The organism is Afifella pfennigii DSM 17143, assembly GCF_000688515.1.
Lineage (GTDB): Bacteria > Pseudomonadota > Alphaproteobacteria > Rhizobiales > Afifellaceae > Afifella > Afifella pfennigii.
In genome coordinates, this window is record NZ_JHZK01000023.1 from 1 (window position 1) to 54,536 (window position 54,536).

A 54,536-nucleotide genomic window follows, 5' to 3' on the forward strand; every position below is an offset into this window, starting at 1 on the left:
CTTGCCGGCCTCGAGGAACTCCTTCGACCAGCTGTAGTAGAGGCTCGTCGCAATGCCTTCGCGCCGGCACAGCTCCGCGATGCTCTCCTCGCCACGCAGGCCCTCGAGCACGATACGGATCTTCTCCTCCGCCGAATGATGCTTGCGCGTGCGCCGACGGATGTCTTTCACGACACGATCGGCCGGCAGCTTGGGCGTTCCGGGTTTCTGTCTCATCTCCACTCCTTGGCGGTTACGATGAGCCAGAAACCCTCCTTTACGAAATCACCTCAGATGGCCCATGGGCGCTGATCCCGGACATGCGCGGAAGTGCAGTCCGGCGCTGTTGAACGTATGTACCGCCGCAATCATCGCCTCGCGGGCTTTGACCAGCAGTTCATCCCCTTGCAGATGAAGGCCGGTCACTGGATCAACATTCGGCCACGCTTCCAAAAAGGCATCCAGTTCGGCCTCGGATGCTGCTTTTATGGCTTTGTGCTTCGTCCCGTCCCGAATTTCGGATATGCGGGCATGGTTGATGGAGCGGGTCGGTCGGGAAAAATAGGCTTGGATGTCTTGCGGAACATACTTCTTCGCGAGCATCGCCTTAACGAGCGCTACTTCCCACTTCTCAAGAGTATTTCCTGGTCGTCGTGCCAAGCCCCCTCCGCCTGAATCTATCGCCCAAAAGCGCTTCGTCTTGTCGGATTGGGCCCGGATTCGATGGTAACGTCAATCTCAATGACATAGTCTTCCACCACAGGCTCTTCGATATCTGCCAGCACCGCTTTGCGGCTGCGTGGTTCCGGCAGGGTTCGACCGTCGGTTTCCATGCCATTGAGGTGGGTGGCTATCGCGTCCGGCAGGTTGGCTTTCGCTTCTTCGATCGTATCGCCGGTCGTGAACATGGCGCCAAGATCGGGGACCGTGGCGACATAGGCCGAATTCTTTTCCTTTATGATGACGGCGACATAGCGCCGGGTTGATGCATCCATTTTCGTTCCTCCTTTTCGATTTGTTTATCGTGATCGTTCCCTGCCGCGATCATTAGACCGCCTCTGATTTCTACGCCGCGCTTCGGCCAGCTCCGCCTGCATACGGGCGCGCCGCTCCTCTCGGCTATCCAACTGGACGCCAGAACACTAGGCAAGGGCTTTGGCGTCATGATTGCCGGCACCTGGTACTGGTACGAGCATTGGTTTGACAAGGTGCTGGAGAAGTTGGCCGAAGGCTGGAGCCGCCCCTGACTAAAACTGAATTGAAATACCTATGCCATCTACGAAGCAAGTAACTGACCCCTTCTTTCGATATGCAGCTCGAACGCCTTTCAACATTGCGCCCGAACGTGGCGAGGAACTTGCGGAGGCGATTTTCGGATCAGGTAAATGGGACCTGCGGCCAAGCAAAACAGCAGCGAATTTCTATGCAGTGCCTGCCGACAAAGCGATCTATCTTTCGTACGCGGGGCTCGCGAGCCTGTGGTGCATCGCTTACGCCGCCTTTCATGTCGCAGACATCAGTTCGCGAGCGCAAAGAGCGCCAAGACAAGCCGGGGAGGCCGAGATCAATATCGCGGACGAGTGTGCGGCCCGAAAAGTTCCCGAACATATCGCCTATGCTAACGCGCTTTACCGAGCAGATCAGGATTGGCCAGACGACCTTCCGCCGCCGCCCATTTCCCCTGAGTTTGATACGCCAGAAGGTCGAGTAAACAATGTTTTCTTTGGCGCCCTCAGCTGGATCATCCTCCACGAGGTTGCCCACATTCACCACGGTGATGTGAAATTTCTTCCCCAAGACCTGCTCGTGAAGCAGGAATACCGTGCCGATGACTTCGCCACCCGATGGATTCTCGACAGGGCGGGAAACGGTCTACAGCGCGAATTTCGCGTCCTAATGATCGTGGTCGCCCTGACCTGGTTATTTTTGTTTGAGCAAACGGTAGGGGCCGGAAATGACCATCCCGCCACCATCCTACGATTCCGCGAGGCCGCGGATTTGTTTCAGACGGGAACCCGAAGCGTAGGAATTGAGAACGCAGGATATGTCCTAAAGGCCCTGCTCGACCCTGCCACGCCGGCCCCACAGTTCGATACGTCAAAGGAAGTTTTCGACTGGGTTAGCAGTCGGCTAGAAGTCCTGTTTCCCGCGACATGAGCTGTTGACAGCGGAAGGTCGCTGGAAATTCATATAGCTACTGCAATGACATAGCCGTTCTCAGTTTCATCCTCTCCGGCGCGCCAGTTTCCGTCGGTCCATTCCGGTCTTATGAGCGCGGGTCCATGTCAACGACATGGGCGGTCGCCGCGCTCAGGGGCCTCGCTCAGCGGGTCCCGCTCGGTGGCCGCACTTCACGGGCCTTTCTCAGGCGCCGCCCGCCTCCTGCCGCCGCGTTGGCTCGCCGGCTTCCACCCGCTCCGCGATCAAGACCGCCAGAAAGCGCGTCTGCTCGAAGCTCGACAGGACGATGACGACGATGGAGGTGAGGGGGATGGCGAGGATCGCCCCGGGAATGCCCCACATCGCCCCCCAGAGCGACAGCGCCACCAGAACCGCAAAGGGGCTGAGATTGAGCTGCCGGCCGATGAGGCGGGGCTCGATGAAATTGCCGACCAGGATTTGAGCCCCGGTCAGAAACACCAGAAGGACCAGCGTCGCGGTGAGCGAGCCGAACTGCGCCAGCGACAGGATCACCGGGAAGGCGACGCCGAGATAAGATCCCACATAGGGAATATAGTTCAGAACGGCGATGGTGATCGCCCAGAAGGCGGCGAAGTCGACGCCGGCTATCCACAAGATGGCGTAGGAGAGGATGCCAAGGATGATGTTGATCGTCGTCTTGACGGCGAGGTAGTCGCTGATGCGGCGGTTGATGTCCGTCAGGATTTGCAGCGTGCGCTTGGCCAGATCCTCGTTGGCGACCGCCGCGGCGACTTTCTTGGCGAAGGCCCCGCGCTCGCTCATCAGGAAGGCCGCATAGACGATGACCAGGAAAACCGAGGCGCCGATGGAGGTGAAGCCGCCGAGAATGGCGAGTGCGAGACGCTGCAGGTCGATGCGATCGACCGTCACCTTGCGGATCTCGTCCCAGATTTCCTGCGTCTCCAGATCGAACCTCGAGGCGATGTTGGCCACCAGCATATCGAGATTGGTCTGGTAGGTCGGCGCCACGACCGCGATCTCCTGCGCGGTGGAGGCGATGACGATGGCAAAAGCGATGATGACGACGGTGAAGCCCAAAAGGACGAGCAGGCGTAACAGGGAGGTGGGAAGACGCGAAAGGACCGGAAGGCGCCGCATGAATTCCGTTGCGGAAACCATCACATAGACGGAGATGACCGCCGTCACGATGGGCAGCAGGATCGGCCGCCCGACGACGAGCAGCCAGCCCAGGGTGGCGACGAGAACCACGGCGAGCACGAGGTTCAGGAATGGCAGGTTCTTCATGGCGGCAATCGTTCTGCGCCTTGCCCCATCACGTCAACCGACGGAGCCGGGCAAGCATGGCGCACCGCCCCGAAATCTCATGATGGCGGATGGTGTCAGGCGTTGTGGTGCGCTTCGTCCTTGGCGCGGTCGTGCGAGCGACGCAAGCGGAGCCCGAATTCGCGCCGCAGGCGATCGAGGCGCGCCAGCCAGTTCAGCCTGGCGGCCGAGACGCCGGGCCGCGTCGCCACCAGGATGTCGGCAAGCTGCAGGCGCTCGTCCCAGTAATGCTCGATCCAGCTTTCCGGTCGGCTGGCGGAATCGATGCGCGTCACGCCAAGGCCCGAACCGGCAGCCTCCACGATCGACATGGCGAGCAGGACGCCAGGGGAATATTTCGCATAAGCCTCGTCGTAGGCGATCTTGGGGGTCCAGAGCGTATCGCCCGATACGGCGATAACGGAGACGGCGATGGGACGCCCGTCCAGCGAAAGGCGGGCGCAGGCACCGCCGGTTGCGCCTGTCCCTCCCCGAAAGCCCTCGTAAAGAAGCGCCGTGGTGCTCGCCCTGCAGCCCATGGCGCTGCCCAGGCGGCCTTTCCAGCCCGCCTTCTCCACGGCCATGAAGGATTTGAGACCCTCCGTCACCTGCCGTTCGCCGCGCAGCAACTCGAACTTCACCGTGCCGCGTTTCTCCAGGTTTCGCCGTGCCTTGCGGAGCTTGTAGCGGCGCGTGCGGCTCATGGAGCGCGCCATGAAGGCGTCGATGTCCTCGCTCGGCGTCGCGATGGTGCGTGCGACCCGGCGAATCTCGCGCCAGGCCAGGCCGCGCTCCTCAAGAACGCTCCGCAAGGCGCGAAAGGCGGGCCCCTCGACATCGATCTCGTGGAGGTAGAGGGCGGACGCGCCGAACCGGTCCTCTCCCAGCGCATCCAGCAAGGAGCGCGCCGCGCGAATCTCGTCGCCGCGGGCAAGAAGCGGCGCGGAGCAATGTCCGTATTTGTTGCGCCAGCTATGATGAAGGGGAAGGGGGATGCCCCAATAGAAGAGGGGGCGGGTGAGCGGCATCAAGCCGATCAAGCGTCGCTCCGAGGCGTGGGCCTTCCATGAGCAGAGCAAGGTAACCTTCCCGCCCTCAGACTGGTTGCGCAGCGCCGCCTGGACGAAATCAGGGCCGTAGAAGTAGTTGGGCTCAGCGGCGCCATCGGCCAGTCGGCGCCAATCTTCTGCAATCTCACCGATGCTTGCCACCGATCGTCTCTCGGCGGTGACGGCGTAGGCCTCCTGTGCCTCTCCAGAGGCGTTGGCCTGGAGGGGCCGGCCGGCAAAGGAGGGACTATCGAGTGCCTTGTGTGTCGTCCAGAGCATCTCTCCCATTGAGAATGTGCCTTGGTGTGAAGCGGGTAAACTTCTCTTCCATTGCTTGAAGCCTATCAGCGGAGTTGAGCCAAACAAGTGGCTAATTCTTGGTTAATTCGCCGTGTTAAGCTCTTGATTGCATGTCGCCCGCCGTTTCCGCTAAGCAGCCGCTCCTTCGTCGGCCGGCCAACGAGACAGCGCCGCCGCCCGCTGGTGCCAGCGGGCGAGAGGTCGGCAAGGCTCAGTTGATGCGCTCCAGCGCTTCCAGCCGGGGCGGCTCGGGCACCCAGGCCGTGCCCTCGCGCATGCGCGAGGCGCCGAGGTCGAAAAGGCGCTGCATGTCCTGTCCCTTGAAGGACAGGGAATTGCCTTCCAGCTGCAGCTCGTCCGGAACATAGGACAGGCGGAACTTGCCGCGCGCCTGCCGGGTCGTGACGTAGCTTTGATAAAGCGTCTTGTAGATCGCCGTCTCGTACAGGGTGCGGATGGAGGAGCGCGCGATGGAGGCGATGTTCGGTTCCACCGGCTTGCCGTGATGGGTGAGCGAGATCTTGTTGTTGATGACGACGTAGACCTGAAGGTCCACCGGGCGCTTCGGCGAGGCACGTTTGGGCACTTCCAGCATGAAGTTGCGCACCAGGACGGGCGCCTTCACGCCGCCATCGACATGCATCACCCCGCCGCCTTGCTGCAGGGGAACGAAGACCGGCGGGAACAGTACCGGCACCGATGCGGAGGCCAGGAGGATGTTGGCGAAGCGCTCGCGGCGCTTTGCGTCCTTCACGCGGGCCACCTCGCCCATATCCCAGACAGCCAGACGTCCCCGATCCAGGTCGGTGGTGGCGACATAAAAGCGCCGACCCTTGTCGTGCTCGGCGACGACGCGGTCGAGAAAGCGGTCGTCGACGATATCGAGGATCTGGGCATGCAGCGGGTGATCGTCGGAAACGGAGGAGGCGAAGACACCCAGGAACGGGCGAAAGCGCAGGATGTCGCTGCGGCGGAACTGGGTGTAGACGTGCCGCAGGATCGGGTCGTATTCGGGCCCGGCGAAGGCGAGCGCGCCGGCGAGCGCGCCCGTCGACACGCCGGTGATGACGTCGAATTCGGGGCGGGTGCCGATCTCGCTCCAGGTGGTCAAAATCCCAGCCGTATAGGCACCGAAAGCGCCGCCGCCTGAAAGGGCGAGGATGATGTAGTCGGGCCGCCCGTCGCCATCGGAATCCTTCAGCGGATGGCCGGTTCGAAGCGCCGCTTCGATGCTGGCGGCGATATCGACGCCGGGGTTGCCATTGTCGTCGAACAGGCGGATCTGGCCTGGCTCTGCGTAGTCGAAGCTGTCGGGCGCGATAAGCTGGGGGCGCGTTGCGCAGGTGGCAAGGAAGGGCAGCATGAAGAGCAGGGCGAGCGCATGCAGACGCCGCGGGCGCGCCGGCGAGCTGGAGCAGGGCCCAGTCGGCTGCAAAGGCGACCGAGTGCCCCGTTCTCGTCGTCCCAGGCGATTGCGCTCACACATCGGCCAACCCGCTCATGCGGCGCCTTGTTGGCGATACGCGGCGCCGGCACGGGCGAGCTAGCCGGCCATGTGGAACTTGGTCAAGCATACGCCTTACGCCGCCTTCTCTCCGCTGGCAGCGCGGAGGATCGGCGAAAAGAATGAACAAACGCCGTAAGCGAGGCCGGGCCGGGCGCGGGGCTAGCCGGTGCGCTCCACCGACAGGACCGATCCGCTTTCGTTCACCAGGCAGACGGCCTGTGCGCCATCGGCATTGAGGGCGACGCGATAGGTGCCCGGCTCGGCCGGAGCGGAGCTGACCGGCAGGACCTTGGTGGTGTCGATCCCAAGCCGGTTGGCGGCCTCCGAGGCGCATAGGAGCTGTAGATCGGTCGGCGCCGTCTCGCCGCCGGCGCGGACCATCGGCCCGGCCGGCTCGGCGCTGTTGCCGCCGAAAGTCGAGCAGCCGCCCAGCGAGAGGATCGAGGTTGCCAGGAGCGCCCAGGCGGCAAAGCTTTCTGTGTGAGCCATGTTGTCTGCCTTCTTGCCGATCGATCTTGTGTCGCAGCTCAGATGCCGCGGTAGAGGGCGGCGCCTTGCATCAGGACCACCACCTTGGCGTCGATCTCCACGCGGTCATAGAGGTCGATGATGTCGTCGTTGTTGAGACGGATGCAGCCGGAGGAGATGTTGAGGCCGATCGACCAGGGCTCGGTGGTGCCGTGGATGCGGTAGATCGTGTCGCGACTGCCCTCGTAAAGATACATCGCGCGCGGGCCGAGCGGATTGTCCGGCCCGCCCGGCATGCCGTTCCTGTACTTGGCGGCCTTGGGATCGCGGGCCACCATCTCAGGCGGCGGCGTCCAGGTCGGCCATTCGGTCTTGCGGCCGACGCGCACGATACCGGCCCAGCCAAACCCCTCGCGCCCGACGCCGATGCCATAGCGGATGGCCTTGAAGCCCGGCTGGACGAGATAGAGGAAATGGCGGTTGCCATCGATGATGATCGTGCCGGGCTCTTCGGCCGTGCGGAAGTCGACGACCTGCCGGCGGAATTCGTCCGGAATGGAGCCGTGCGCCTGATAGTAGCGCATGGCGCGCTGCGGATCGTAGCTGACCCAGCGCCGCGTCTGCGGGTCGAAGATCTCCGAGCGGAAGGCTTGGGCAAGCGCGGCCCCGCCCGTCGCCAGAACCAGCGCCGTGACGACGAAGAGGCGCAGGGCGCGCCGATGCCCGCCGCCCTGACGTGCTCCGGCGACGGTCAGGCGGGGCCCGTCCGCTTGGCGTGGCTGTCGGCGCAAGACTTTCATTGCGTCCACTCCTCGATGCGTTTGCGGTTAGCTGCGATCCAGGCCTCGGCGACCTTGGCCGGCTCTGTCCTCTCCACCTCCACGGCATAGCTCATCTGCGTCGCATCCTGCGGCGTCAGGGTGATGCGCTCCAGGAAGGCGGCGATTTGGGGATGGGAGTCGGAAAGCGAGGCGGCATAGGCGATGTGGTAATGCGAGGCGTCCCAGGCGCTGCCGGCCTTGGATTTCGCCTGCCAGCTCGGATCGTCGGAGGCTGAGACCAGCGACCAGGTGGCGGGGTCGTGGGCCGGCTCGGCCAGGATGCGAATATCGTGCAGCTCGAAGACATGGTGCGGGCGGTAGCAATAGAAGACCACCGGCAGGCCTTGCGCGGCGGCGACGTCGATCGCGGCCATGGCCACCGCTTCCGGCCCCTCCAGGAGCGTCATGGTTTGATCGTAGCCATAGCTACGGGCGCGGACCTTCTCGATGCCGGTGGAGGACCAGCTCGGGGCGCCGATCCACATCTCGCCCTTGCCGTCGGCATTGGTGTCGAAGTGCTTGGCCATGGCCGGGTCGGCAAGGTCGGACACTTCGTCGATGCCGGTCGCTTGCGCGGTGGCGGCGGTGACGCAGACATTCTGCGCGGCGGCGACACCGTTCTCGCTCAGCCGCAGCGTGCCGTTGCGCCCGGCGTAACGGTCGACCGCGTCGTTGAGGTTCGGCAGCCATACCTCCGGGTGGATATGCATTTCCCCCTGGTCGATGCCGGCGAGGATGCCAAGCGTGCCGCGCTCCTCCAACTCGGCCTCCACCCCAAGCTCGGAGGTCAGAAGGGAGGCGATGATATTGGCCGTGACTTGCGCCGAGGGCCAGTGTGGAACGCCCACGACGACGTCGGCGGCACCTGCCGGTGCGGTGCCGGCCGCGAGCGCTGCGACGGCCAGAAAACGGCATGCATAGCGAGATAGGCGCATTCGTGTTGCTCCATCGACAATCACAGCTGTCGTTGCTTGGGCCGAAGGGATTCGGCGACCGCCGAGGTCGGGCGTTGATTCCGGTTCGCGAAGGTCGTCCGTCGCTCCGCCGGCGGGCCGGCGCGCATTCGGCGCGGCATCGTTCTGCGGCGAGAAACGGCTTGGCGCTTCATTTTCAAGGCCCCGGCACAGAATGGTGTCGCGGGCGTCACGGTATGCGCAGAACCTGGCCGGGGTAGATCTTGTCCGGATCGGACAGCATCGGACGGTTGGCCTCGAAAATCTCGGTGTAGCGAGCGCCGCTGCCGTAATGGACCTCGGCGATCTTCCACAAGGATTCGCCTTGCACCACGGTATGGAAGACAGGCTCGCGCGCCTGCGGCGCGGTGACCTCGGCCTCGACTTTGCCGATGCCTTCCACGTTTCCGGTGGCGAGGATGATCTTCTCCAGCGCTTCCTGACTGGAGGCGTTGCCGCGGATGATCGCCTTGTCACCCGTGACTTCGACTTGAATGTCCTCAGAGCCGAGATCGTAGCTGTCGATCTCCTTCTTCAGCGCTTCCGTTTTTTGCGCGTCATCGTCGCCGAAGCCGAGCTTGCGTCCCGCAGCCTTCACGAAGTCGAACAACTTCATTTTCCTTGCCTCCTATCAAAGATTTCCGGTCGTTGTCCGAAAGGCTCGGGCCTGTACCAGGCGGGGTGCAAACGTGACGACCGCTCCGCATCTCATCGATCTTCTCCGCAGCGACAAGCAGCCGAAGATTTCGTGTCGCCTTCGCAGCGCGCAATCTCCGGCGGGAGTTGATCGACAGAACTTTGATCTATTTGGCGCAAATGGTCGAGTTGTCCGTCAAATCTGGTGACCGGCCGCGCCCGACGCAGAAAGAGCGCATAGCCGGCGAGCCGGGCCGGCGCTATCCGTATTGCGAAAGCGCCTTTGTCCGGTTTGCGAATCCCGCGCATGCGAAAGGCCAGAATTTCGCAAGGATAAGTGTAGCAACGAAGGGTTGATAATACTTGTCGTCGGGCCGAACGCGGCCGGAGAGGCGGGCGGCCGACCCATCCCTCTCGTAGATCACTTGCAGGGCGCGCGCGCCAATTGGTATTTTTCCTTCCAAACCAACAGCTTTTTGATGTTCGCGGGGCCGGTGAACTTTCGCGCGCGGGCGGGCGAAAAGACGCCATCCGATACGCGGGTGGGCTTGTTCTTGCGGCAAATATTCGCGCAGGGATTGCGTCCGGAGGCGAGCTGAGCCATAGGCAATTGCGAGGATGCCCACCGTTTCAACGCCGCCCGTCTCTCTTCGAGGTTGCGCGCGCCCGCAACATGGCGCCGCCGCCGGCTCGTGCCATGTCCTGCACTTTGGAGCCTGCCGGGCCGGGTGGCGCCCACCATGCCGTGCGGTTGCGCCTGCCTGGCGGCTTCGGACGAGGCGAGGGGATGGGGCGCGCATATTACCGCTCGACAACGGCCAATTGAGGGAAGCTTGAGGAGATGCAGCAGCGCAAGCTCGGACCTTACACCGTCTCCGCCATCGGTCTTGGTTGCATGGGCCTTTCCCACGGCTACGGGATTGCGCCGGAGCGCAAGCGGGCGGAGCGTCTGCTCAACCGGGCCCTGGAGCGCGGCTATACCTTTCTCGATACCGCTGCGGTCTACGGCGCCGGCGCCAATGAGACACTTATCGGCGAAGTGCTCGGCAAAAGACGCGATGAATTCGTGCTGGCAACCAAATGCGGGCTTCGTCGCGACGGGGAGGGAAGGCGGGTCATCGACGGGCGGCCGACAAGCCTAAAACGCAGCTGCGAGGAGAGCCTGAAGCGGCTGAAGACGGAGGCGATCGACCTTTGCTACCTGCACCGTCTCGACAAGCGTGTGCCGATCGAGGATTCCGTCGGCGCGCTCGGCGAGCTGGTGGAGGCCGGCAAGGTCAAGAGCATCGGGCTTTCGGAGGTCTCCGTGCCGACGCTGATCAGGGCCCATGCGGTTCACCCCATCAGCGCCGTGCAGAGCGAATACTCGCTGTGGACGCGTAATCCGGAGATCGCCATGTTGGCGGCCTGCCGGCAGCTGGACATCACCTTCGTCGCCTTCGCGCCGCTCGGCCGGGCGTTTCTCACCGGCACGCTGCGCGACCCGACCCGCCTTGTCGACGACGATCTGCGCCGCACCATGCCGCGCTTCCGACCGGAGAATTTCTTCCTCAATCTGGACCTGGTCGACAGGCTCGTGGAGATCGCCGGAGACGTCGGCTGCAGCCCGGCCCAACTGGCGCTCGCCTGGCTTCTGGGCAAGGGCGACGACATCGTGCCGATCCCTGGAACCACCGACGAAGCGCATCTGGCGGAAAACGCCGCAGCGGTGGACTTGCAGGTGCCGCCCGGCACGTTCGCGCGGCTCGATCGTCTTATCAACGAGACGACGGTAGCGGGAGAGCGTTACGCACCCCATATCCAGATGCAGTTGGACACGGAGGAATTCGGCCCCCCACCCGTGCGTTTGTGATGGGGGCCGTGTATTTGCCGGACTTGTTGATTGTCTGACAATTTATTCGGTAGTATTCGGATCGTCGGCAAGCACTGGACTGGCAGCATGGGAGCAGGCATGGCCGCCGGGCCGCATGTCAGAACCGAGCGCGATGGCGCAGTATCCCGGCGGTCGGAGCAGGCTCTCGATCTCAACGGCTACGCGCCGGTCCATCTCATCAATATCGGCAACAAGATCGCCAGCGTGGCCTCCGCCTATTATCGGCCTCGCTTCGGCGTCGGCATCACCGATCTGCGCATCATGGCGCTGCTCGGCGGCCAGCCTTGGATCGCGCCGCGGCAGATCAGCGAGCTCACGAGTCTCGACAAGGGCGCCGTCAGTCGCGCCGTGCACAGCATGCGTCGGCGCGGGCTGGTGGAAGTGCGCTCCGGGGCCGGAGATCACCAGCGCCAAAGCGTCGCCCTGACCCCCCCGGGCTCGCGCTGCATGACGAGATCATGCCGGTATTGCGCGAGCGCGAGAAAGTCCTGCTGGAATGCCTGGAGGAGGCGCAACGCCGCTCGTTGATCGACCTTCTTGTGCGCCTGGAGGCGGCGCTGGAGGAAGACCTCGAAGTGCTGGACGAGTGAAGCTGCGGCGCATTTGATGTCGCGCGGTGCCGCTATCGGCCAATCGGGCCGGGCGCCGCTCCGGCACAAGCGCGATAGCGGGCTCTGATCCCGGCGGGCCAGAACGCATGCCCAAAGGGTGGTGGCCGGGCAAGCCAAGTCGCGGGAGATGCCGCCGATGTACCGTCTTCGCCTTTGGTCCGTGCGGCATGCCCGCGGCCTGGAGCGGCTCTACAAATGGGTGGAGGGCACCATGGTGGCTCTCGACCCCCTCTTCGCGCGCATCGGCTATGCGCGCGTGGAACGGCCCGTTGCGGTGCTGGAGAGCGGCGTGAAGGGACTTCTCTTCGATTGCGAGATGTGTGGCCAGTGCGTGCTTTCCTCCACCGGCATGTCCTGTCCGATGAACTGTCCGAAGCAGCTGCGCAACGGTCCGTGCGGCGGCGTGCGGCCGGGCGGCTTCTGCGAGGTCAAGCCGTGGATGCGCTGCGTCTGGGTGGACGCCTGGGACGGGGCGCAACGGATGCGCAACGGCGCCTGGATCAGCGAGGTGCTGCCGCCGGTCGACCGCTCCTTGAAGGGCTCGTCCTCCTGGCTGCGTGTCGCTCGCGAGAAGGCGGCGGAGCGGCGCCATAGCGAGACCAAGAGCCGGGCGAGGCGGATCGTCGCCAAGGCCTTCGCCGGCGCGCGGCGCAACGAGCCGGCCTCTGCGCCGCTGGCGGAGGAGCCGCCGAGCGCCGTCAACCGCGAGGCGCAGCCATGAGCGCCGATGCACAGGGACATCAGGCCGGGCTCAACGCCTACGAGGCCCCGCCGCCCGGCCATTCCTCCGGAAGCCGGCTGGAGCGCGTCCTGCGCCAGGGCCGGTTTGCCGTGACGGCTGAGCTCAACCCGCCGGACTCGGCCGATCCGGAGGATGTTTTCGAAGCCGCTCGCCCGCTGGCGGAAGTCGTCGACGCCATCAATGCCACCGATGCCTCCGGCGCCAATTGCCATATGTCGTCGATCGGCATCTGCTCGCTGCTGACGCGCGCCGGCTACGGCACGATCTATCAGATATCCTGCCGCGACCGGAACCGCATCGCCATCCAGGGCGACGCGCTCGGCGCGGCGGCGATGGGGGTGCGCAACGTCCTGTGCCTGACCGGGGACGGCGTGGGCGTCGGCGACCAGCCGGGCGCCAAGCCGGTCTTCGACCTTGATTCGGTGTCGCTGCTGCGGGCCCTGAAGACCATGCGCGACGAGGGCGTGTTCCTGTCCGGGCGCAAGATCACCCGCCCGCCGCCTCTGTTCCTCGGCGCGGCGGAAAATCCTTGCGTGACGCCGGTCGAATGGCGGCCGGATCGGCTGAAGAAGAAGATCGAGGCGGGGGCGGAGTACATCCAGACCAACTATATTTTCGACATGCCTCAGTTCGAGGCCTTCATGGCGCGGGTGCGCGATCTGGGGCTGCACGAAAAGGTCTTCATCCTGGCCGGCGTCGGCCCGCTCGCCTCGGCGCGGGCGGCGCGGTGGATGCGTTCCAACGTGCCGGGCATCCATATCCCCGAACACGTCATCGAGCGGCTGGAGAAGGCGGACAAGCCGGGCGAGGAGGGCAAGAGGCTGTGCGTCGAGCTCATCCAGCAGATCCGCGAGATCAAGGGCATCGCCGGCGTGCATGTGATGGCCTACCGGCGCGAGCATCAGGTCTCGGAGATCATCATGGAATCGGGCGTCTTGGCCGGGAGGCGGCCGGTGGCGCGGCGGCAGAGGGCGGCCGCGCCCGCCAAGGCCTGACGACCGCTCGCCGCCGGCAAGGGGCGGATCGAGACAGGCTCAATCGGCGAAAGGATTGCGGCGAAAGGATTGCGGCGAAAGGATCGCCATAAGCGGACATTCTGGATCCCGAGGCGCCCGCCGGTCCGGACCGGCGAGGGGCATGGGGGCTTGGGTCCGGGGCGATGGATTCGCCGCGACCGCCGGGCGCCTCAAGACCTCGCGAGGGTTTCGCGGCGGAGCTTGCCTCCGCCCATGTGCCATAGCGTGTCTTGAAGGCCGGCGGCTGTGCTATCGCGCACAAGACGGCCGGGCAGCCTGGGCGAGCGGGCGGCCAACCGCCCAGCCGCCATGACGCCCGGCGAACGAAAGGCGCGGCGTGTCGGTGCGAGCGGCCTTCAGGCCATATATGTGCGGTTCTCTTCGGTGAGGGCGGTGCGCAGCTTCTCCAGCGCCCGGCTCTCGATCTGGCGCACGCGCTCCTTGGAGATGCCGAGCTCCTGGCCGAGCGCTTCCAGCGTGGCGCCCTCGTCTTCCAGGCGGCGCCGCTTGACGATTTTCAATTCGCGCTCGTTGAGGACGCTGAGCGCCGAATAGAGCCAGCCCGACCAACGCTCCCCGTCGATATGCTCGCCGACGGTCTCGTCCTGCAGCGGCGCGTCGGAGGCGATGAAGTCCTGCCGGTCGGCGCTGGAGCCGTCGGATTCGATAATCGGCGCATTCAGCGAGGTGTCTGGGCCGGAAAGACGCGAATCCATGAGAGCGACGTCGGCGGTGGAGACGCCGATCGCCTGGGCGATCTGGTCGTAGAGCTCGGGCGCGTCGAGCGTTTCGGAGCCGCGCGACAGACGCGCCCGCAAGCGCCGCAGATTGAAGAAGAGGGATTTCTGCGCCGAGGAGGTGCCGCCGCGCACGATCGACCAATTGCGCAGGATGTGGTCCTGGATGGAGGCGCGAATCCACCAGGTGGCGTAGGTGGAGAAGCGCACCTCGCGCTCCGGCTCGAAGCGCGCGGCCGCCTCCAGAAGGCCGACATGGCCTTCCTGGATGAGGTCGTTCATCGACAGGCCGAAATGGCGAAAGCGCGCCGCGATGGAGATGACCAGCCGCATATGCGCCGAGGTCAGCCGGTGCAGCGCCTGCTGGTCTTTTCTTTCCTTCCAGGCGATCGCCAGGTCGCGTTCTTCGTCGCGTTCGAGGTAAGGCGCCTTCATGGCCGCCCTGACAATCTGGCGTCGTGAGATGTTGGAATCGCTCATGCCAACCTTCCCGCCTTTGACGTCCTTACGAGGCCATCCGTAGGAGGCTCGCGTTACCTTATAAGCCTTCTAAACACGGATGCGAACTCCAAATACACAAAAACCCGGCCAATGGCCGGGTTCCCGTGTTCACGAATGCGTTTACGTGATTGTGATGACTGGGCCGTCTTTCTGCCCATTCAGGCGCGGCTCAGGCAGCTTCCTCGCGCGGCTCCTCTTCCTCCTGCTGGGCGCGGCGGCGCTTAGGGCTTGCTTCGATCAGCTTTTCGATCTTGCGCTGCGCCTCGCTTTCGGAGGTCTTCTCTACCGCCGCGACCTCGCGCGCCATACGGTCGATGGCGGCCTCGTAGAGCTGGCGCTCCGAATAGGAGGGCTCGGGCTGCGCGTCGGAGCGGTAGAGGTCGCGGACCACTTCGGCGATGGAGATAAGATCGCCGGAATTGATCTTGGCCTCGTATTCCTGGGCGCGGCGGCTCCACATGGTGCGCTTGACGCGGGCGCGACCCTTGACGGTCTCCAGGGCCTTGGCGACGGTCGCCTCGTCGGCCAGCTTGCGCATGCCGACGGACGCGGCTTTGGCGACGGGAACGCGCAAGGTCATCTTGTCCTTGTCGAAGTCGATGACGAAGAGCTCGAGCTTCATGCCCGCCACTTCCTGCGTCTCCACATCCACGATGCGGCCGACGCCATGGGCCGGGTAAACGATGTTCTCGTTGGTGCGAAAGCCCTGGCGCTTCACCGTCTTCTTTGTTGTCATACGCGTGCGACTCCTGGGTTCAAGAAACGCAGTCCCGCCAAAGGCCTCAAATTGCCGACGGCGCGGTGCTGCACGGGAGGACCTTTCTGAAAAAGCGACAGACGCCGCTGCGTGGGGGCAGCGACCATTCCAGCCATCGCGGTTCCAAACCGGAAATTGCAGATCGGAACACTTTCCAAGTCCGATCTCAACTATTTAGCGCAAAACGCGCCCAAAATCAAGGATTTGTTGCACGCGCAAAGCCGCCGCCGCGGCAGCGTCAACTTCCGCGGCGGAACGCAAGAACAAGGCGAACAGCCCCGTGGCGACGAAATCAGTCGCCTTCGCCGGGCTCCGGAGAAAAGTACTTTTCGTACTTGTCCGCCTCTCCCTCGTGCTCTTTGGCATCGGAAGGGGGCTCGCGCTTGACCGTGATGTTCGGCCATTTCTCAGCATATTCGGCGTTCAGCGTCAGCCATTTCTCCAGCCCCGGCTCGGTATCGGGGCGGATCGCGTCGACGGGGCATTCAGGCTCGCAAACGCCGCAATCAATGCACTCGTCAGGATGGATGACGAGCATGGTCTCGCCTTCGTAGAAACAGTCGACCGGGCATACCTCGACGCAATCGGTATATTTGCATCGAATGCAGTTATCGGTCACCACGTAGGTCATACTCAGCTCCCGTCAGGCCTCGCGATGGCGGCCTAATGGCTTTTGCCGGCCGGCGCAAGAGCGGCAAAGCAGCGCCGTCGTCTTCGCCCCAAGCCGCTCTGTTTGAGGCGGTTTCGTCGTCACTCGTCCTGCCAGGCCTGCCGCTTCAGCGCGATCAGCTTACGCCGCTGGCGCGCATCAGGCCGGGCTTGCGGCCCGGCAGCCGGCGAGACCGCTTGCGGGGCGTCTCGGCTCTCCTTCGGCGTTACGTCCCGATAGAGCGTCTGCGCCAGTGCATAGCTGCCCCGCTTTTCTGCCATGGCTAGAAGCTCCACCACCTTCACCTGGCGCGGCAGGGCAAGCGTCAGCACGTCGCCGACCCGCACCTGGCGGGAGGGCTGGGTGACCTTGTCGCGGTTGAGGCGCACATGGCCGCCGCAAACGAGCTTCTGCGCTTGGGAGCGCGTGCGGGCGAAGCGGGCGTGCCACAGCCAGCGGTCGAGACGCTGTGTGCCGGTGGGAGCGTCGGCAGGTGGTGACATGTCACCCAGCTCCCGCTCCTCAGCTTTCGGAGGAGTCGAGCTTCTCCTTCAGCGCCGCCAGCGCCGCGAAGGGGCTGTCGGGATCGGCCTTCCTGTCGCGTTCCGGGCGCGCATTGTAGGTGCTGCGCGAGCCTTCCTGACCCGAATTCTTGCCGGCGCGCTTCTTGCCGCGAGGCCCGCCCTTGCCGTGACGCGCCTGGCCGTGGCGCGCCTCGCCGGGCTGGGGCCGGGCGCGCTTGGCGTCGGCGACGGGCCGTTCCCGGCGCGGGCCTTTGCCGGCCTTACCCTGCGCGGGCCGGCGCTCACGCCGTGCGACACCCTGATAGCGCCAGATCTCCAAAAAGGCGGGCTCGTCGGTCGGGTCCGTCTCGGAGGCCTGCTGAGGCTCCACCGCGAGGGCCGCCTTCTCATCGGGGCTCGCATCGGAGGCGGTTTGCGCGAGCGGGGAGGTGGCCGCGTCGGCGCTTGCGGAGGCGGCGATCTCCTGCTCGCCGCTCTCGGCCGTCTCGGCCGTCTCGCTGGCTTCGGCAGGCGTCTCTTCGGTTTTCGGTTCTGCCGCCAAGGCCTCGCCCGGCGCGATATCTTGCGCGGCGGGGCTGGCGGTCGTCTCGCTTGGCGATGTGGTCTCGCCCGCCGCCGCGTCCGTCACCGCCGCGTCCGTCGCCGGCTCTTCCGTCGCCGTCTCTCCCTTCGAAGTCTCGTCCTGTGTTCGTCCCTCCGTCGCCTCCGCAGAGCTCGTCTCGGTTGCCGCCGCGGGCGTGGCGGCCTCCGCTTCAGCTTCTGCGGGCGGCAAGGGCCGGCGCTCGACGCGATAGCCGAGGCCCTTCAGGATGATCGCCATGTCCTCGCCGGAGGCGCCGAGAAGCGAGGTCATCGCCGCGGTGACGGTGAAGCCGCCGCCTTCGGCAATCGCGCCCGGCGGGGGCTCGCTCGCCTGGTCGGGCTTGTAGGTGAGGGCGGGGCGGATAAGGTCGGCGAGCCGCTCCAGGATGTCGATGCGCACGGCGCGGCGGCCGAAGATGCGGTAGCCGAAGCGGCGGTAGATGTCGGCGTCGATCGCGGTGTCGATATCGACCGAGGTGCGCCCGGAGGCGGAGACGGAGGCGACTTCGGAGATGCCCTCGCGGTCGTCGCGGCCGGCATTGACGGCCTCCAACTCGGCCAGCAAACCGGCGGGCGCGGGCTTCAGAAGACTGGGCAGGTAGATATGGTAGGCGCCGAAGCGCACCCCGTGCCGGCGCAGACCGGCGCGCTCGTCCTGGTCGAGCGAGCGCACCTCCTCCAGAACGTCGCGCCGGTCGAGGATGCCGAGGCTCTCGCGCAGCCGGTAGGCGAGGCCGCGCGTCAGCCCGGCGAGGCTTTCGTCGGCCTCAAGGTCGAGAAGCGGCTTCAGATGCGTGGCGACCTGGTGGTTCAACCACGCGGAAAGGCGCGCCTCCACCCTCTCGCGCGCCGCGGCGGTGAGCTGCTCGTCGGCCAAGAGGATGAGGCGCGGCTTCAGCGCGTCGCCCTGGCCGGTGAGGCGGGCCACCGGCTCGCCATGCCAGCGGATGGTGCCGCCGGAGGCAAGCAGGAAGGCTTGATCCTCAGAGCGGGCGAGCCGTTCGGCGCGTTCCGCCACGGCCGTCGACAGCGCCTTGGCGGCGGCCGCCCGTACCGTCTTGGCATCGGAGCCTTCCGCCTTGGCGTCGGGGGTGAAGCGAAAGCCGATAAGCGTGCCGACATGCTCGCCCTCGACCAGGACGTCGCCTGACGGGGTGATGTCCGCCTCAAGCATGGTATTCTCCTTCAGCCGGCGCATGAGAACGCTGGTTCGGCGATCGACAAAGCGTTTTGTTAGCTTCTCGTGAAGTGCGTCAGAAAGCCTATCCTCAACTCGGCGCGTCTCGCCACGCCAATGTTGCGGATCGGCAAGCCAGTCCGACTGGTTGGCCACGAAGGTCCAGGTGCGGATTTCGGCGATGCGCGCGGAAAGCGTGTCGATCTCGCCGTCAATGCGATCGGCGCGGTTCACATGGGGCGCGATCCAGTCGGCCGGCACCGCGCCGTCCTCCATCACGTGCCGGAAGATGGAGCCGATGAGCTCGGCATGCTGGGCCGGGGCGATGCGGCGGTAATCGGGAAGGCGGCAGATGTCCCACAGGCGCTCCACCGCCTGCGGGCTCGTCAGACGCTCGGCGATCTCCTCGTCGCGCTGCAGCAGCTCGAAGGCGACCTGATCGGCGGCCGGGGGCGCCTTGGTCAGAAGCGGATGTTGCGGCGCCTCCTCCAACGAGGCGCGCAAGGCGGCGGGGGAGGAGAAATCCAGCCCGTCATTGCGCCATTGCAGCACGCGTACCGGCTCGAAGCGGTGCGATTCCAGCGCCTCCACCAGGGCGTTGTCGAACGGCGCGACGGAGGCGGTGACGCCGAAGGTGCCGTCGCGCATATGCCGGCCGGCGCGTCCGGCGATCTGGCCGAGCTCGGCGGCGGTCAGCGGGCGGTGCTGATAGCCGTCGAATTTGCGGTCGGAGGCGAAGGCCACGTGATCGACATCGAGGTTGAGGCCCATGCCGATGGCATCCGTTGCCACCAGGAAATCGACGTCGCCCGACTGATAGAGCTCCACCTGACGGTTGCGGGTGCGCGGCGACAGCGCGCCGAGAACGGCGGCGACGCCGCCGCGCTGGCGGCGAATGAGCTCGCCGATGGCGTAGACCTCGTCGGCGGAGAAGGCGACGATGGCGGAGCGCTCCGGCAGCCGGGTCAGCTTCTTCTGCCCCCCATAGGCCAGCACCGACATGCGCGGCCGGGTGACGACATGCACACCCGGCAACAGGCCCTCAATGACGCCGCGCATGGTGGAGGCGCCCAGAAGCAGCGTCTCCTGGGTGCCGCGCATCGTCAAAAGCCGATCGGTGAAGATATGGCCGCGCTCCAGATCGGCGGCGAGCTGCACCTCGTCGATCGCCACGAAGGCCGCATCGGTGTCCTGCGGCATGGCTTCCACGGTGGAGACCCAGTAGCGCGGGTTCACCGGCAGGATCTTCTCCTCGCCGGTGATCAGCGCCACCTGGTCGGCGCCGGCCCTGGCAGCGACGCGCCCATAGACCTCGCGCGCCAGGAGCCTGAGCGGCAGGCCGATGACGCCGCTTTCGTGGCCGAGCATGCGCTCAATGGCGAGATGCGTCTTGCCGGTATTGGTGGGGCCTAGCACCGCGGTGACGTTGCGGGCGTTCCAGCGACGCGGATTTCCGAAACTGGCGTTCATGAAAGGGCGGCAGATGGGTATGGATCACAGGGCAGAAGGAAGACTGCTCTTGCTTGACTCAGTTCGCCTTGTGCGACTCGAACGACTCTCGAACAAAGGCAGACCGAATCGGCGACCTGGTACGATTCAGGATTCGTTCCAACGGCATAGACTTCATGCTCGCGCTTTCCTTTTCTAGGCAAGTGACACGGGGCCGTCCAGCGTGCAAGGCATTAGCAAACCGATAATGTCGTTTGCCGCCTCGATCCCGGTCGCCGTCAACACTTGGCCGATTTGCCGAACGAATCGTCGACGAATCGGCAGAGGCATGATGTTCCGTCTTCGTTCATGGCGTATATAGGCACGTCAGGGTGTCTCTCGCTAGATATGGTGGGCCCGCGCCGCGCAGCACGAAGCCTGCCCGGAATAATCCGGCAGGCGGGTTAATCTCTCCGTGTCATATCGGCACATTCGCCGCGCTCAATTGAGATAAAGGCGCTCAAGCTCCGCCTCGATCAGACCGAATTCGGTTGGAACCTGGGCTCGCACCGGAATGGCGACGCCGAGCCGCTCGATCGGCGCCAGCCAGACTTCCATCCCCGTATTGGCCGCCATCTCGCGGACGGTTTTCTTCTGCGAACGATGGCCGGCGATCGGCGCGTAGCGCACCTGGCAGACGACGGCAGGGCCGGAGTAGTTCTTGTTACCGCCGGAGAAGCGCTCCTGACGCAGATATTGCAAGGACAGGTCGAAGCGCTGCTGGTCCTCGAAGATCGGCGCGTGATGCTCGCACAGCGCCGGGCCGGAACGGCCGCCGAGCGGCATGACCAGGGCGGTGAGGGGATCGAGAACGCCCTGCCGATCCTGCGCACGCAGGGGAACGCGATCGGGATATTCCTTCTCCGGCTTGGATCCTTCGCGGTGGTGGTCGGTGACGCGTCCGCCGGCAAAGCTGAGGCGGACGCTCTCGTCGTCGTCGTCCTCGCGCCAGCGGCGCCAGTAATTGCGTGCCTCCGGCTCGCCGCCGTTCATGACGCCGTCGGCATTGAAGACGATGCGGGCATCGCTGAAGATGCGCGAAAGGCCGGTCGCCTTCGCCTGGCCGTCGGCTCTGTAGGCGCCCTCCTCGATGTGCAGGTTGGCGAGCACCTCGCCGAAGCGGATCCCCATGAGGGTGGCGCCGTAGCGCGCTGTCAGGCTTGCGGCTTCGGCGCTCGCCGAAAGGAAGGGCAACGCCAGCGCGGCGACGAGAGCGAGGGCTGGCAGAGGCAAGAATATCTTCGTCATCGTCGTCCCGGCGGTTGGCGCGGCATCCTTGGCCAAGAAAGCCGGCCATTTGGTGACTGGGCTCTCGCCCGCGGGCCAATTGCGGCCGGCCGTCCTCGGCGGTGGATCGCCTTGTGCGGCCCTGTGGCTGAACGGCGCCTGAACCCGGTGGCGAAGGGCGGCTTTTCGTGCCGTCTTAGCGCCCGCTGCCGCTTGACCCTGCAAGCGCCAATCCCTATAGGAGCGCTTTCGGAATGCGGGCCTTTCGTGCCGCTGACGCCGCTTGAGCCAAGACAAGCGCGACCGGCCGGCCCAACCAACCAGAGACGCAAGAGGTTTCCCATGGCGCGCCGCTGCGAGCTGACCGGCAAGGCCGTCCTGACCGGCAACAATGTGAGCCACGCCAACAACAAGACACGGCGGCGGTTCCTGCCCAATCTGTGCAATGTCTCGCTGCTCAGCGATACGCTGGGACGGCCGGTGCGCCTGCGCGTCTCCGCGGCCGCGCTCAGAAGCGTGGAGCATCGCGGCGGGCTCGACGCCTTTCTCGCCAAGGCGCGCGAGGACGAATTGTCCCCGAAGGCGCGGCTTTTGAAGCGCGAGATCGCCAAGAAGGCGGGCGAAGGCGAGAGCGCGGCCGCCTGAACGGCCGAGCATGCCGCAGCTTTCGCGCCGCACGGGCTTTCTTCTCGGCATCGCCGCCATGGCGGCGGTGGTGGTGGCGTCGAACATCCTCGTCCAGTTCCCGGTGCACCTTAAGGTCGGCGCGCTCAACCTCGCCGACCTTCTGACCTATGGCGCCTTTACCTATCCGCTCGCCTTTCTGGTCAACGACATGACCAACCGCGCGTTCGGCCCCGCCGCGGCGCGCAAGGTGGTGCTGGTCGGCTTCGCGCTCGCCGTCATCCTGTCGGTGCTGTTGGCGAGCCCGCGCATCGCGGTCGCTTCCGGCTCGGCCTTCCTGCTCGCCCAGCTTCTCGATGTCGGCATCTTCCACCGCCTGCGCGCCGGGAGCTGGTGGCGCGCGCCCGCCCTTTCCAGCCTCGTCGGCTCGGCGCTCGACACGGTGGTGTTCTTCTCGCTCGCCTTCGCGGTTTCCTTCAGCGTGCTCGGGCCGAACGACGCCTTCGCCATCGAGGCCGCCCCGCTTCTGGGCGTCTTCGCGCTGGAGGTGCCGCGCTGGGTCTCCTGGGCGCTCGGCGATTTTTCGGTCAAGCTCCTGGTCGCGGCCCTGGCGCTGATACCCTACGGCTTTTTGGTGCGCCTCGTTACGCCCTGGCAGCCTTCGCGCGCAGCGGCGAGATAGCCGCTCTGCGCCTTAAGCGGCGTGGCGGCCGCGGCCCTCGCGCGAGCGCGTCACGCTGCCGGCTTCGAAGAGCTCGGCGAGCTTTTCCGTCATCGCCCCGGCAAGCTCCTCCGCATCGACGATGGTGACGGCGCGCTTGTAATAGCGCGTCACGTCATGGCCGATGCCGATCGCCAGAAGCTCCACCGGCGAGCGGTTCTCGATATCGGCGATGACATGGCGCAGATGCTTTTCCAGATAATTGCCGGAATTGACCGAGAGGGTGGAATCGTCGACCGGCGCGCCGTCGGAGATGACCATCAGGATGCGGCGCTGCTCCGGCCGGGCGAGAAGGCGGCGATGCGCCCAATCGAGCGCCTCGCCGTCGATATTCTCCTTCAAAAGCCCCTCGCGCATCATCAGGCCGAGATTGCGCCGGGCACGCCGCCAGGGCGCGTCGGCGCTCTTATAGATGATATGGCGCAAATCGTTGAGGCGCCCGGGATGCGCCGGCTTGCCGGCGCGCAGCCAATCCTCGCGGGACTGCCCGCCCTTCCAGGCCCTGGTGGTGAAGCCGAGAATCTCCACGCGCACGCCGCAGCGCTCCAGGGTGCGGGCGAGAACGTCGGCGCAGACGGCCGCCACGGTGATCGGACGGCCGCGCATGGAGCCGGAATTGTCGAGAAGCAGGGTCACGACCGTGTCGCGGAATTCGGTGTCGCGCTCCTGCTTGAAGGAAAGCGGCGCGAAGGGGTCGGTGACGACGCGCGACAGGCGCGCCGGGTCGAGGAGCCCCTCTTCCAGATCGAAATCCCAGGCGCGGTTCTGCTGGGCGAGAAGCCGGCGCTGCAGGCGGTTGGCGAGCCGGGCGACGGCGCCGGCGAGATTGACGAGTTGCTTGTCCAGATAGGAGCGAAGCCGGTCGAGTTCCTCCGGCGGGCAAAGCTCGTGGGCGGCGATTTCCTCGTCGTGGCCGGTGGTGAAGACGCGGTAGTCGCTGACGGGAGCGTTGCGCCCGTCGAAGGCGGGACGGCGGGCATCTGCTTGAGGATCGGTCTCGGCCGCATCCTCGCTGTCGATCATCTCCTCGGCGCTTTGGTCGGCCTCTTCGCTCTCTCCGGTCTCCTCCTCCTCGCCGGAGAGCTCGCTCTCCTGCGGCTGGGAGGCGGCCTCCTCCTCGTCCTCCGCCTCGCCGCGAGCGGCGTCGCTGGTATCGGCCGCCTCGCCGCTATCGTCCTGTGAATCCTCCTCGTCGCTTTCGGCGTCCTGGCCGGCCTCGCTGCCCATATCGAGCGAGGCTAGGAGATCATGCACCGCCTTGGCGAAGGCGGCCTGGTCGTCGATCTTGTCCGACAGGCTGTCGAGCTCGGCGGCGGAACGCTCCTCCACGTAGTCGCGCCATAGCTCCACGACCTTTTCCGCGCTTTTGGGCGGCGCCTGGCCGGTCAGGCGCTCGCGCATCAACAGCGCCAGCGCGTCCTCCAGCGGTGCATCGGCGCGCTCGCGGATATCCTCGTAATGGCCGCGATGGAACTTGTCCTCCAGCATGGCGGCGAGGTTCGTCTTGACGCCGGACATGCGCTGGGCGCCGATCGCCTCGCAGCGCGCCTGCTCCACCGCGTCGAAGATGGCGCGCGCCTGCTGGCCCTGCGGGGCGGCGCGGCGATGCGCCTTGGCGTCGTGGCAGGCAAGGCGCAGCGCCATGGCGTCGGCGAGGCCGCGGGTGACGGCGACGTCCTCGGGGCTCATGCGCCGCGCAGGTTCCGGCAGGCGCACGCGCTGGCCGACAAGCTGCGGCCGGTCGGAGGCGAAGACGACCTCCAATTCGCGCTGATTGGCGACCGCCTTCAAACAGGCGGTCAGGGCGCGCTTGAAGGGCTCGGTCGGCGATTCCTTGTGCCGTCCGCCGCTCATTGGGGCCTCAGCTCAGAACCACGTTGGCCGCCGATTCCGGCAGCTCGCGGCCGAAGCAGCGCTGATAGAACTCCGCCACCAGCGGCTGTTCCAGCTCGTCGCATTTGTTGAGGAAGGTGACGCGGAAGGAAAAGGCGAGATCCTCGAAAATCTCAGCATTCTCCGCCCAGGTGATGACCGTGCGCGGGCTCATCACGGTGGACAGATCGCCGTTCATGAAGGCGTTGCGGGTCATGTCGGCGATGCGGACCATGCGGCTGACCTGCTCGCGGCCCTCCTTGGTGCGCAGCTGCGGCACCTTGGCGAGGACGATGTCGACCTCGTTGTCGTGCGGCAGATAATTCAGCGTGGTGACGATCGACCAGCGGTCCATCTGGCCCTGGTTGATCTGCTGGGTGCCGTGATAGAGGCCCGACGTGTCGCCGAGGCCGACGGTGTTGGCCGTGGCGAAAAGGCGGAAGGCCGGATGCGGGCGGATGACCCTGTTCTGGTCGAGAAGCGTCAGGCGCCCGGAGACCTCCAGAACGCGCTGGATGACGAACATCACATCCGGGCGGCCGGCATCGTATTCGTCGAAGACGAGGGCGGTGTTGGTCTGGATGGCCCAGGGCAGGATGCCGTCGCGGAATTCCGTCACCTGCATGCCGTCCTTGATGACGATGGCGTCCTTGCCGACGAGATCGATGCGCGAGATGTGGCTGTCCAGATTGACGCGCACGCAGGGCCAGTTGAGGCGGGCCGCCACCTGCTCGATATGGGTCGACTTGCCGGTGCCGTGATAGCCGGTGACCATGACGCGCCGGTTCTTGGCGAAGCCGGCGAGGATGGCGAGCGTCGTCTCCCGGTCGAAGAGATAATCCTCGTCAAGATCGGGCACATGCGGGTCCGATTGCGAGAAAGCAGGCACTTCAAGGTCGGAATCGATGCCGAAAACCTGCCTCACCGAGACGGTCATATCCGGCAATTGGGGCGCCTGCTCGACGGCTTCCTGCATCACGAATTCCCTTTCGGCGGCGCCTTGCGCCGCCCTTCCTGCGGTGGTTGCGGCCGGACTTAGCAGAAACCGACGCTCTTTAGATAGGAGTAGGCCTGGATGACCTCCCGGAGCTTATCCTCCAGCGAGCGGTCGCCGCCATTGGCGTCGGGATGATGACGTTTCACCAGCGTCTTATATCTCGCCTTTACTTCGTCAGGCCCCGCCGTGTCGTCAAGGCCCAGCGTTGCCAGCGATTTTCTTTCCATGTTGCGCACCGTGCGGCGGGGCTCCTCGGGCGGGCGGGCGCGGAAGCCCTCGCCGAAGAGGTCGAACGGATCGTCCGCCTTGCCCGTCCAGCCGAACTTGCTGCGGCCGGTGGGGCGCTGGGTCTCGCCGTCGCGGGCGTTGGAGCCCATGCGCCAGGTCGGGCGATGACCGACGATGTCCGCCTTCTGGAAGGACTGGATGGCGCTGTCGTCGAGCCCGGCGAAGTAGTTATAGGCCTTGTTGTAGGCGCGCACATGCTCCAGGCAGAACCAGAAATACTCCCCTTCCGCCTCCCGGCCCTTGGGGGCGCGGTGGGGGGCCGGCTCCTGGCAGCCGTCGGCCTCGCAGATGCGCGTTTGCGGCGCGGCGGCGGGCCTTGTGCCCTTACGCGTCCTGATCTTGTCGAAAAGGTCCGATTCGAGCTTCATGATGAGACATATATGCCTGTCACGGTTCAGCCTCTCAAGCCGAACCAATCCAATGCCAGCTAGAATGCAAAACGGGTGAGACCATGACGATGCGCGAGCGGATGGAAACGAAACTCAAAGAGGCCTTCGTGCCGGAGGAACTCACCGTGACCGACGAATCGCATCTGCATGCCGGCCATGCCGGGGCGCATCCTGACGGGGAGAGCCATTTCCGCATCCACATCGTGTCGGAGGCCTTCGCCGGCAAGAGCCGGGTTCAGCGCCACCGCATGGTCAACGAGCTCTTGGCGGAGGAACTCAAGGAACGCGTCCACGCGCTCGCCCTGCGGGCGGCCGCGCCTGGAGAGGCGACCCGCGCCCCGCGCAATCCCTGAGGTGGCGGGCGGCGATCGCCCATTGCGGCCTCCTCAGGCCGCGGAGCCTAGAAGCGCCTTGCCTTCTGCCGCCGTCATCGGCGTCACCCTGATCTGGGTGATGCGGTTGCGCGATTTCCTCAAGACCTTGAAGCGGAAACCGTGGAAGGTGAATTCCTGGCCGGCTTCGGGGATCGTCTGCGCCTCGTGAATGACGAGGCCGGCCATCGTCGTCGCTTCCTCGTCGGGCAGCGACCAGTCGAAGGCGCGGTTGAGGTCGCGGATCGGCACCGCGCCTTCCACGATGATGGAGCCGTCGGGCTGCTGGCGCACGCCCTGAATCTCGATGTCGTGCTCGTCGGCGATCTCGCCGACGATCTCCTCCAGGATGTCTTCCAGGGTGATGAGGCCCATCACCTCGCCGTACTCGTCGACGACGAGGGCGAAATGCGTCTTGCGGCGCAGGAATTCGTTGAGCTGGGCCTGCAGGGAGGTGGTGTCGGGCACGAACCAGGGCTTGGCCGCCACCTCCATGATGTCGAGGCTGGCGGCGTCGCCCTTGGCGGCGGCGAGGGCGCGCAGAACGTCCTTGGCGTGCAGGACGCCGACGATGTTCTCCGTCTCGCCGCGCCAAAGCGGCAGGCGGGTGAAGGAGCTCGCCATCACCTGCTCCACGATGCGCGCCGGCGGCTCGTCGGCATTGAGCGCCTGCATGGCGGTGCGGTGGACCATGACGTCGGAGACGTCGAGCTCGTTGAGGTCCAGAAGGCCGCCGAGCATGTCGCGGTCGCCCTTCTGCACGCTGCCTTCACGGTGCAACAGATCGACGGCGCCGCGCAGCTCCTCATGGCCCGACAGGAGCATGTTGCCGCTGGCGTTGACGCCGAAAAGGCGAAGCAGCGCGGAAACGATCCGCTCCACCGTCGCCACGACCGGAGCGAAGATCTTCACCGCCAGGGTGACGAAGGGACCGACGGCGAGCGAGAAGCGGTCGGGCATGGTGATTGCCCAGGTTTTCGGCAGCACCTCGGCGAAGACGAGGACGAGCAGCGTCATGACCAGGGTGGCCACGGCCACGCCCGCATCGCCGAAAATCTCGATGAAGGCGGCCGTCGCCAGCGCCGAGGCGAGAATGTTGACGAGGTTGTTGCCCAGAAGCAGCGAGGAGATCATCCGCTCCTTGCGGTCGATGAGGCGTCCGACGATGCTGGCATGCGCCTCGCCCGACTTCTCCAACTGGTGCATGCGCGCCCGCGAGGCGGCGGTCAGCGCCGTTTCGGAGCCCGAGAAGAAGGCGGAGAGAAGCAAGAGAAACAAGACGGCGAGAACGATCGCCCAGAGCCACATAGGCTAGTCTCCAGATAGGACGGCTTTCTGTCTGTGCGGGGTGTCCGCGAGCTCTTCGGCCAGGAAGGCGCGCACCGCGCCCGCATCGACATCCTCGGCAATATAGGAACGGCCGATGCCCTGCGTCAGGATGAAAGTGAGGCGGCCGGCCTTCACCTTCTTGTCCTGCGCCATCGCCTGCATCAAATCGTCCACCGCAAAGCTGCCCGGGATGTCGGCCAGCCGGGTTGGCAAACCGGCCGCCTTGAGGTGGTGCTCGACCCTCTCCGCATCGCCCGCCGGGGCGAGTCCCTGGAGGGCGGAGAAGCGGTGGGCGAGCGCCATGCCGACGGCCACGCCCTCGCCGTGGATCAGGCGGGCGGGATCGTAGCGGCAGGCAGCCTCCAGCGCGTGGCCGAAGGTGTGGCCGAGATTGAGAAGCGCGCGTTGGCCGGCTTCGCGCTCGTCGGCGGCGACGACGCGGGCCTTGGCTTCCACGCTCCTGCAGATCGCCGTCTCGCGCGCTTCGCCGCCGGCGAAGACGGCCTGGTAATGCTCTTCCAGCCAGGCGAAGAAATGAGCGTCGTCGATAAGGCCGTATTTCACCACCTCGGCATAGCCGGCGCGGAACTCGCGCGCCGGCAGGGTGTCGAGCGTCTGCGTGTCGGCAAGCACCAGCCGCGGCTGGTAGAAGGCGCCGACGAGGTTCTTGCCTTGCGGCGTGTTGATGCCGGTCTTGCCGCCGACGGAGGAATCCACCTGGGCAAGCAGGCTCGTCGCCACCTGCACGAGCTGCATGCCACGCCGGGCGATCGCCGCGGCAAATCCGGCAAGGTCGCCGACGACGCCGCCGCCGAGCGCGACGACGACGTCGCCGCGCTCCAGCCGGGCGCGCAGGAGCTCTGCGACGACACGCTCCAGGACGGCAAAGCTCTTGGAGGCCTCGCCCGGCGCCACCACGACGTCGACCACCTCAAGCCCCTCGTCCTGGAGGGATCGGCGCGCCGGTTCCAGATACAGCGCGGCGACGTTCTCGTCGGTGACGATGGCGGCGCGGCGGCTCGCCAGACGGCTCGCGGCATGCCGGCCGAGGCTGTCGATGAGGCCCGGACCGACGACGACGTCGTAGCTGCGCGGGCCGAGCTCGACGCGAACGCCGCTCATCGGCCCTCTCCCGCCGTCAGCCTTTCTTCAACAGCGGCGACGATATCGGCGACGAGGGCCTGGTGCGGCGCCTCGCGCGAGCGCACGGTGACATCGGCGAGCCCGTAGGTCGGCTCGCGGCGGGCGAGCAACTCGCGCAAAAATGCCTTCGGGTCCGGCCGATTGAGGAGCGGTCGGTTCGCCTTGCGCCGGACCCGCTCGTAGAGCACGTCGAGATCGGCCTTGAGCCATACCGAGATACCCCGCTCGGTGATGGCCGCGCGCGTCTCCTCGTCCTCAAAGGCGCCGCCGCCCGTCGCCAGCACCGCCGGGCCGGACTGCAAGAGCCGCCGGATCACTTTCTTCTCACCATCGCGAAAATACGCTTCCCCATATTGCTCGAAAATCTCCGGAACGGAGAGATTTGCCGCCGTCTCGATCTCGTGATCGGCGTCCAGGAAAGGCAAATTCAAGGTCGCGGCAAGGCGCCTTCCCACGCTCGTCTTGCCCGCGCCCATCATGCCGACGAGGACGATGTTGCGCCCGCCAAGCAAAGCCGCGACGCGCCGCCCGGCCGCCTCCAGCCCTTCCTCGGCGTTCGTTTCTTTCTTGCCTTCGGTTTGCAGCATACCTCGTTCCTGCGCCGGCTGGCCTGCTATACTGCCTTCACCGTTCTCGTGCATCCCTTGAAATGCCTTGCCAGGCGGAGATAAGGGAAGGCGCAAACCGGGCGGTGCAGATGCCGAGTCTTTTCCGATTTCTCTTCGTCATGGCGCTGCTGGTCGGCATCGTCTACGGCTCGATGCTGGCATTGACCATCTTCGTGGAACCCAATCCGCGCGAGATGAGCGTGCGCATTCCCGCCGAGCGGGTCAATCCGTGAGCGATCCGGGCCTTCCGGCCGATAGGGCCGCGAAAGGCCTTGAAGCGCGCGATCGCCTCGACCTGGAGAGCTTTCTGGAAATGCTGGCGGCCGAACGCGGGGCGGCGGCCAACACGCTCGCCGCCTATCGCCGGGACCTTGCCGATTTCGCGCAAAGCTCGCCCGGCCTGCGCGCCGCCACGGCGGAGGATATCCGCCGCTATGTCGGCGCGCTCGCCGGCCGCGGCATGAGCCCGGCGACGCAGAGCCGGCGCGTTTCCGCCCTGCGTCAGCTTTTCCGCTTTCTTCTCGCCGAGGGGCTGAGGTCCGACGATCCGACCCTGGCGCTGGAGCCGCCGAAGCCGCGTCGCGGCCTGCCGAAGAGCCTGTCGGTGGCGGAGGTGGAGGCGCTGCTTGCAGCGGCGCGCGCGCTGGCAGAGGCCGACGCGCCGCCCGGCCGCCGTCTGACGGCGCTGCGCAGCCTGGCGCTGCTTGAGCTTCTCTACGCGACGGGGCTGCGCGTGTCGGAACTCGTCAGCCTGCCGGCGAGCGCGGCGCAGGGCGAAAGGCCGTTCCTCATCGTCACCGGCAAGGGCGGGCGCGAGCGCCTGGTGCCTCTCAACGAGGCGGCGCGCGAGGCCATGCAAGCCTGGCGCGCCGTATCGAGGACGAGAGGGGGCACGCAAAGCCGCTACCTCTTCCCGGCCGATTCGGCCTCCGGCCATCTCACCCGCCAGGCTTTCGCCCGCGATCTGAAGCAGATCGGCATCGCGGCGGGCATCGCTCCCTCGCGCCTTTCGCCGCATGTCCTGCGCCATGCCTTCGCCAGCCATCTTCTGGCCGGCGGCGCCGATCTGAGGGCCGTGCAGATGCTGCTCGGCCATGCCGACATCTCAACCACCCAGATCTATACCCATATCCTGGAAGAGCGGATGAAGGAGCTCGTGGGAGCGCATCATCCGCTCGCCAGGACCTAAGGCTCCGGCAGCCAGTCAACGGCCGAAACAGGCAGACATCGCGGCCGCTTGACTTGGCGAGGCCTCATCGCCAGTTTGCGCCGACTTCAAGGAGACCTCCGCCGGCCCATGCGCCATTTTCTCGAATTTGAAAAACCTGTCGCCGATCTGGAAGGCCAGATTCAGGAACTAAGACGGCTGCAGGAGAGCGACGATAGCGTCTCGACCGAGGAAGAGATCGCCAATCTGGAGACGAAGGCGCGCGAGGCGCTGAAAAGCCTCTATTCGAAGCTGACGCCCTGGCAGAAGACGCAGGTCGCCCGACACACCGACCGCCCGCATGCCAGCCACTATATCGATGCGCTGATCGACGATTTCACGCCGCTTGCCGGCGACCGGAAATTCTCCGAGGACCGGGCGGTGCTGACGGGGCTCGGGCGTTTCCGCGGCGAGCCCGTCGCGGTGCTCGGCCAGGAGAAGGGCTCCGACACGCAGGCGCGGCTGAAGCACAATTTCGGCATGGCGCGGCCGGAAGGCTACCGCAAGGCGGTCCGGGTGATGGAACTCGCCGACCGGTACGGCCTGCCCGTCATCTCCTTCGTCGACACGGCCGGCGCCTATCCGGGCGTGGGCGCGGAAGAACGCGGCCAGGCGGAGGCGATCGCCCGCTCCACCGAGGCCTGCCTCGGCCTCGGCGTGCCCAACGTGGCCGTCATCATCGGCGAGGGCGGCTCCGGCGGCGCCATCGCGCTCGCCACGGCAAGCCGCGTCTTCATGCTGGAGCACGCCATTTATTCGGTGATCTCGCCGGAGGGCGCCGCTTCCATCCTGTGGCGCGATTCGGCAAGGGCCGAGGAAGCGGCGACGGCCATGAAAGTGACGGCCGAAGACCTTCTCAACCTCAAGGTCATCGACGCCATCGTGCCGGAGCCGCTCGGCGGGGCGCATCGCGATCCGGAGGTCACCATCGGCGCCGTCGGCGATATCGTCGCAAGCGCCCTTGCGGAGTTCTCCGGCATGAGCGCCTCCGATATCCGGCGCGAGCGGCGGGAGAAGTTTCTCGCCATCGGCCGCAGCCTCGGCTGAGAGCGAGGTGCTCGGCGTGGCGAAAAAGGGCCGATTGTGCGGCGGGATCGCAACACCGGCCAAAAAAGGCCGGCCTTTGACAGCAAATCGCCGCATTTGCTTGTCCTAAACGCTTCTGCAAGGTTACCTCTTGCATAACTCGCATGAGACAGGGGCAAAGGCTCGGCGGGTCACATGATGACGATGACGATCTCACGCTTCGCGCGCGCCGCGACCCTCATGGTCGCCGGTCTGGCTCTTCTGACGCTGGCCGGCTGCAATGACATGGAGGGAATCGCCAAGCATCTTCGGCCGCTCTCCGGTTCCACCAAGGCGCTCATCGCCAAGAAGGGGATGAGCGAGACGAGCCCGATCCTGGTTCGCATCTTCAAAGAGGAATCGGAGCTCGAGGTCTGGAAGAAGGAAAAGGATTCCGGCCGCTACGCGCTCCTGAAGACCTACGACATCTGCAAATGGTCGGGCCGGCTCGGGCCGAAGGAGGCGGAGGGCGACCGTCAGGCGCCGGAAGGCTTCTATACGGTGACGCCGGCGCAGCTTAACCCGAACTCCTCCTATCACCTGTCCTTCAATCTCGGCTATCCGAACGCTTTCGACCGGGCGAACGGGCGCACCGGCTCGCACCTGATGGTGCATGGCGCCTGCTCCTCGCGCGGCTGCTATTCGATGACCGACGAGACCATCCAGGAAATCTACACGCTGGCGCGTCTGTCCTTCCAGGGCGGTCAGCGCTCCTTCCAGGTGCATGCCTTCCCGTTCCGCATGACGCCGCAGAACCTCGCCAAGTATCGCCGCAACGAGAATTACGCCTTCTGGAAGCGGCTGAAGGAAGGCTACGACCTCTTCGAGCTGACCCGCGCGGAGCCGAAATTCGCCGTCTGCGCCAAGCAGTACGTCTTCGGCACGGAGACGCAGCCGGGGATGAGCTATTCGTCGTCAGCCTCCTGCGCGCCGAAGGTCGATGAGGCGGTGCGCGTCGCGGTGACGAAAAAGCGGGCCGCTGACGCGGCGAAGGAGCAAGCCATCGCCGCCAGGATGGACGACCGCGACTATGCGCGCGTGGCCGTCGCCGATCTGATGCGCGATCCAAGGCAACAGAACGAGGTGCCCGAGCAGCTTCTGGCGCTCACAGAGCCGCGCGGGCCGGTTTCGCTGCCGCCGGCCGCCGCCAGCGCGGGCGGACAAAGCCCGGCGACGCAAGAGGCCGCGCCGGCCGTCGTCGAAACGATGGTCGCCGCCACCGAGGCGGCGCCGGAGGCGAGCGGCGAGGCTCCCATGCCGCGTCCGACGATGGCGACCGCCTATGTGCCGGAGGAAAGCAGCGAGCAGGGCCTGCTCACCCGCCTCATCAAGAAGGTCTGGTAGAGGGCTCGGGCCGGTCGGCGAGAAAATCCGGCTCCGCCGCCTCTTTGCGTCTGGCGGGCGCGCTTCCAGCACGCTTGCCGGCCCCCGCCTCAGCCGCGGCCTCGCGATGCGGCGCCGGTCCATTCCAGGAATAGAGCGCCACCGGCTCTGAGAAACCGCGCAAGGTATGCTCGCCGAGCGGGGTCCAATGGTCCGGGGCGTGGCCCGCGACCTTCTGCACCGCCAGCGCCGGCACGCCCAGGGCCTTGGTCATGGCCTGGATGCGGGCGACCTGATTGACGATCGGCCCGATGACGGAGAAGGACAGCCGCGAGGCGGTGCCGATATTGCCGAACATGACGTTGCCGCGGCTTAGCCCGACGCCATAATCGAGGCGATCGGCGCCCGCCGCCCGCCGCTCGGCATTGAGCTCCGCCAGGCGCACAAAGCCCTTCTCCACCGCGCGGCTCGCCGCTTCGGCCGCCTCGCGCTCCGAAGCCCAGGTATCGAGCGGAAAGATGGCGATGACCGCGTCGCCGATGAAGTTCAGGATATCGCCTCCCTCCTCCTCGATGGCGCCGGCGATGCAGTCGAAATAGGCGTTGAGAAGGGTGATGTAGTCGCTGCGCGGCATGCGGTCGGCGAAGGCGGTGGAATTCCTGAGGTCGCTGTAGAGGATGATCGACGGGATGGTCTCGCCGTCGCCGCGATGGATCTGGCCGCCGAGCACGCGCGGGCCGGCGCGCTGGCCGAGATAGGTGGTGGCGATGGTGCGGGCGATGCGCGACAGGATCATCACCTTGCCGGACAGAGCGAATCTCTCGGCGATGCGTTGCAGGGCGGAAATCTCGGTGTCGGAAAAGCCGCCGGCGCGCGTGCAGCAGAAGGAGACGATGATGCCCTGGCGGAAATGGCCGGTGCCGGTGCCGGGGATGGCCAGATCGATGGCGAAGGCGAGATAGTCGGTGTAGCCGGCCTCCAGGAACTCCTCCAGCACCGGGAAATCGATCAGCTTGTTGGGGCCTCCAAGGGCGCGGCGAAACACCTTGGCGCCGCTGTCGACCATCGCCTTCAGCGGGCTGCGCAGCCACATCGGATTGGCCGCCTCGCCCTCGGCGAGGTAAGCGAATTGCTCGAAGGCGATCTCATCGCCCTTCTTCCAGATCACCGCCTCGACATGGAAGAGCGGATGCAGCGTGGTCCAATTGACCATGGCGCGGCCGATCGGAATGCCGGTGGCGAAGATGCGCTCGCACATGCCTTCAAACAGCGCGGTGGCGTCCGGCTCACCGAAAGCCTGCTCCACGAGCCAGGAGGTGACGCTGTCGACGAGGGTGGCGGAGGACATGACCCGTGAGCTTCCTTGCTGGCTGGTCGGGAGCAAGTTTAGACGCATTCGCCATCCTTGCGCGAGCCAGGCGCAAACGAGGGCCGGCCGGCGACGCCGGCGCCTTGCCTGGAAGGGCGACGAATGGCGGCGCAGAGCGCCGGCCCGCAGGCCGTGCGAGCTTCCCGGAAGGCGCGGTGAGGATGACGCCGAGCCGCCGAACGACGCGCTCTAACTTTTCTCGATCAGATGCGGCGGCCAAGCCGCCGGCGGGATCACACCAGGGCGCCGTGGCAATGCTTGAACTTCTTGCCGGAGCCGCAAGGGCAGGGGGCGTTGCGCCCGACCTTGCCCCAGGTCGCCGGATTGGCCGGATCTAACGTCGCCGCGGCGCCGGCGCCGACCGGCAGCGCACCGGCCGTGGGACGCCCGGCCTCGGCCATGGCGAGTTCGTCCTCGCCGGTGGTGGCGTCGACATGGTGGGCGGACATGCCCTGCGGCGGGGCGAGCGGCTCCTGGAGCGGCTGCTGCTCGGCAAGCTCCACATGCATGAGCTGGGCGGTGACGGCGCGGCGCAGCTCCGACAGCATCGCCTGGAAGAGCTCGAAGCCCTCCGTCTTGTACTCGTTCAAGGGGTCGCGCTGGCCGTAGCCGCGGAAGCCGACCACCGAGCGCAGCGCATCGAGCTGCGCCAGATGCTCGCGCCAGAGCTGGTCGAGCGTGCGCAGCAGGATCTGCTTTTCCACCATGCGCATCAGCTCGGTGCCGAAGCGGCTCGCCTTGCGCGCCATCGCCTCGTCGGCCGCCTTCTCGATGCGCTCGCGGATCTCGTCGTCGGCGATGCCTTCCTCCGTCGCCCAATCGACGATCGGCAAATCGAGATTGAGGCGCTCTTGCACCTCCTTGTGGAGGCCCTCCACGTCCCATTGCTCGGCATAGGCGCGCTCGGGGATATGCTTGGCGACCAGCTCGTCGATGGTCTCGTGGCGCATATCCTTGACGGTCTCGGAGGTGTCCTCCTGGCTCATCAGCTCGATACGCTGCTCGAAGACGACCTTGCGCTGGTCGTTCATCACGTTGTCGTACTTCAACAGGTTCTTGCGGATGTCGAAGTTGTGCGCCTCGACCTTGCCCTGGGCGCGCTCCAGCGCCTTGTTGATCCAGGGATGGACGATGGCCTCGCCCTCCTTCAGACCGAGCTTCTGTAGCATCCCGTCCATGCGGTTGGAGCCGAAGATGCGCATCAGGTCGTCTTGCAGGGAGAGGTAGAACTGCGAGCGGCCGGGATCGCCCTGGCGGCCGGAACGGCCCCGGAGCTGGTTGTCGATGCGCCGGCTCTCATGGCGCTCGGTGGCCAGAACCATCAGCCCGCCGGCCGTCAGCGCCTCCTGTTTGAGGCGCTCCACATCGGCGCGGATCTCCGCCTCCTTCGCCTCCCGCTCGGCACCTTCCGGCATGTCTTTCAGCTCGTCGGCGACGCGCAAATCCGGATTGCCGCCGAGCTGAATGTCGGTGCCGCGGCCGGCCATGTTGGTGGCGATGGTGATGGCGCCGGGCTTGCCGGCCTGGGCGATGATATGGGCTTCCTGCTCGTGGTGGCGGGCGTTGAGGATGTTGAAGTCCTTGATGCCGCTCTTCTTCAGACGCTCGGCCAGAAGCTCCGACTTCTCGATGGAGGTGGTGCCGACCAGAACCGGCTGGCCGCGCTCGCGGCACTCGCGGATCGCCTCGATGATGGCGTCGTATTTCTCCTCCACGGTGCGGTAGACCTGATCGTCCTCGTCGGCGCGCGCCACCGGCACGTTGGTCGGCACCTCCACGACATTGAGGCCGTAAATGTCCATGAACTCGTCGGCCTCCGTCAGGGCCGTGCCGGTCATGCCGGCGAGCTTGTCGTAGAGGCGGAAATAGTTCTGGAAGGTGATGGAGGCGAGCGTCTGGTTCTCCGGCTGGATGCTGACATGCTCCTTGGCCTCCAGCGCCTGATGCAGACCTTCCGAATAGCGGCGGCCCTCCATCATGCGGCCGGTGAACTCGTCGATGATGACCACCTGGCCGTTCTTGACGATGTAATCCTTGTCGCGCTGGAAGATCTTGTGGGCCTTCAGCGCGTTGTTGAGATGGTGCACGACGGCGACGTTCTCCACGTCGTAGAGATTGTCGCCCTTCAGAAGCTCGGCCTGGCGCAACAGCTCCTCGGCGCGTTCCGTGCCCTCTTCCGTCAGGGTGGCGGAACGGACCTTCTCGTCGATCTCGTAATGCTCGGGCTGAAGGTCGGGGATGATGGCGTCGATGGACTGGTAGAGCTCGGACTTGTCCTCCACCGGGCCGGAGATGATCAAGGGCGTGCGCGCCTCGTCGATGAGGATGGAATCCACCTCGTCGACGATGGCGTAATGGTGGCCCCGCTGCACCATGGCGGCTAGGTCGTATTCCATATTGTCGCGCAGATAGTCGAAGCCGAACTCGTTGTTGGTGCCGTAGGTGACGTCGGCGCCGTAGCTGCGGCGGCGCTCGTCCTGCGACAGGCCGTGGACGATGACGCCGACCGAAAGGCCGAGGAAACGATAGATCTGCCCCATCCATTCCGCGTCGCGGCTGGCAAGGTAGTCGTTGACGGTGACCACGTGGACGCCGCGGCCGGTCAGCGCGTTGAGATAGACGGGCAGGGTGGCGACGAGCGTCTTGCCCTCGCCGGTCTTCATCTCCGCGATGGCGCCCTCGTTGAGCACCATGCCGCCGACGAGCTGCACATCGAAATGGCGCTGGTGAAGCGTGCGCTTGGCCGCCTCGCGGACCGTGGCGAAGGCCGGGACGAGAAGATCATCCAGAGACTTGCCGTTCTCCAGCTCCTCGCGAAACTTGATGGTGCGGGCGGCGAGATCGGCATCGCTCAGCTTCTCCAGCTCGCCTTCCAGGGCGTTGATCGCCTGCACGGTGGAGCGATACTTTTTGACGCGCCGGTCTGAAGTGGTGCCAAAGACCTTGCGGCCCAAACTGCCCAAGCCCAGCATTAGGTGATCCTTTTCGTCGGCGGCGAATACCTGAATAAGAGCGGCCGAAACAGCCGCATCAAGCCCTCGTTACGGTGCGGGGGTATTGGCCTGAGATCCTTCCCAGCGCCCCCGCTTCTGGACGGCAGGCCGGTGGAGAGATAAGAACGGACGGGAATCATGTCAATCAGCGGTGCCAGGCGCCGCGCGGCGCGCGGCGCTATCGAGGACTTACCCATGCAGATGTTCAAAACCGAGCGCCCGAATGGGGGGGCCGCTCGCCTTTTCGTTTCCGCGGGACTTGTCGCCATGTTCCTCGCCGCCGGGCTCGCGCCGAGCGCGCCTGCCCTGGCGCAAGAGCCGGTGGCGCGCGTCGGCGAGCAGATCATCACCGAGGACGAGCTGTCGCAGGCGGCGGACGATTTCGCCGACGAACTGGACCGGGTGCCCGGTCCGCGCCGTCGCTCCGTGCTCATCGACGTCCTCGTCGATATGGAGCTTCTCGCCCAGGCGGCCCGGGAGAGGGGTCTCGACGAGACGGAGGATTTCGACAAGCGCCTGGAATTCCTGAAGACGCGGGCCCTGCGCAACGAATATGTGGAGAAGGTCATCGTCGGCGCCGTCACCGACGAGCAGGTGCAGGCGGAGTACGACAAGCAGGTCGCCGGCTTCCAGCCTGAAGAGGAGGTGCATGCGCGCCACATCCTGGTGACGACCAAGGAAGAGGCCGACGAAATCATCCAGGAGCTGAAGGACGGCAAGGATTTCGCCGAGCTCGCCAAGGAGAAATCGACGGGGCCGAGCGGCCCGCAGGGCGGCGATCTGGGCTATTTCGTCAAGGGCCGCATGGTGCCGGAATTCGACCAGGCGGTGTTTGACATGCAGCCGGGCGAGGTTTCCGAAGAGCCGGTGAAGACGGAGTTCGGCTGGCATGTCATCAAGGTGGAGGATCGGCGCATGTCGAGCCCGCCGCCGCTGGAGGATATCTCCGAGCAACTGCGCGGTGTCCTGGTGCGCCAGAAGTTCAACGATGTGATGACGGAGCTGCGCGACGGGGTGGAGATCGAGGTCTTCGACCAGGCCAAGGAAGACGAGCCGGCCGAGGGCGATACCGGCGGGGACGCCGAGGCCGCGCCCGAGGAAGAGCCGGCGCAGCAATAGGCGCCTCGCGTAAGCTCTCCATGACAAGCATCTCGCCGCTGGCGCCGAAGGCCTATGCCGAGCTGCCGCCGCTCGAGGGCGTGTGGCTCGGTGCCGTGGAAGCCGGTATCCGCTATCGGGGGCGCACGGACCTTCTGTTGGTGCGCTTCGACCCGCCGGCGGCCGTCGCCGGCGTCTTCACCCTGTCGAAATGCCCCTCCGCGCCGGTGGAGTGGTGCAAGGCCCAGCTTCCGCGCGGCCGGGCGAGGGGTCTCGTCGTCAATTCCGGCAACGCCAATGCCTTTACCGGCAGGAAGGGGGGGCAAGCGGCCAGGGAAATCGCCGAGGCCGCGGCGGCCGCGCTCGGCTGCGCGCCGGAAGATATCTTCCTCGCCTCCACAGGTGTCATCGGCGAGCCGCTCGATGCGGAGCCCTTTCGCCGGCATCTGCCGGGTCTTGCCCGGACGGCAGACCAGCATGGCTTTCGCGCCGCGGCGGAGGCCATCATGACCACCGACACCTTCCCCAAGCTCGCCCATCGCAGCTTCGCGCTCGGCGGCGGCAGCGGCAACGTGCAGGGCATCGCCAAGGGCGCGGGCATGATCGCGCCGGATATGGCGACGATGCTCGGCTTTATCTTCACCGATGCGGCGGTGGCGCCGGCGGCGCTGCAAGCGGCGCTGGAGGCGGCCGTCGCCGGCAGCTTCAACGCCATCACGGTCGACGGCGACACCTCCACCTCCGATACCGTGCTTGCCTTCGCCACCGGCGAGGCCGGCGCCGAGAGCGCCATCGCAGGGCCTGGTGAGGAAGGCTATGCGGCTTTCGCGGCGGCCCTTTCGGAGGTCTGCCGCGAGCTTGCCCATCAGGTGGTGAAGGATGGCGAAGGCGCCACCAAGTTCGCCGAGATCGCCGTCACCGGGGCGACAAGCGATGCCTCGGCCAAGCGCATCGCGCTCTCCATCGCCAATTCGCCGCTGGTGAAGACGGCGCTCGCCGGCGAGGACGCCAATTGGGGCCGGGTGGTGATGGCGGTGGGCAAGGCCGGCGAGCCGGCCGACCGCGACAGGCTGGCGATCTGGTTCGGTCCGTACCGCGTGGCGTTCGAAGGGGAGCGCGATCCTTCCTATTCGGAGGAGGCGGTGTCTGAATATATGAAGGCGCCGGAGCTTATTTTGACAGTCGATCTCGGGCTCGGCTGCGGTAATGCCAAGGTCTGGACCTGCGACCTCACCAAGGAATACGTCGCCATCAACGGCGACTATCGAAGCTGAACGGATGGCGTCGCTCGTCCTGGTCGTCGCCGTGGCGCTCGTCGATGTCGATGGCCGCGTTCTCCTGACCAAACGCCCCGCGCACAAGGAAATGGCCGGACTGTGGGAGTTTCCCGGCGGTAAGGTGGAGGCAAACGAGACGCCGGAAGACGCGCTTATCCGCGAGCTTGAAGAAGAGCTTGGGATTGCCGTGAAGGCCGACTGCCTCGCCCCGCTTACCTTTGCGAGTCATTCTTATCCTACTGTTCATCTTCTGATGCCACTTTATGTCTGCCGGCGCTGGTCGGGATGGCCGACGGCCCTGGAAGGGCAGGAATTGCGCTGGGTACGCCCAGCGCGCATGCGTGAATTTCCCATGCCGCCGGCGGACGAGCCTTTGGTGTCGCACCTGATTGACTGGCTTTAGGGCCATGCCGACCAGGGGGCGCCGCCGAAATGGGCGCAATCTGGTCGGGCCGGCTTCAGCCGCCGACTGCGGGACAAGCTGGTGGCTGAACGGTCTTTCACAAACGCCGCGAGGCGATGGGCGCAGGAGGAAGGGGGCGCGACCGCGGTCGAATACGCTCTCGTCTGCTCCATCGTGGTGGCGGCGCTGACCGCCATCATCGCTACGGGAAACGCCACCTCCGCCCTCTATGGCGTCTTGGACCTGATCAGCGAGGCCATCGGAGGCAGCACGGAAGGCGGCGGCTGAGCTCGCCGGATGGGCGCTACTTACTTTTGTGCCCGAGAACCTCTGCCAGGCTGATATCGGCCGAGCCGCGACGGGCCGGCTTCTGCTGGCTCTCATGCGGCGCCCAGCCCGATAGCGCGAAAAGCTCGAAGGTCGCGACTACCTTGCCGTCCGCCTCGCCGAAGAGATCGCGATAGGCCTCGGCGACCCTGAGGAGCAGGCCACGGGTCGCCGGACGCCGGGAGCGCTCCACGAGCGCGTTGGCGGCCCCCATCGCCTTCAGATCCGCCATCAACGACAAAGGCTCGCCGTAGCGTACGGTGAGCCGCTCGCGATCGACGACTGGCAAGGCGAAACCGGCCCTTTGCAGGAGCGCGCCGATATCGCGGATATCGGCAAAGGGGCTGACGCGCGGGGAAACGCCGCCGGCAATCTCGCCCTCCGCCCGCATGAAGGCCTGGCGCAACTCGAAAAGCGTGTCGCCGCCGGCGAAGACGGCAAGGAAGAGGCCGTCTGGCCGCAAGGCCCGCCGTATTTGGATGAGCGTGCCGGGAAGGTCGTTGGCGCTCTCCAGGGCCAGCACGGAGGCGAAGAGGTCTAGGCTTTCGGGGACGAGCGGCAGCCGCTCCTCGTCGGCGACGATGGCGGGAAGGTCGTGCCGGAGGGCGGCGGCAAGGCTCCTTTCCAGCGCGAGGACACGGCCCACCTTGCCGCTCGCCTGAAGCGCGGCGGCGAGGGTGTGGCCGCGCCCATGGGCGGCGAGCGCCACATCGAAGCGGCGTTCCACCATGACGAGGCGAGCCGCCAGTTCCTCCACCGCGCGCTGCAGCAGGAAATCGGCGCCTTGGCGCGAAGAGGTCGCGGCGCGCGCCTCGCGGCGGGCAATCAGCGACTTGTCGAGAATGAGGTGGTCGGCCATGTTTCTCAACAGACCCTAGAGCAGTCAGGCCAGGGGGGGAACCGGCGTGGATGCGGCGGGCGATACGGCAAGACGCGAAGCGCGGGCAGGCTTCGGCCTCTTCCTGCGGGGCGCGAGGTCGGGCCTCGGCGACATTTTCATGCCGCCGCTCTGCCCCGCCTGCCAGGGCGCCGTCGGGGCGCATGATCTCCTCTGCCTGGGCTGCTGGGCGGAGTTGCGGTTCATCGAGCGCCCCTTCTGTCCGGTGCTCGGCGTTCCCTTCGCCGCGGAGATCGGAGAGACCATCGTCTCGGCGGAAGCGCTTGCAGACCCGCCGCCCTTCGCCAGGGCGCGCTCTGCCGTTCTCTTCGACGAGACGGCGCGCAGACTGGTTCACAAGATGAAGTATCACGATCAGCCCGGCGCGGCGGGGATCGTCGCGGCGCTGACCCTGCGTGCGGCGCGCGAGCTCGCCGATGCGGCGGAGATCGTCGTGCCGGTGCCGCTGCATCGTTGGCGGCTCTGGCAGCGGCGCTTCAACCAGTCGGCGGAGATCGCCGCGCGGCTCGCCAGCGAAATGGGCCTGCGGCATCTTCCGGCGGTGCTGGCGCGCACCCGGCACACGCGCCAGCAGGTCGGGCTGAGCGGACGCGAGCGTGAGGCCAATATGCGCGGGGCCTTCCGGGTGCCGGAGCGCTGGCGGCCCGTCATCGCCGGCCGGCATGTCCTTCTCGTCGATGACGTCTACACCTCGGGCGCGACGATCAAATCGGCGGCCAGGGCTCTCCTGAGGGGCGGGGCGAGCGCCGTCGATGTCGTCACCTTCGCGCGTGCCGGCATCGAGCCGCTCGGGTGAGCGGCGTAAACCAATGCATCTGTTGCGAAAGCCGCAGCCCCGTCTATATCTGGCGGGACTTCGGAGCTCCTTCCATGGCCAAGGTAACCATTTATACACGTCAGTTCTGCGGCTTCTGCTCGGCCGCTATCCGGCTGCTTCAGTCGAAGGGGGCGCAGTATGAGGAAATCGACGCGACCCACGAGCCGCAGAAGCGGCAGGAGATGATGAGTCGCTCCCACAGGCACACCTTCCCGCAGATCTTCATCGGCGAGCGCCATGTCGGCGGCTGCGACGAGCTTTATGCGCTGGAGCATAGAGGGGAGCTCGATACGCTCCTGGCCGCGCCATGAGCTTTCTTGCCGCCTGCCTGCAGATGAACGCCAGCAATGTCGTCGCAGACAACATCGCGGCGATGCAACGGCTGGCGCGCCAGGCCGCCGATAAGGGCGCGAGTTTTGTGCAGACGCCGGAGATGAGCAACATCGTGGAGCGCAGTCGCGACAAGCTCGCCGCGGCGATCTGTGCGGAGGAGGACGATCCGACGCTGACCGCCTGCCGCAAGCTCGCCGCCGAGCTCGGCGTGACGCTTCATATCGGCTCGCTGGCGCTGAAAGCCGGCGGGGGGAAGATCGCCAACCGCGCCTTCCTGATCGCGCCCGATGGCGAGATCCTTGCCCGCTACGACAAGATCCATCTCTTCGACGTGGATCTGCCCGGCGGCGAGAGCTGGCGGGAATCCAATACCTATGCGGCCGGCGAGGCGGCGGTGTTGGCCGACCTGCCGGAAGGCCCGATCGGCCTGACGATCTGCTACGACGTGCGCTTTCCGCATCTTTACCGGGCGCTCGCCAAGGCCGGCGCCTTCATGCTGACGGCGCCGGCGGCCTTCACCCGGCAATCCGGCGCGGCGCATTGGCATGTCCTGCAGCGGGCGCGCGCCATCGAGAACGGCGCCTATATGGTTTCCGCCGCGCAGGCCGGCCGCCATGCCGACGGACGCGAGACCTACGGTCATTCCATCATCGTCGCGCCCTGGGGCGAGGTGCTGGCTGAGGCGCCGGGCGAGGGAGAGGCGGTGATCGTCGCCGAGATCGACGCCAGAAACAGCGCCGAGGCGAGGAGCCGCATTCCCTCTCTCGCCAATGAGCGCGATTTTGCGCCTCCGGAGCATAGCAAAGCCGGCAGGCTCCAAGCGGCCGAGCCGACGCGGCTGAGGACGGCCTGATGATCCATTACACGCTCCGCTGCGAGGACGGCCACGCCTTCGACGGCTGGTTTGCTTCCTCCGCCGCGTTCGATGCGCAGAAAGCGCAAGGCCAGCTCGCCTGTCCTATCTGCGGCAGCGCCTCTGTGGACAAGGCGCTGATGGCGCCGGCGGTCGCCAGCTCCGAGACCGTGCGCCAGATCGACCAGGAGACGCCGCAGAGCGCCACCGCCACCGCGCCGAGAGAGGCGAAGGAGCCGATGGCCTCCGCGCCGGCCCTGCCCGCGGCCGTGCCGCCCCAGCTCGTTGAGGCGATCCGCGAAATCCGCCGGCATGTGCGCGCCAATGCCGAATATGTCGGCGACAAGTTTCCCGAGGAAGCGCGCAAGATCCACTACGCGGAGGCCGATCGGCGGGGAATTTACGGCGAGGCGACGCGCGAAGAGGTCAAGGCGCTCAGCGAGGAGGGCATCGAATTCCATCCGCTGCCCTTGCTGCCGGAAGATTTCAACTAGGTTCTTGATGGCTGCATGGCTGCGGCCGCGCGCGGTCGGGTGCTTTGATCAAGGAGGCCGACATCGGCAAGCACCATTCGCATGGCTCGCACGGCCATGACCACTCGCACGGCGCGCATGTGCACGGCGCGAGCGGCAATGAGAAGCGTCTGGCGATCGCGGCCGCGCTCACCGGCAGCTTCATGTTCGCCGAAGCCATCGGCGGCGTCATCTCCGGCTCGCTGGCACTTCTCGCCGATGCCGGCCACATGCTCACCGACTTCGCCTCTTTGTCGCTTGCCTGGTTCGCCATCCGCATCGCCCGCCGGCCGGCCGATTGGAAGCGCACCTACGGCTTCGACCGCTTTCAGGTGCTGATCGCCTTCGTCAACGGGATCGCGCTTCTGGCCATCTGCGTGTGGATCGTGGTGGAGGCGGTCCGCCGCTTCATGGAGCCGGTGGAGGTGCTCGGCGGGACGATGATGGTCATCGCCGCCATCGGCCTGGCCGTCAATATCGCCGCTTTCTTCGTCCTGCATGGGGCCCAGGAGAAGAACCTCAATCTGCGCGGCGCGACGCTGCATGTGATGGGCGACCTCCTCGGCTCGGTGGCGGCCATCGTCGCGGCCGGGGTCATCCTTCTCACCGGCTGGACGCCGATCGACCCGATCCTGTCGCTCCTCGTCGTCGTGCTCATCCTCAGAAGCGCGTGGTACGTGACGCGCGAATCCAGCCACATCCTGCTTGAGGCGGCGCCGACGGGCCTCGATGTGCGCGAGCTGCGGCGCGACCTTGAAGCCAATGTCGGCGGCGTCGTCGATATCCACCACGTCCATGCCTGGGCGATCAGCGAGGAGCGGCCGATGGTGACGCTGCATGCCCGCCTTGCCGAAGGCACGCCGGCGGAAACGGCCGTGCGGGCGATCAAGGCCCGGATCGCGGAGCGCTTCGATATCGACCACGCCACGGTGGAGGTGGAATGCGATCGCTGCGCCGACGAGAAGGCGGCCTGAGGTGCAAAGTCCGTGCCCGTCCCAGGCACGACCGCGCGCTCCCGCTCGTGCCGGAGGCGGCGCTGAAGCGCTCTTGCCTGACAGCGCTTACCACCCGTTTGCAATTTTCACGTGTATTATGGGCGCGATTGGGGAGCTTCGGGCCGCATGAGGGATATGAGCCGGGCCATACGACGATGGGATCACCGCCCGGCGGAAATCTGGGCGGATGGCGTGGTGCACGCGATCGGGCTTGCCGCCGCCATCGGCGCGACGATCGCGCTCCTTGCCGTCTTTCTCGGCACGATCCCGGCGGGTGAGCTGACGGCCGTGCTCGTCTATGCCGGCACCCTCTTCTTCGCCATCGCCGCCTCGCTCGCCTACAACGTCTGGCCGATAAGCCCGTTCAAATGGCGGCTGCGCCAGCTCGACCATGCGGCCATTTATCTCCTCATCGCCGGCACCTATACGCCCTTTGCGGTGAAGAGCGGCATCTGGTGGCTGTTGGCGCTGGTCTGGAGCCTGGCTCTCGTCGGCGTTGCCAAAAAGCTCTTCCTGCCGGGCCGGCTCGACCGCTTCTCCATCGCCATCTATCTGGCGCTCGGCTGGAGCGGCGTGCTTGCCCATGACGCGGTGACGAGCAGCCTTTCGCCACTCGTCCTGTGGCTCGTCGTCGCCGGCGGCATCACCTATTCGCTGGGCGTGCCTTTCCATGTCTGGGAGCGGCTGAGGTTCCGCAACGCCATCTGGCACAGCTTCGTCATCACCGCTGCGGGTATCCATTTCGCCGCCGTCTGGGCAAGTTGCGCCGCATGAGCGGAGCCGATGCCGACCGCCATGACACCGGGCGGGGAAGGACGCCCGCGCATGCCAGGCTATGCGGGCCGCGAAGGCGATGGACGGGCCCTCCGAGCCATCCTAGATTAGGCCAAATCGCGGCTCGAACCGCCGCGCCCAAGGCTCTGCCCATTTGAACGAGGTGATCTGGATTTCGTCGGCCGAATGGCGAAGCCGCTGCCGGTTTCTCGCCGTGCTGGCGCTCGTCCTTGTGACGGTGACGGTGGCGTTCGAGGCCGCCGGCACGAACGGGGCAAGGGGCTGGCGCGACGCTCCCATGCAGCGGCTCATGGCCATGCAGGACGTTGCGCTGCTGGCGCGGCCGCTGGTGGAGCCCGGCGTCAGAAGCCGGGCGGGCGGGCCGGGCGAGGCGGACCCGCCGCCCGCACAGCTTGCCAGCATGGCGGTCCCGCCGATTGCTGCGATGCGCTCCGTCGGGAACGGCAGGCCCGTCCGCTCCCCCGTTTCGGCGCGACGAGGCGAAAGGCCCCGCGCCCGCGCGCCACCCATCCCGAGCTGAGGCCGGCTTTCGCCGGAGATCGGCCCGCGGGCCCAGCGATCGTCGCTGCTGCGCCAGGAAGGCGCCGCGAGCGGCTTTGCCCCGCATGGCCGCCCACCTCTCCGCCTCACATGGGGACGGGCAGTCTTCCGTCTCCCCGGGAACTCCCTCATGCATATCCATTGGAGCAACGTCTTTCACGGCGGCACCGCCGTGCTGTTCATCGGCCTGGAAACGGCCACCGTCTTCCTCGCCGCCGCCTGGGCCATCGGCAGCCTCGCCGGCCTCGGCGCCATCGCCGTCGAGCTCTTCATGGGGCTCGCGGGCCTCGCCGCCCTCTTCGTCACCGTCGCCTTCGCGCGCATCGTCCATCAGGGCACGCCGTTCTTCGCACGACAGCAAGCCCCGATGGCGACGCGCGAGGCTGAGGCGGAGAAGCTGGCCGAGTAGGAGAAGATGAGCGATGCCGTCGCGCGCTCTCGGCGCGCGGCGGGATTCAAGGCTGGGCCGAGGTGGCGGCGACGGCGGCGGCGACTTCGTAACCGCCCTGCCAGATCATGTGCAGGGCGACATAAACGATGACGAGAAGGCCGATATAGGCGATCCAGCGGTGCTTCTGCAGCAGGCCGGCGATGAGGCTGGCGGCGATGCCCATCAGAGCCACGGAAAGCGCCAGTCCCGCCGCCATCACCCAGGGGTGCTCGTGCGCCGCCCCGGCGACGGCCAGAACGTTGTCGAGCGACATCGACACATCCGCAAGGATGATCTGGAAGATCGCCTGGCCCATCGTCTTCGGCGTGGCCGTCGGCCCTTCGGCCAGCTCCTGCGCGCCGCTCCAGGCGCCGGCCGCGAGCCCGGCCTCTCGCCTGGCGCGCCGGCGCTCCGCTTCCAGCTCGCGCCACAGCTTCCAGGCGACCCATAAAAGCAGGATGCCGCCAGCCAGGAGAAGGCCGATGATGGCGAGAAGCTCCACGGCGACGAGGGCAAAGGCGATGCGCATCAGCGTCGCTGCGGCGATGCCGATAGCGATGACGCGCCGGCGCTGGTCCAAGGGCAGGGCAGCGGCCGCCATGCCGACCACGACGGCATTGTCGCCGGCCAGCACCACGTCGATCATGACGACGGAGAGGAACGACCAGATTTCAGGCGGGAAGATCACGCGGACCTCTCGGCCGGAGCCCGACCGGCCCGGCGGCACGTGCGGAAGGCAGCCGGAATTGCCTTTCCCGCTGCGTGCCGCGCCCGCCTTTTAGCTCGCCGGCTTCTTCTCCGCCAGAAGCATGTAATTGACGTCCATGTCGCGCGACAAGTGCATGCGGTCGGCGAGCGGGTTGTAGGTGACGCCCGTCTCGTCCTTGATGGTCAGGCCCGCGGCGATGAGCTGCTCGGCGAGCTCGGAGGGCTTGACGAAGCGGCTGTGCTGATGCGTGCCGGGCGGCAGCCAGCGCAGAATATACTCCGCCCCGACGATGGCGAGCGCGAAGGATTTCAGCGTCCGGTTGACGGTGGCGAAGAAGATGAGACCGCCCGGCTTCACCAGGGCGGCGGCGGCGGCGACATAGCCCTCCACGTCGGAGACGTGCTCGATCACCTCCATGGACAGGACGACGTCGAATTCGGCTCTTTCGGCGGCGAGATCCTCCGCGCTCGCATGGCGGTAGTCGATCTTCAGCCCGCTTTCGCCGGCATGGGCTCGCGCTACCTCGATATTGTTCGCCGAAGGGTCGATGCCGGTAACGGTGCCGCCGAGCCGCGCCATCGGCTCGGCGAGGAGACCGCCGCCGCAGCCGACATCGACGAAGGTGAGGCCCTTGAACGGCGCCTTGCCCTGGCGCGGCTTGCCGAAATGCGCCGACACATGGCCGGCGATATATTCCAGCCGCACCGGGTTCAGCTTATGCAGCGGGCTGTTCTTCTTTCCGCCCCACCAGTCGGAAGCGCTCTGCTCGAACTTCTCCACCTCGTCGGGATCGATGCTCGATGGCGGCGCTTGGGGATTTGTCGTCTCGGTTCGGCACATATCGTCTTTCCTGGCTCGGCCCTCACAAGAGATGTGCCGTCGCTTCAGAGTCAAGGCTGATCGCCTGCGGCGTATTTCGATCAGCGCGCGGATGCGGCAAGAGCGCTGCCCGATTGCTCCCCCGGGCGATCCTCGTTACAAGCACGCCTGCCGGCCGGGCCGGCGCAGATTTTCAAACCGGGCTCCCCTTTCAGCGATCCAAGACATGTCCCGCCTCGTGATGAAATTCGGCGGCACCTCCGTTGCCGACCTGGAACGCATCCGCCACGCCGCGCGACATGTGAAACGCGAGGTGGAGGCGGGAAACGAGGTCGCCGTCGTGGTCTCCGCGATGGCCGGGGAGACCAACCGGCTGGTGGCGCTCTGCCGTGAGGCGTCCGCCCTGCACGATGCGCGCGAATACGATGCCGTGGTCGCTTCCGGCGAGCAGGTTTCGGCCGGGCTGATGGCCATCGTCCTGCAATCGATGGGCGTCGATGCGCGCTCCTGGCTCGGCTGGCAGATCCCGCTGCGCACCGATGCGGCCCATAGCGTTGCCCGCATCGCCGATATCGACTGCCGCATCCTGCTGGAGCGGTTGGCGCAGCGCCAGGTGGCCGTCGTTGCCGGTTTCCAGGGTATTGCCCCCGACAACCGGGTGGCGACGCTCGGCCGCGGCGGCTCCGATACCTCGGCCGTGGCGCTCGCCGCGGCGCTGGGCGCGGAGCGCTGCGACATCTATACCGACGTCGACGGAGTCTATACGACCGATCCGAGGATCGAGAGCCGGGCACGGCGCTTGTCGAAGGTCGCCTTCGAGGAGATGCTGGAGATGGCCTCGCTCGGCGCCAAGGTGCTGCAGGTGCGCTCGGTGGAGCTCGCCATGGTGCATGGCGTCAGGACCTTCGTGCGCTCTTCCTTTGAGAATCCGGAGGCGTCTCGCGCCGGCCCAGGCGACCTGCCGGTCGGCACGCTCATCTGTGACGAGGACGAAATCGTGGAAAAGCAGCTTGTCACCGGCATCGCCTATTCCAGGGACGAGGCGAAGATCACCCTGAGGCGCGTGGAGGACCGGCCGGGCGTGGCCGCGGCGATCTTCGGGCCGCTCTCCGATGCCGCCATCAATGTCGACATGATCGTGCAGAACGTGTCGGAGGACGGGCGCACCACCGACGTCACCTTCACCGTGACAACGGCCGATTTTGAGCGCGCGCTGCATCTCATCGAGAATCTGCGTGGCGAGGTGGCGATGGAAAGCGTCGTCGGCTCGGCTGACGTGGCCAAGGTATCGGTGATCGGTATCGGCATGCGCAGCCATGCCGGCGTCGCGGCGCAGGCATTCGAGGCGCTGGCGCAGCGCGGCATCAACATCCAGCTCATCACCACATCGGAGATTAAGATCTCCATCCTGATCGATGTGGATTCCACCGAGCTTGCCGTGCGCACCCTGCATTCAATATACGATCTGGATAAGACCTGAGGCCGCAACCAGAACGTTACTCGACCGGCCACGGCGGACGGGCCGGCCGATATCCTCCAGAATGCTGGCGGTCATAGCGCCCCGGCCCCGGGGCCGAGCGAGGAGATGAGGGGGTTGATCCCGCAATGCGCGAGACGCTTGCCGGACCGAGAGTGCTGCTTAGGCGGCTCCGCGAAGTCATGGCGGAGCCGATCGGCGCACAGGAACGCCTCGACAAGATCGTCCGGGTGATCGCCGCCAATATGGTGGCGGAGGTCTGCTCCGTTTACATTTTGAGGGCCGACGGCGCGCTGGAGCTCTTCGCCACCGAAGGCCTGCGCGCCACCGCCGTCCACCGCGCCACGCTGCGCGTCGGCCGCGGCCTCGTCGGCCTCATCGCGGCCGAGGCGCGCCCGCTCAACCTGCCGGATGCCCAGGCCCATCCCGCCTTCGCTTATCTGCCGGAGACGGGCGAGGAGATTTACCACTCCTTCCTTGGCGTGCCGGTTCTGCGCGCCGGGCGCACGCTGGGCGTCCTTGTCGTGCAGAACCGTTCGCATCGCTCCTATACGGAGGAGGAGGTGGAGGCGCTGCAGACGACGGCGATGGTGCTGGCGGAGATGTTCGCGGCCGGCGAGATCGAGGATCTGGCCACGCCCGGGGCCGATCTCGACCTCAACCGCCCCTTCCGGCTGGAAGGCGCCGTTTTCGCCGAGGGTATCGCCCTTGGCCATGTGCTCCTGCACGAGCCGCGCGTCGTCGTCACCCAGCTCATCGCCGAGGATGTGGAGCACGAGCTCTCGCGTCTGGAAGAGGCGATGCGCAGCCTCAGGCTTTCCGTCGACGATCTCCTCGCCCGCGGCGTGGAGGCGGGGCAGGGCGAGCACCGCGATATCCTGGAAGCCTATCGCATGTTCGCGCAGGACCAGGGCTGGGTACGGCGTCTGCGCGAGGCGGTGGCGGCGGGTCTGACCGCCGAGGCTGCGGTGGAAAAGGTGCAGAGCGACATGCGCGCGCGTCTGTCGCGCAGCGCCGATCCTTATCTGCGCGACCGGCTGCACGATCTCGACGATCTCGCCAATCGCCTGCTGCGCACGCTCCTGGGGCGGCCGCACGGGCCGGCCGGGGCGGCGATGCCCTCCGACGCCGTGATCGTGGCGCGCAACATGGGTGCGGCCGAGCTCCTCGACTACGATCGCGACAAGCTGCGCGGCCTCGTCCTGGAGGACGGCGCGCCGACGAGCCATGTCGCCATCGTCGCCCGCGCCCTCGGCATCGCCACGGTGGGGCAGGTCGATAACGTCGTCGGTCTGGCCGAATCGGGCGATCCGATCATCGTCGATGGCGAGACCGGCGAGGTGCATCTGCGCCCGCCCGGCGATATCGAGCTGGCCTATGTCGACAAGGTGCGCTTCCGGGCCCGGCGCCAGGAGCAGTTCCGCCGCCTGCGCGAGAAGCACTCGCAGACCCGCGACGGCGCCGACATCACGCTGATGATCAATGCCGGGCTGATGATGGACCTGCCGCATCTGACGGAATCGGGCGCGGCGGGAATCGGCCTTTTCCGCACCGAGCTGCAGTTCATGATCGCCTCCTCCTTCCCCAGGCTCGGCGAGCAGGAGGCCTTCTATCGCGAGGTTCTGGAAGGGGCGCAGGGAAAGCCGGTGACCTTCCGCTCCCTTGATGTCGGGGGCGACAAGGTGCTGCCCTATATCCGCTCGCATCCGGAGGAGAATCCGGCGCTCGGCTGGCGGGCGATTCGGCTCGGTCTCGACAGGCCGGCGCTCCTGAAGACGCAGATCCGGGCGCTGCTCAAGGCCGCGGCGGGCTGCGAGCTGCGGCTGATGTTCCCGATGGTGACGGAGATCGCCGAGTTCGAGCGCGCCAAGCAGTGGGTGCACAGCGAGGAGGAGCATCTGCGCCGGCACGGCCACCGCACCGCCGATCAGATCCGCCTCGGCGCCATGCTGGAAGTGCCCTCGCTGCTGTGGCAGCTCGACGAGCTCTTGGAGAAGGTCGACTTCCTTTCCGTCGGCTCCAACGATCTCTTCCAGTTCATGATGGCCAGCGACCGAGGCTCAACGCGCCTCGCGGGGCGTTTCGACGCGCTGTCGCCGGCTTTCCTGCGCCCCCTCCGCAAAGTCGCGACGCGGGCCCGCAAGGCGGGCAAGCCGGTGGCGCTGTGCGGTGAGATGGCCGGAAAACCCCTGGAGGCGATGGCGCTTTTGGCGATCGGCTTCCGCACGTTGTCGATGTCGCCGGCCGCGATCGGTCCGGTGAAAGCCATGCTGCTCGATCTCGACCTTGAGCCGCTGTCGCGACGCATCAACGCCATGCTGGACGAAAATATCAGCGCCTCGGAGCTCAGAACGGAGCTTCGCGCCTGGGCGAACGACGAACGCATCCCGGTCTGAGCGAAAAAACCCTATATCAGGCACATGATCCCACGAGAGAGATTGGATGCACTTATCGCCCGGCGCGCGGCCATCACCGCGGAGCTGACGAAATCGCTGGAGCGCGAGGCCTTTGTGCGGCTGTCCCGCGAATTGTCGGAGATTGAGGAAGTGGCGGAGAAGGCTGAGGCGCTCAAAGCCGCCGAAGCCGAACTCGCCGACGCAGAGGTGATGATGGCCGACCGCAGCACCGAGCCGGAGCTGTACGAACTGGCCGAAGCGGAAGCAGCCGAGCTGTCGGGGCGCATCGAGGTGCTGGAGGGCGAGTTGCGCATCCTGCTCCTGCCGCGCGACGAGGCGGATGCGAAAAGTGCCATCCTTGAGGTGCGGGCGGGCACGGGCGGCGACGAGGCGGCGCTCTTTGCCGGTGATCTTTTTCGCATGTATTGCCGTTACGCCGATCTGAAGAAGTGGAAGGTGGAGATCCTCTCCGTCTCCGAAGGCGAGGTTGGAGGCTATAAGGAAGTCATCGCCTCCATCTCCGGCAAGAGCGTCTATGCGCGGCTGAAGTTCGAATCTGGCGTGCACCGGGTGCAGCGGGTGCCGGAAACGGAAGCGGGCGGGCGCATCCACACTTCAGCGGCGACCGTTGCCGTGCTGCCGGAAGCGGCGGATGTCGATATCGAGGTCCGCCAGGAAGATCTCAGAATCGACACGATGCGCGCCTCCGGCGCCGGCGGACAGCATGTGAACACGACGGATTCGGCGGTGCGCATCACGCATCTGCCGACCGGGATCGTGGTGACTTCCTCCGAAAAGTCGCAGCACCAAAATCGCGCCCGCGCCATGCAGGTCTTGAAGGCAAGGCTTTACGAGATGGAGCGAGAGAAGGCCGACAGCGAACGCGCGGCGGCGCGCAAGACACAGGTGGGCTCCGGTGACCGCTCGGAGCGCATCCGCACCTACAACTTCCCGCAAGGTCGGGTCTCGGACCATCGCGTCAACCTGACGCTCTACAAGCTCGACAAGGTGCTCGCCGGCGAGGCCCTGGACGAATTGGTGGACGCCCTGATCGCCGACGATCAGGCCAACCGGCTGGCGGCCATGGAGGCAGAGCCGGTTTGACCCGCCGAGGCGAAGCGCTGATGGCGGCGCGGCAGCTTCTGAAGAAAGCGGGAATCGCCGATCCCGGCCGCGATGCGCGCATGCTCGTTGCCGCCGCTCTCGGTGTCGACGAAGCGGCATTGATCGCGCGCCCTGAAGCGGAGATGTCGCAGACCGAGCGGGCGCGGCTGGAGGGTTTCCTTCAACGCCGAACCTGCCGCGAGCCTGTCGCCCGCATCCTCGGCCGGACGGAGTTCTGGGGGCTAACGCTAGAAGTGACGCCCGACGTGCTCCTGCCGCGACCGGAGACGGAGCATGTCGTGGAGGCGGTGCTTGCCTGGCTCGGTGAAGGGCGGCGGGGCGCGCAGCTTCGCGTTGCCGACCTTGGCACCGGTAGCGGGGCGATTGCCATTGCGCTCTTGAAGGAGCTACCCGCGGCGGAGGCGGTCGGCCTCGATCTCAGCGCCAAGGCGCTTGCTGTCGCCTGGCGCAATGCTGCGCGCTGCGGGGTCGAGGCCCGACTTCATCCAGTCGAGGGCGATTTCGCCAACCTGGCTGGCCCGTTCGATGTCGTGGTCGCCAATCCGCCCTATATCGAAAGCGGAGCGCTTGCAGGTTTGATGCCAGAAGTCCGCGATTTCGATCCGCGCCTGGCGCTGGATGGCGGCGCCGACGGGCTTGAAGCTTATCGCGTCATTGCAGCGCGGTTACCCAATCTTCTGGGCGAGGAGGGGGTGGCGTTTCTCGAAATCGGCGCCGGGCAGGACGAAGCGGTCAGCAAAGTCCTGCGGGAAAAGGGGCTTCGTCTGCTGCCCGGAAAGACTGATCTTGCAGGAATTGCGCGCGTGGTGGCGGCGCAAGCTTCGCCGGCGAATTGAACGGCCCTGAGCTCAAACGACTGCTGGAACGCGAAAAAGCACTTGGAAATCCGCCTTAACATCGCTACGTTCAAAACGCGATCCGGGGCACATCGCCGAAACGAGCGTCCTTGGGACGGGCGGAGTTATCGCCCCCTTGCGCGGTTCGCCTGCTTAAGTCTTCGCCACTAACGGCCCGATGATGCGGATAGCTTCGGCTGAATCGGGATTAGTGCGGTTGGGGGCTGTCGCCCAGGTCCTTCCGGGGCGAGTAGAAGCGCGGGTTGTCAGGTACGGTCGTGAACGCATAGGCGATCTGAAATCAGCGAGAATGGTTGATGAGGCATAGTCAGAACAGGCGGTCGCGGGGACGCAGCCGCAAGGGGCCGAATCCTCTTTCCAGGAGTTACGAATCCAACGGTCCGGATGTGAAAGTGCGCGGCACGGCCCAGCATGTTGCGGACAAATACGCGGCCCTGGCGCGCGACGCGATCTCGTCCGGCGATATCGTCGCCGCCGAGAACTATCTGCAGCATGCCGAGCACTACAACCGTAT

57 protein-coding genes (1 of these 57 running past the window's edge) are annotated in these 54,536 nt (G+C 66.2%); 29 read left to right on the forward strand and 28 right to left on the reverse strand.

Translation table 11 applies throughout. The features are described from left to right. The 3 genes from Q331_RS0114510 to Q331_RS23510 form a co-directional block, all read right to left on the reverse strand. Positions 1 to 216, reverse strand: a 216-nt coding sequence (locus Q331_RS0114510; protein WP_026381275.1) for a transposase, incomplete at its 3' end; no start/stop codon positions are given. 48 nt (positions 217 to 264) lie between these two features. Beyond that, positions 265 to 639, reverse strand: coding sequence for a hypothetical protein (locus Q331_RS23505; RefSeq protein ID WP_245615668.1), 375 nt, complete (start codon positions 637 to 639; stop codon positions 265 to 267). Positions 640 to 656: 17 nt separating this feature from the next. Then, the gene (locus Q331_RS23510; protein ID WP_084175072.1) at positions 657 to 974 is read right to left on the reverse strand and encodes a type II toxin-antitoxin system HicB family antitoxin; all 318 of its coding nucleotides are present in this window, start codon (positions 972 to 974) and stop codon (positions 657 to 659) included. 274 nt (positions 975 to 1,248) lie between these two features. On the opposite strand from Q331_RS23510, the gene Q331_RS0114520 reads away from it, so the two are divergent. Then, complete coding sequence (locus Q331_RS0114520) at positions 1,249 to 2,136, forward strand: phage exclusion protein Lit family protein (protein WP_084175073.1); 888 nt, start codon at positions 1,249 to 1,251, stop codon at positions 2,134 to 2,136. A gap of 207 nt (positions 2,137 to 2,343) precedes the next feature. On the opposite strand, the gene Q331_RS0114525 is transcribed toward Q331_RS0114520, so the two are convergent. The 8 genes from Q331_RS0114525 to Q331_RS23775 form a co-directional block, all read right to left on the reverse strand. Next, a complete protein-coding gene (locus Q331_RS0114525) occupies positions 2,344 to 3,426 on the reverse strand; it encodes an AI-2E family transporter (protein WP_034492407.1) in 1,083 nt (360 codons plus the stop codon). 95 nt (positions 3,427 to 3,521) lie between these two features. Next, positions 3,522 to 4,781: a GNAT family N-acetyltransferase gene (locus tag Q331_RS0114530; protein ID WP_026381278.1), complete on the reverse strand. Its 1,260-nt coding sequence runs from the start codon at positions 4,779 to 4,781 to the stop codon at positions 3,522 to 3,524. A gap of 223 nt (positions 4,782 to 5,004) precedes the next feature. Further along, complete coding sequence (locus tag Q331_RS23140; RefSeq protein WP_051631195.1) at positions 5,005 to 6,228, reverse strand: patatin-like phospholipase family protein; 1,224 nt, start codon at positions 6,226 to 6,228, stop codon at positions 5,005 to 5,007. 231 nt (positions 6,229 to 6,459) lie between these two features. Further along, positions 6,460 to 6,789 carry a hypothetical protein gene (locus tag Q331_RS0114540; RefSeq protein WP_051631196.1) on the reverse strand — a complete coding sequence of 110 codons (330 nt, stop codon included), beginning with the start codon at positions 6,787 to 6,789 and terminating at the stop codon, positions 6,460 to 6,462. 38 nt (positions 6,790 to 6,827) lie between these two features. Further along, the gene (locus Q331_RS0114545; protein WP_026381280.1) at positions 6,828 to 7,568 is read right to left on the reverse strand and encodes a L,D-transpeptidase; all 741 of its coding nucleotides are present in this window, start codon (positions 7,566 to 7,568) and stop codon (positions 6,828 to 6,830) included. Then, positions 7,565 to 8,524, reverse strand: coding sequence for an ABC transporter substrate-binding protein (locus Q331_RS0114550; RefSeq protein ID WP_026381281.1), 960 nt, complete (start codon positions 8,522 to 8,524; stop codon positions 7,565 to 7,567). The genes Q331_RS0114545 and Q331_RS0114550 overlap by 4 nt, the downstream gene beginning before the upstream one ends. Before the next feature lie 208 nt (positions 8,525 to 8,732). Beyond that, a complete protein-coding gene (lysM, locus tag Q331_RS0114555) occupies positions 8,733 to 9,158 on the reverse strand; it encodes a peptidoglycan-binding protein LysM (RefSeq protein WP_026381282.1) in 426 nt (141 codons plus the stop codon). Positions 9,159 to 9,599: 441 nt separating this feature from the next. After that, complete coding sequence (locus Q331_RS23775; RefSeq protein WP_156953371.1) at positions 9,600 to 9,920, reverse strand: hypothetical protein; 321 nt, start codon at positions 9,918 to 9,920, stop codon at positions 9,600 to 9,602. A gap of 99 nt (positions 9,921 to 10,019) precedes the next feature. Here Q331_RS23775 and Q331_RS0114565 point away from each other — a divergent pair, with 99 nt between their 5' ends. The 4 genes from Q331_RS0114565 to Q331_RS0114580 all read left to right on the forward strand — a co-directional run bounded on the left by Q331_RS0114565 (position 10,020) and on the right by Q331_RS0114580 (position 13,399). Beyond that, positions 10,020 to 11,030: an aldo/keto reductase gene (locus tag Q331_RS0114565; protein WP_026381284.1), complete on the forward strand. Its 1,011-nt coding sequence runs from the start codon at positions 10,020 to 10,022 to the stop codon at positions 11,028 to 11,030. A gap of 309 nt (positions 11,031 to 11,339) precedes the next feature. Continuing rightward, the gene (locus Q331_RS24420; protein ID WP_407637783.1) at positions 11,340 to 11,579 is read left to right on the forward strand and encodes a MarR family transcriptional regulator; all 240 of its coding nucleotides are present in this window, start codon (positions 11,340 to 11,342) and stop codon (positions 11,577 to 11,579) included. Between the two features lie 219 nt (positions 11,580 to 11,798). Next, the gene (locus tag Q331_RS21845; RefSeq protein WP_034492446.1) at positions 11,799 to 12,383 is read left to right on the forward strand and encodes a methylenetetrahydrofolate reductase C-terminal domain-containing protein; all 585 of its coding nucleotides are present in this window, start codon (positions 11,799 to 11,801) and stop codon (positions 12,381 to 12,383) included. Further along, entirely contained in the window at positions 12,380 to 13,399 is a 1,020-nt protein-coding gene (locus Q331_RS0114580; protein WP_026381285.1) for a methylenetetrahydrofolate reductase, read from the forward strand. Before Q331_RS21845 ends, Q331_RS0114580 begins: the two co-directional genes overlap by 4 nt. Before the next feature lie 377 nt (positions 13,400 to 13,776). Here Q331_RS0114580 and Q331_RS0114585 read toward each other — a convergent pair whose 3' ends face one another. The 6 genes from Q331_RS0114585 to Q331_RS23145 form a co-directional block, all read right to left on the reverse strand. Beyond that, positions 13,777 to 14,637: an RNA polymerase factor sigma-32 gene (locus Q331_RS0114585; RefSeq protein WP_026381286.1), complete on the reverse strand. Its 861-nt coding sequence runs from the start codon at positions 14,635 to 14,637 to the stop codon at positions 13,777 to 13,779. 190 nt (positions 14,638 to 14,827) lie between these two features. Then, a complete protein-coding gene (locus Q331_RS0114590) occupies positions 14,828 to 15,394 on the reverse strand; it encodes a CarD family transcriptional regulator (RefSeq protein WP_026381287.1) in 567 nt (188 codons plus the stop codon). A gap of 313 nt (positions 15,395 to 15,707) precedes the next feature. After that, on the reverse strand, positions 15,708 to 16,046 hold the full coding sequence (gene fdxA, locus Q331_RS0114595; RefSeq protein WP_026381288.1) for a ferredoxin FdxA: 339 nt from the start codon (positions 16,044 to 16,046) through the stop codon (positions 15,708 to 15,710). A gap of 119 nt (positions 16,047 to 16,165) precedes the next feature. Beyond that, positions 16,166 to 16,567, reverse strand: a complete 402-nt coding sequence (locus tag Q331_RS0114600) for an RNA-binding S4 domain-containing protein (RefSeq protein WP_026381289.1) — start codon at positions 16,565 to 16,567, stop codon at positions 16,166 to 16,168. A 19-nt stretch (positions 16,568 to 16,586) separates the two neighbouring features. After that, entirely contained in the window at positions 16,587 to 19,817 is a 3,231-nt protein-coding gene (locus Q331_RS0114605; RefSeq protein ID WP_026381290.1) for a helicase-related protein, read from the reverse strand. 459 nt (positions 19,818 to 20,276) lie between these two features. After that, positions 20,277 to 21,068, reverse strand: a complete 792-nt coding sequence (locus Q331_RS23145) for a DUF3108 domain-containing protein (RefSeq protein WP_169738518.1) — start codon at positions 21,066 to 21,068, stop codon at positions 20,277 to 20,279. A 336-nt stretch (positions 21,069 to 21,404) separates the two neighbouring features. On the opposite strand from Q331_RS23145, the gene rpmB reads away from it, so the two are divergent. Beyond that, positions 21,405 to 21,707: a 50S ribosomal protein L28 gene (gene rpmB / locus Q331_RS0114615; RefSeq protein ID WP_026381291.1), complete on the forward strand. Its 303-nt coding sequence runs from the start codon at positions 21,405 to 21,407 to the stop codon at positions 21,705 to 21,707. Positions 21,708 to 21,717: 10 nt separating this feature from the next. After that, complete coding sequence (locus Q331_RS0114620; RefSeq protein WP_026381292.1) at positions 21,718 to 22,368, forward strand: queuosine precursor transporter; 651 nt, start codon at positions 21,718 to 21,720, stop codon at positions 22,366 to 22,368. Positions 22,369 to 22,380: 12 nt separating this feature from the next. On the opposite strand, the gene cobT is transcribed toward Q331_RS0114620, so the two are convergent. The 3 genes from cobT to Q331_RS0114635 are packed head-to-tail and all read right to left on the reverse strand — an operon-like array spanning position 22,381 to position 25,932. Then, positions 22,381 to 24,261 (reverse strand): cobaltochelatase subunit CobT, encoded by a 1,881-nt coding sequence (gene cobT / locus Q331_RS0114625; RefSeq protein ID WP_026381293.1) that lies wholly within the window; start codon positions 24,259 to 24,261, stop codon positions 22,381 to 22,383. 7 nt (positions 24,262 to 24,268) lie between these two features. Then, on the reverse strand, positions 24,269 to 25,255 hold the full coding sequence (gene cobS, locus Q331_RS0114630; protein WP_026381294.1) for a cobaltochelatase subunit CobS: 987 nt from the start codon (positions 25,253 to 25,255) through the stop codon (positions 24,269 to 24,271). Positions 25,256 to 25,314: 59 nt separating this feature from the next. Further along, entirely contained in the window at positions 25,315 to 25,932 is a 618-nt protein-coding gene (locus Q331_RS0114635) for a J domain-containing protein (protein ID WP_034492410.1), read from the reverse strand. 101 nt (positions 25,933 to 26,033) lie between these two features. Here Q331_RS0114635 and Q331_RS0114640 point away from each other — a divergent pair, with 101 nt between their 5' ends. Continuing rightward, positions 26,034 to 26,306: a BolA family protein gene (locus Q331_RS0114640; protein WP_407637782.1), complete on the forward strand. Its 273-nt coding sequence runs from the start codon at positions 26,034 to 26,036 to the stop codon at positions 26,304 to 26,306. A gap of 33 nt (positions 26,307 to 26,339) precedes the next feature. Here the strand turns inward: Q331_RS0114640 and Q331_RS0114645 are convergent, their stop codons facing one another. The 3 genes from Q331_RS0114645 to Q331_RS0114655 are packed head-to-tail and all read right to left on the reverse strand — an operon-like array spanning position 26,340 to position 29,383. Next, a complete protein-coding gene (locus Q331_RS0114645) occupies positions 26,340 to 27,632 on the reverse strand; it encodes an HlyC/CorC family transporter (RefSeq protein ID WP_026381297.1) in 1,293 nt (430 codons plus the stop codon). A 3-nt stretch (positions 27,633 to 27,635) separates the two neighbouring features. Beyond that, the gene (gene aroB, locus Q331_RS0114650) at positions 27,636 to 28,775 is read right to left on the reverse strand and encodes a 3-dehydroquinate synthase (RefSeq protein ID WP_026381298.1); all 1,140 of its coding nucleotides are present in this window, start codon (positions 28,773 to 28,775) and stop codon (positions 27,636 to 27,638) included. Beyond that, on the reverse strand, positions 28,772 to 29,383 hold the full coding sequence (locus Q331_RS0114655; protein ID WP_034492413.1) for a shikimate kinase: 612 nt from the start codon (positions 29,381 to 29,383) through the stop codon (positions 28,772 to 28,774). Before Q331_RS0114655 ends, aroB begins: the two co-directional genes overlap by 4 nt. A 110-nt stretch (positions 29,384 to 29,493) precedes the next feature. Between Q331_RS0114655 and Q331_RS23780 the strand changes: the two genes are divergently transcribed. The 4 genes from Q331_RS23780 to Q331_RS21855 all read left to right on the forward strand — a co-directional run bounded on the left by Q331_RS23780 (position 29,494) and on the right by Q331_RS21855 (position 33,020). Beyond that, positions 29,494 to 29,637 (forward strand): hypothetical protein, encoded by a 144-nt coding sequence (locus Q331_RS23780; protein ID WP_051631199.1) that lies wholly within the window; start codon positions 29,494 to 29,496, stop codon positions 29,635 to 29,637. Beyond that, the gene (locus Q331_RS0114665) at positions 29,634 to 30,593 is read left to right on the forward strand and encodes a site-specific tyrosine recombinase XerD (protein WP_281173912.1); all 960 of its coding nucleotides are present in this window, start codon (positions 29,634 to 29,636) and stop codon (positions 30,591 to 30,593) included. Before Q331_RS23780 ends, Q331_RS0114665 begins: the two co-directional genes overlap by 4 nt. Before the next feature lie 108 nt (positions 30,594 to 30,701). Beyond that, complete coding sequence (locus Q331_RS0114670) at positions 30,702 to 31,658, forward strand: acetyl-CoA carboxylase carboxyltransferase subunit alpha (RefSeq protein WP_026381301.1); 957 nt, start codon at positions 30,702 to 30,704, stop codon at positions 31,656 to 31,658. Positions 31,659 to 31,832: 174 nt separating this feature from the next. Next, positions 31,833 to 33,020: a L,D-transpeptidase family protein gene (locus tag Q331_RS21855; protein WP_051631200.1), complete on the forward strand. Its 1,188-nt coding sequence runs from the start codon at positions 31,833 to 31,835 to the stop codon at positions 33,018 to 33,020. On the opposite strand, the gene Q331_RS21860 is transcribed toward Q331_RS21855, so the two are convergent. Then, positions 33,004 to 34,347: an adenylate/guanylate cyclase domain-containing protein gene (locus tag Q331_RS21860; protein ID WP_051631201.1), complete on the reverse strand. Its 1,344-nt coding sequence runs from the start codon at positions 34,345 to 34,347 to the stop codon at positions 33,004 to 33,006. The two genes, Q331_RS21855 and Q331_RS21860, sit on opposite strands and share 17 nt — an antisense overlap. Positions 34,348 to 34,601: 254 nt before the next feature. Then, positions 34,602 to 37,340, reverse strand: a complete 2,739-nt coding sequence (secA, locus tag Q331_RS0114685; RefSeq protein WP_026381302.1) for a preprotein translocase subunit SecA — start codon at positions 37,338 to 37,340, stop codon at positions 34,602 to 34,604. Positions 37,341 to 37,556: 216 nt separating this feature from the next. Here secA and Q331_RS21865 point away from each other — a divergent pair, with 216 nt between their 5' ends. The 4 genes from Q331_RS21865 (at position 37,557) to Q331_RS0114705 (ending at position 40,427) form a co-directional block, all read left to right on the forward strand. After that, positions 37,557 to 38,480, forward strand: a complete 924-nt coding sequence (locus tag Q331_RS21865; RefSeq protein ID WP_169738520.1) for a peptidylprolyl isomerase — start codon at positions 37,557 to 37,559, stop codon at positions 38,478 to 38,480. 20 nt (positions 38,481 to 38,500) lie between these two features. Next, positions 38,501 to 39,733, forward strand: a complete 1,233-nt coding sequence (gene argJ, locus Q331_RS0114695; protein ID WP_034492416.1) for a bifunctional glutamate N-acetyltransferase/amino-acid acetyltransferase ArgJ — start codon at positions 38,501 to 38,503, stop codon at positions 39,731 to 39,733. 4 nt (positions 39,734 to 39,737) lie between these two features. Next, positions 39,738 to 40,139 carry an 8-oxo-dGTP diphosphatase MutT gene (gene mutT, locus Q331_RS0114700; RefSeq protein ID WP_034492418.1) on the forward strand — a complete coding sequence of 134 codons (402 nt, stop codon included), beginning with the start codon at positions 39,738 to 39,740 and terminating at the stop codon, positions 40,137 to 40,139. Positions 40,140 to 40,220: 81 nt separating this feature from the next. Continuing rightward, positions 40,221 to 40,427 carry a Flp family type IVb pilin gene (locus Q331_RS0114705; protein ID WP_026381305.1) on the forward strand — a complete coding sequence of 69 codons (207 nt, stop codon included), beginning with the start codon at positions 40,221 to 40,223 and terminating at the stop codon, positions 40,425 to 40,427. 16 nt (positions 40,428 to 40,443) lie between these two features. Here the strand turns inward: Q331_RS0114705 and Q331_RS0114710 are convergent, their stop codons facing one another. Further along, positions 40,444 to 41,325, reverse strand: a complete 882-nt coding sequence (locus Q331_RS0114710; RefSeq protein ID WP_034492421.1) for a methyltransferase domain-containing protein — start codon at positions 41,323 to 41,325, stop codon at positions 40,444 to 40,446. A 46-nt stretch (positions 41,326 to 41,371) separates the two neighbouring features. Between Q331_RS0114710 and Q331_RS0114715 the strand changes: the two genes are divergently transcribed. From Q331_RS0114715 to Q331_RS0114750, 8 genes are all read left to right on the forward strand, one after another. Continuing rightward, positions 41,372 to 42,160, forward strand: a complete 789-nt coding sequence (locus Q331_RS0114715; protein ID WP_245615671.1) for a ComF family protein — start codon at positions 41,372 to 41,374, stop codon at positions 42,158 to 42,160. Positions 42,161 to 42,234: 74 nt separating this feature from the next. Next, positions 42,235 to 42,492, forward strand: a complete 258-nt coding sequence (grxC, locus tag Q331_RS0114720) for a glutaredoxin 3 (protein WP_026381308.1) — start codon at positions 42,235 to 42,237, stop codon at positions 42,490 to 42,492. Further along, a complete protein-coding gene (locus Q331_RS0114725) occupies positions 42,489 to 43,367 on the forward strand; it encodes a carbon-nitrogen hydrolase family protein (protein ID WP_026381309.1) in 879 nt (292 codons plus the stop codon). Before grxC ends, Q331_RS0114725 begins: the two co-directional genes overlap by 4 nt. Further along, positions 43,367 to 43,861 (forward strand): DUF1178 family protein, encoded by a 495-nt coding sequence (locus Q331_RS0114730; protein WP_026381310.1) that lies wholly within the window; start codon positions 43,367 to 43,369, stop codon positions 43,859 to 43,861. The genes Q331_RS0114725 and Q331_RS0114730 overlap by 1 nt, the downstream gene beginning before the upstream one ends. Positions 43,862 to 43,905: 44 nt before the next feature. Next, a complete protein-coding gene (locus Q331_RS21870) occupies positions 43,906 to 44,853 on the forward strand; it encodes a cation diffusion facilitator family transporter (protein ID WP_245615673.1) in 948 nt (315 codons plus the stop codon). A gap of 156 nt (positions 44,854 to 45,009) precedes the next feature. Continuing rightward, the gene (gene trhA, locus Q331_RS0114740) at positions 45,010 to 45,648 is read left to right on the forward strand and encodes a PAQR family membrane homeostasis protein TrhA (protein WP_245615675.1); all 639 of its coding nucleotides are present in this window, start codon (positions 45,010 to 45,012) and stop codon (positions 45,646 to 45,648) included. A 154-nt stretch (positions 45,649 to 45,802) separates the two neighbouring features. Then, positions 45,803 to 46,189 carry a hypothetical protein gene (locus Q331_RS0114745; protein ID WP_026381312.1) on the forward strand — a complete coding sequence of 129 codons (387 nt, stop codon included), beginning with the start codon at positions 45,803 to 45,805 and terminating at the stop codon, positions 46,187 to 46,189. A 150-nt stretch (positions 46,190 to 46,339) separates the two neighbouring features. Continuing rightward, positions 46,340 to 46,618: a hypothetical protein gene (locus Q331_RS0114750; RefSeq protein WP_026381313.1), complete on the forward strand. Its 279-nt coding sequence runs from the start codon at positions 46,340 to 46,342 to the stop codon at positions 46,616 to 46,618. 46 nt (positions 46,619 to 46,664) lie between these two features. On the opposite strand, the gene Q331_RS21875 is transcribed toward Q331_RS0114750, so the two are convergent. Then, positions 46,665 to 47,285 (reverse strand): YjbE family putative metal transport protein, encoded by a 621-nt coding sequence (locus Q331_RS21875; RefSeq protein WP_084175081.1) that lies wholly within the window; start codon positions 47,283 to 47,285, stop codon positions 46,665 to 46,667. A gap of 132 nt (positions 47,286 to 47,417) precedes the next feature. Further along, complete coding sequence (ubiG, locus tag Q331_RS0114760) at positions 47,418 to 48,188, reverse strand: bifunctional 2-polyprenyl-6-hydroxyphenol methylase/3-demethylubiquinol 3-O-methyltransferase UbiG (protein WP_034492429.1); 771 nt, start codon at positions 48,186 to 48,188, stop codon at positions 47,418 to 47,420. 205 nt (positions 48,189 to 48,393) lie between these two features. On the opposite strand from ubiG, the gene Q331_RS0114765 reads away from it, so the two are divergent. The 5 genes from Q331_RS0114765 to Q331_RS21880 form a co-directional block, all read left to right on the forward strand. Then, positions 48,394 to 49,647, forward strand: a complete 1,254-nt coding sequence (locus Q331_RS0114765; RefSeq protein ID WP_026381315.1) for an aspartate kinase — start codon at positions 48,394 to 48,396, stop codon at positions 49,645 to 49,647. Between the two features lie 125 nt (positions 49,648 to 49,772). Further along, on the forward strand, positions 49,773 to 52,040 hold the full coding sequence (gene ptsP / locus Q331_RS0114770; protein WP_026381316.1) for a phosphoenolpyruvate--protein phosphotransferase: 2,268 nt from the start codon (positions 49,773 to 49,775) through the stop codon (positions 52,038 to 52,040). A 24-nt stretch (positions 52,041 to 52,064) separates the two neighbouring features. Continuing rightward, complete coding sequence (gene prfA / locus Q331_RS0114775; protein WP_034492432.1) at positions 52,065 to 53,144, forward strand: peptide chain release factor 1; 1,080 nt, start codon at positions 52,065 to 52,067, stop codon at positions 53,142 to 53,144. Beyond that, complete coding sequence (prmC, locus tag Q331_RS0114780; RefSeq protein WP_034492436.1) at positions 53,141 to 54,001, forward strand: peptide chain release factor N(5)-glutamine methyltransferase; 861 nt, start codon at positions 53,141 to 53,143, stop codon at positions 53,999 to 54,001. Before prfA ends, prmC begins: the two co-directional genes overlap by 4 nt. Positions 54,002 to 54,318: 317 nt before the next feature. Continuing rightward, on the forward strand, positions 54,319 to 54,536 hold the start of the coding sequence (locus Q331_RS21880; protein ID WP_084175079.1) for a DUF4167 domain-containing protein. 421 nt of this gene lie beyond the right edge of the window; 218 of the gene's 639 nt are visible here — the first part of the coding sequence; it begins with the start codon at positions 54,319 to 54,321; its stop codon lies off the right edge, out of view.

What these genes read in the sequence shown, in the direction of transcription:
- Q331_RS0114590 (WP_026381287.1), bottom strand. Translation starts at nt 15,394, where the DNA reads ATGACAACAAAGAAGACGGTGAAGCGCCAGGGCTTTCGCACCAACGAG.
- Q331_RS0114655 (WP_034492413.1), bottom strand. Translation starts at nt 29,383, where the DNA reads ATGCTGCAAACCGAAGGCAAGAAAGAAACGAACGCCGAGGAAGGGCTG.
- Q331_RS0114640 (WP_407637782.1), top strand. Translation starts at nt 26,034, where the DNA reads ATGGAAACGAAACTCAAAGAGGCCTTCGTGCCGGAGGAACTCACCGTG.
- Q331_RS0114530 (WP_026381278.1), bottom strand. Translation starts at nt 4,781, where the DNA reads ATGGGAGAGATGCTCTGGACGACACACAAGGCACTCGATAGTCCCTCC.
- Q331_RS0114550 (WP_026381281.1), bottom strand. Translation starts at nt 8,524, where the DNA reads ATGCGCCTATCTCGCTATGCATGCCGTTTTCTGGCCGTCGCAGCGCTC.
- Q331_RS21860 (WP_051631201.1), bottom strand. Translation starts at nt 34,347, where the DNA reads ATGTCCTCCGCCACCCTCGTCGACAGCGTCACCTCCTGGCTCGTGGAG.
- Q331_RS0114620 (WP_026381292.1), top strand. Translation starts at nt 21,718, where the DNA reads ATGCCGCAGCTTTCGCGCCGCACGGGCTTTCTTCTCGGCATCGCCGCC.
- ubiG (WP_034492429.1), bottom strand. Translation starts at nt 48,188, where the DNA reads ATGTGCCGAACCGAGACGACAAATCCCCAAGCGCCGCCATCGAGCATC.
- Q331_RS0114750 (WP_026381313.1), top strand. Translation starts at nt 46,340, where the DNA reads ATGCATATCCATTGGAGCAACGTCTTTCACGGCGGCACCGCCGTGCTG.
- prfA (WP_034492432.1), top strand. Translation starts at nt 52,065, where the DNA reads ATGATCCCACGAGAGAGATTGGATGCACTTATCGCCCGGCGCGCGGCC.
- Q331_RS0114580 (WP_026381285.1), top strand. Translation starts at nt 12,380, where the DNA reads ATGAGCGCCGATGCACAGGGACATCAGGCCGGGCTCAACGCCTACGAG.
- Q331_RS0114605 (WP_026381290.1), bottom strand. Translation starts at nt 19,817, where the DNA reads ATGAACGCCAGTTTCGGAAATCCGCGTCGCTGGAACGCCCGCAACGTC.
- Q331_RS0114565 (WP_026381284.1), top strand. Translation starts at nt 10,020, where the DNA reads ATGCAGCAGCGCAAGCTCGGACCTTACACCGTCTCCGCCATCGGTCTT.
- Q331_RS23510 (WP_084175072.1), bottom strand. Translation starts at nt 974, where the DNA reads ATGGATGCATCAACCCGGCGCTATGTCGCCGTCATCATAAAGGAAAAG.
- Q331_RS0114545 (WP_026381280.1), bottom strand. Translation starts at nt 7,568, where the DNA reads ATGAAAGTCTTGCGCCGACAGCCACGCCAAGCGGACGGGCCCCGCCTG.
- secA (WP_026381302.1), bottom strand. Translation starts at nt 37,340, where the DNA reads ATGCTGGGCTTGGGCAGTTTGGGCCGCAAGGTCTTTGGCACCACTTCA.
- Q331_RS0114585 (WP_026381286.1), bottom strand. Translation starts at nt 14,637, where the DNA reads ATGAGCGATTCCAACATCTCACGACGCCAGATTGTCAGGGCGGCCATG.
- cobT (WP_026381293.1), bottom strand. Translation starts at nt 24,261, where the DNA reads ATGAGCGGCGGACGGCACAAGGAATCGCCGACCGAGCCCTTCAAGCGC.
- Q331_RS0114765 (WP_026381315.1), top strand. Translation starts at nt 48,394, where the DNA reads ATGTCCCGCCTCGTGATGAAATTCGGCGGCACCTCCGTTGCCGACCTG.
- Q331_RS21845 (WP_034492446.1), top strand. Translation starts at nt 11,799, where the DNA reads ATGTACCGTCTTCGCCTTTGGTCCGTGCGGCATGCCCGCGGCCTGGAG.
- Q331_RS0114600 (WP_026381289.1), bottom strand. Translation starts at nt 16,567, where the DNA reads ATGTCACCACCTGCCGACGCTCCCACCGGCACACAGCGTCTCGACCGC.
- Q331_RS0114725 (WP_026381309.1), top strand. Translation starts at nt 42,489, where the DNA reads ATGAGCTTTCTTGCCGCCTGCCTGCAGATGAACGCCAGCAATGTCGTC.
- aroB (WP_026381298.1), bottom strand. Translation starts at nt 28,775, where the DNA reads ATGAGCGGCGTTCGCGTCGAGCTCGGCCCGCGCAGCTACGACGTCGTC.
- Q331_RS0114645 (WP_026381297.1), bottom strand. Translation starts at nt 27,632, where the DNA reads ATGTGGCTCTGGGCGATCGTTCTCGCCGTCTTGTTTCTCTTGCTTCTC.
- Q331_RS0114710 (WP_034492421.1), bottom strand. Translation starts at nt 41,325, where the DNA reads ATGGCCGACCACCTCATTCTCGACAAGTCGCTGATTGCCCGCCGCGAG.
- rpmB (WP_026381291.1), top strand. Translation starts at nt 21,405, where the DNA reads ATGGCGCGCCGCTGCGAGCTGACCGGCAAGGCCGTCCTGACCGGCAAC.
- Q331_RS0114525 (WP_034492407.1), bottom strand. Translation starts at nt 3,426, where the DNA reads ATGAAGAACCTGCCATTCCTGAACCTCGTGCTCGCCGTGGTTCTCGTC.
- fdxA (WP_026381288.1), bottom strand. Translation starts at nt 16,046, where the DNA reads ATGACCTACGTGGTGACCGATAACTGCATTCGATGCAAATATACCGAT.
- lysM (WP_026381282.1), bottom strand. Translation starts at nt 9,158, where the DNA reads ATGAAGTTGTTCGACTTCGTGAAGGCTGCGGGACGCAAGCTCGGCTTC.
- Q331_RS0114520 (WP_084175073.1), top strand. Translation starts at nt 1,249, where the DNA reads ATGCCATCTACGAAGCAAGTAACTGACCCCTTCTTTCGATATGCAGCT.
- argJ (WP_034492416.1), top strand. Translation starts at nt 38,501, where the DNA reads ATGACAAGCATCTCGCCGCTGGCGCCGAAGGCCTATGCCGAGCTGCCG.
- Q331_RS23780 (WP_051631199.1), top strand. Translation starts at nt 29,494, where the DNA reads ATGCCGAGTCTTTTCCGATTTCTCTTCGTCATGGCGCTGCTGGTCGGC.
- Q331_RS0114730 (WP_026381310.1), top strand. Translation starts at nt 43,367, where the DNA reads ATGATCCATTACACGCTCCGCTGCGAGGACGGCCACGCCTTCGACGGC.
- Q331_RS23775 (WP_156953371.1), bottom strand. Translation starts at nt 9,920, where the DNA reads ATGGTGGGCGCCACCCGGCCCGGCAGGCTCCAAAGTGCAGGACATGGC.
- ptsP (WP_026381316.1), top strand. Translation starts at nt 49,773, where the DNA reads ATGCGCGAGACGCTTGCCGGACCGAGAGTGCTGCTTAGGCGGCTCCGC.
- Q331_RS0114670 (WP_026381301.1), top strand. Translation starts at nt 30,702, where the DNA reads ATGCGCCATTTTCTCGAATTTGAAAAACCTGTCGCCGATCTGGAAGGC.
- Q331_RS21855 (WP_051631200.1), top strand. Translation starts at nt 31,833, where the DNA reads ATGATGACGATGACGATCTCACGCTTCGCGCGCGCCGCGACCCTCATG.
- Q331_RS0114540 (WP_051631196.1), bottom strand. Translation starts at nt 6,789, where the DNA reads ATGGCTCACACAGAAAGCTTTGCCGCCTGGGCGCTCCTGGCAACCTCG.
- grxC (WP_026381308.1), top strand. Translation starts at nt 42,235, where the DNA reads ATGGCCAAGGTAACCATTTATACACGTCAGTTCTGCGGCTTCTGCTCG.
- Q331_RS21875 (WP_084175081.1), bottom strand. Translation starts at nt 47,285, where the DNA reads ATGATCGACGTGGTGCTGGCCGGCGACAATGCCGTCGTGGTCGGCATG.
- Q331_RS0114635 (WP_034492410.1), bottom strand. Translation starts at nt 25,932, where the DNA reads ATGAAGCTCGAATCGGACCTTTTCGACAAGATCAGGACGCGTAAGGGC.
- Q331_RS21865 (WP_169738520.1), top strand. Translation starts at nt 37,557, where the DNA reads ATGCAGATGTTCAAAACCGAGCGCCCGAATGGGGGGGCCGCTCGCCTT.
- cobS (WP_026381294.1), bottom strand. Translation starts at nt 25,255, where the DNA reads ATGCAGGAAGCCGTCGAGCAGGCGCCCCAATTGCCGGATATGACCGTC.
- mutT (WP_034492418.1), top strand. Translation starts at nt 39,738, where the DNA reads ATGGCGTCGCTCGTCCTGGTCGTCGCCGTGGCGCTCGTCGATGTCGAT.
- trhA (WP_245615675.1), top strand. Translation starts at nt 45,010, where the DNA reads ATGAGCCGGGCCATACGACGATGGGATCACCGCCCGGCGGAAATCTGG.